Raw genomic sequence first — 56,690 nt, 5'->3', positions numbered from 1 at the left:
GGCCACCGCCCGTCAGACCTTGGTGTTCAGCGCGCGCCCGATCACCCGGGTCAGCGCTGAGACGATCGAATCGCCGGTGACGACGGTATAGAGGATCGCGCCGAAGGCGGCGGCGGCAATGGTGCCGATCGCGTATTCGACCGTCGACATCCCGGACTCCTCCGTCGCCAGCAACAGCATTCTGAGCTGGACGATTCGAAACATGTTGCGCACCTGCGATACCCGTGTGTCCACGGCACCTCCTTCATCCCTCACCCGGTCTGGGTTGTCGCGGCTCTTCCGCGAAGCATCTCCTGCTCACAACAGGCCCGACCGCAGCACGTCGCCGGCTAGCCCGGCCACCACCGGCACGATGCCCAGGCAGACGAAAGCCGGCAGGAAGCAGATCCCGAGCGGCCCGGCGATCAGCACCCCGGCCCGCTCCGCGGCGGCTGTCGCAGCGTGCGCCGCCTCGACGCGGCAGTGCGCGGCGAGTTCGCCCAGCCCGGTCGCCAAGGCCGCGCCGGAGGAGCCCGACCGCCGAGCCAATCGGAGCACCGCGATCGTCGACGGGTCGAGCGCATCGCCCGGCGGCGGCGACCACGCGATCGCCGGATCGGCGCCCAGCGCCAACAGATCCGCACCGCGGCGCAACGCCTCGGCCAGCGGCGACGGCGCCGAGCGGGCGGTGGCGGCCGCCGCGCCCGAAACCGGCATCCCGGCGCTCAGGCAGAGCGCGAACACTTCCAGGCCGGCGGCCAACGCCAGCGCGTCGGTGCCCGGCACCGCCCGGTGGCGCACCCGACGTTCCGGCCGGGACATCCCGGCCCGGGCGCGCACCGTCGACGGGGCGGCCAGCAGGGCCACCGCGAGCAACACCGCGGCGGTAGTCACGGGGCGGCACCCACAGTGATCCGGTCCGACCACAACAGCCCGGTGCAGACCAGGCTCACCCCGACCACCGACAGCACCCCGCCAGGGCGGCCGAGCAGGAAGCCGATCGGGCGGGCGCCGATCAGTTGCCCCAGCAGCACCCCGAGCATGGGCAGGCAGCCCAGGATGGTCGCCGAGGCTCGCGCGCCGGCCATCCCGGCATCGGCCCGTGCCGAAAATCGTTGCCGAGCAGTGATATCGCTCTGCGCGGCCTGCATCAAGGTGGCTACCGCCAGTCCGTGCTCGCCGCCTAGTTCCCAGTAGACCGCAAGCCGTTCCCAGTAGAAGGGCAGCGCCGAGGCCCGCGCCGCCTCCCGCAGGCCGGTCGCGACGTCGGCACCCAGCCGGGCCCGGGCAACCACGCCGCGCAGGGCAGCGGCCACCGGGCCGTGGCCGGTTTCGGCGGCCGCAACATCGAACGCCCGCACCGGATGTGCGCCGATGCGCAACTCACCGGCCAGAACATCCAGCGCGCTCTCCAGGGCGCGGGCCTCCGCGACGGCACGCCGGCTGCGGCGACGGCGGCGCTGACGCAGCGCCACCGTGGCGGCCAACACCGCTCCGGCCAAGCAGGTGCTCGCCGGCAGCATGATCGCGGCCAGCACGGCCGCGGCGCCGCCCAGCGGTCCGAGCACTCTCAATCGGCTGACCCGGCGACCGGCGCGGCCGATCGGTTGCAGCCGTCGGCGCGGGGAGGCGCCGAGCAGCGCCGCCGCGGCCAGGGCGAGCGCCGCGACGATCATGCCGGCATCCGGTCACGCAGCAGGGCACGGAATTCGGGGACGTTCTCGCCCAGTCCCCGCTCGACCTGCCATACCGGTGCGGCGACCACCATGCCGGAAGCGGTGCGGCGCAGCAACGAGATGTCGGTGAGCTGCCGGCGGCCGCTGCGGTCGCGCCCGACGTGCAACAGCACTTGGACCGATTATCAGAGGTTTAACACGTTCTATTGGTCAATCAGCGTGTTTACCTGCACATTAATCATCGTATACATGTATCCTCTTAGGTATGGTTGGCCAAACATTTTCCAAGTTTGCACGGCGTGGCGCGCCGGCCGATGTGGGATACCGGGGTAAAAATTCACCCCATGGACCTACACGACAATCCACAACTGCTGGTGGAGAAGTTCGTCGAGCAGCATGCTCTCGTGTTGGGCGAAACGCATGGCGATCTGTGTGCGAGGTTGGCGGAGGTTCCGGACCGGTACGTCGATCAGGGGAACGATCCCCGAGGAATCACCGTGTCATGCACGCTGCTGGAGACGTTGCTGTTCTCGAGGTGGCGTCGCCAGACCGAGGACTCGACTTTGAAGGCGATCAAGGGCAACGGGTTTGGGATTGTTCTGGTCGACGGGAAGGGGTCTCGTATCGGGGTGCGCAAACATCCACGCAACTGGGACGGCAGCCTGCTCGAATCGGTGGAGTATGTGCCCGGCGAGCATCAGCTGAGTATCGAGGAGGAATTGGGGTACCCAATCGGCGGCGGGGATGGCATTCCGGAGCCTCCCGGGTATCGGCAATACGTACTGTGGTGGCCAGGCAATCTGGGCTTGGGTGGTGCGGTCTTGGCTGCGGGCATACTCACCGACAAGGTTCAGGTACTCTACGCCAGCACTCCGCTGCCGCCACCGATCATGGAGCAGCGTGCGAAAACGGCACCCACCATGGATCCGTTCACGCAGGCTACCGAGGTTGCAATGCCCGGAAAGCGGCGCCGGGACGAGGACTTCGCGGATGCCGACGGCGTCACCGAGGAGACACTGAACGAAGCGCCGCCGGAATCGTCGTAGCCCTCGTGCACACTGCTGGGTGCATGCGGGGCTCCCACTCGGGTGATGTTGAATCGAGCGCACGATGATCGAGGTTTTTGGTGCACGGGTCCGGCAGGCCCGGCTATTGCGGCGCATGACGGCAACTTCTGTGGTGGGCCTGGTTGGCTGGAGCAATGCCCGCCAGACGAAGATCGAGAAGTCTTCGACGATCATGTTGTCCGTTGATGAGGTTGCGGGGCTGTCGGAGTTGTTCCGCTTTCCTGCACGGTTTTTCAGCTCGGAACCGCAGTCTCGCGTATCGGCGGGTGAGTTGCTTTTCCGGGCGCCAAAGTCGATGACTGTTGGCGAGCAGGACTTCTTGGCGACGTTCGCTTCGCTCGCCGGCGATTTTCTCGGCGACCTGGATGAGCGGTCGAAATTGCCTCATGTGAAGGTCCCGTCGATCTGCGGCAAGGATCATCACCGGCCGAGCGCGGTCCAGGCCGCAGGGTGGCTGCGCGAGGCGATGGGGCTAGAACCTCATGAGCCACTGGATGATTTGATGTATGAAACTGAGCGATTGGGTGCACCGGTGATCGTCCGGCGGCGCACTCCGGGTGAGTGGGAGAGCGAGTTCGCGGCCACACCGGGGAGAGCGCGTGACGAGAAGCACTTGGGTTATTCGAGTTGGGTGGGACGACACCGGGATCGCCCGCTCGTAGTGTTGCGCGAATCCGAGTCGTGGGAACGGACCCGATTCACCGTTGCCCATGAGTTGGGGCATTTGGTGTTGCACAGCCGTGGGCACTGCTCGGTGAACTCGGGCGAGGAGTTGGAGGCCAACCGGTTCGCCACCGAGTTGTTGGCGCCCGTCGCCGCGCTGGCGCCGGAGTTGCCACAGGTGATGTCACTGTTGAACCTCAAACCGCTCAAGGACAAGTGGGGCTTGTCGTTGGGTTCGCTGATCATGCACATGCGTGACTCGGGATTGATCGACGCTGATCGCGCAAAAATGCTTACCACACAACTGTATTCACGGATCAATCCTGAGACTGGGCATACCTGGGGTATGACGGAACCCGGATGGAACGAACGTGACCCCGAGCGGCCCAGGCTGCTGCGCAAGTGGGTGGAACGCTGCTACGGGGATGCCTCGGTGCCGATGCTGGCCGCACGCGAGTCAATGATATTTCCATCGGATCTGCTCGAATGGTTCCTGGCTACGCAACGGCCTTCACCTGCATCTGACAGGCGCCCGATGGCTGCCGTCGGGATGCGCGGTGCTAGCGGATCAGCCCCGGAAGAGCGGCATCAAGTGGTCCGCCTCGACGATTTCCGTCGCGGTAAAACTCCATGAACGGCGCGAGAGGCTGCTGAACGTGGCGCGGGTGCAGCGGCTGTGTTTCCCGGACCGGCCTGATACCTACACGGTGGTCGGCGCCGATCGGCTACCCGTTGCACCTGCCCGAGAGTACTTGCGGTTCCTCGCAGATCAGGGCGCGTCTCCAAATACGGTGCGTGCCTACGCATACGGGCTATCGGCGTGGTGGACGGTGCTCGAACACACCGGCGCGGCCTGGGATGATTTTCCCACTAGCCTGTTTGGCGAGTTCCTGTGTTATCTGCGGACTGGGGATCTGCCGGGCATGGTCCGTATCGGTGAGCCCGGGCCTGGGATGGCCGAGTCGTCGTTGCAGCCGCGGGGGGCTGCGGTGTTGTCGATGTACCGGTACTTCGCCGACGCCCACGATTTGACCCGCCCGTACCGCCGCTTGTTTTCCTCCCACGCCCGATCCTCGCGGCGCCGCTATGCCCCCACCCTGGCTGGTGTCGGACCGCGACGTGATCAGGAGGTGCCTGTGCACCGCCGGCGTGCACCCAATCGCAGCGAGACGCCGGTGTTGTTGCCCGATCAAGTCAACGCCATCCTGGATGGCTGCAGTGTGCAGTCGCCGTCGGGTGAGTGGACCGGCAGCGAGGCGGGTTTGCGTGACCGGTTATTCTTCGCCGTCCTGGCCGAGACCGGAATGCGAATAGGTGAAGCATTATCTTTGCGCCACAATGATTTCCATATCACCGGGGGTGAGACTCCGTCGATTCTGGTGGCCGGCCGCGACGATCACCCCCATGGGGTACGAGCCAAGTCCGGTGCACGCCGGATCTACATCGGCGATGATCTGGTAGCCCTCTACAGCGAGTACGTGTGGCAGCTGATCGGGTGGGCCGCCGACGTCGCGGTTGCCGATCTGGCGTCGCACTTCGTGTTCGTCAATCTGGCACGCGGCCAGCGCTATGCACCGTTGCGCCCGGAAACCGTCTACGACAAGGTGGACACCCTCACGGCCGCCCATGCTGATGTGTTGCCGCAGGACTGGACTCCTCACTGGCTGCGCCACACCCACGCTACAGCTCTGCTGTTGTCTGGGGTGCCTGAACACGTGGTGATGCGCCGTCTCGGCCACGCCGATGTGCAGACCACGCTGTCGATCTACGGGTGGGTGACCGCCGACGCCGAGATGCGCACGGTCGCGCAGTGGAAGAGCTTCGTCGCCGGCTGGAAGGTGAGCCATGACTCAACCCCGTAACAGTCACGTCGATTCTGCAGGATCCGCGGCGGCCACCGTGTGGGATCGGCAATGGCAGCAGGTCCCTGAATCGTGGCGAACTTTGCACTACCGCATCGACGCTGCACCGTTCGACGCCGTGTTCGTGCGCAACCAGCGCTACCTGAACAATCCCGACGGCCACGACTTCACCCCCGCCGATGTCCCAGAACGCTTTCGCCAAGAAATGGCGTGGTGGGTGTGGTTGTGCGGCCACGAAGGAATCCGCAAGATCGAGCCGTTCCTGCTGAAGTGGACGGCCGTCGCCTTGACCGACGCCGCCGCCGAGCACCAGCAGCGGTATCACCGGCCTCCAGTGAGCATTGCAGACCTCGCGGCCGAGGATGTCGTACGTCACGCCGTGGTGCGCTTTGAGCGCCGCAACGCCCGCCTGCCCTCCGCGGGGGCTCGGCGCCAGGTCGTGGCCTTGATCGAGCACCTGCATCTTTACGTATCGGTGCGCTGCACCGATGCCCCGTGGTGGGCCCATGACATCTGGGATCTACGGGCTGATCCCCGCATACCACAGCGCGAACATGAACCCAGCCATGACCAAGTCGTCAAACTTGCCGCGATCCACCCGCCCTGGCTGCGTGAGGGCGTGCGGTTCTGGCTGCGCACCTCCATAACCGCGGAATTGCTGCGCTGGTCATCGGTAGCCGATCGTGCTCGCAACATGGCCAGGCACCTCGGCCCGTTCTTGGCCGCCCGCAACATCAGCACCCCACTGTTGGCCGATGACCGCGCCGCCCTGCGGTTGTTGTTCACCGAGTTCTCCAACTACCTGAAATCCCCATCCGCACAGTTCAAACCAGACCGGCCGTTGTCAGCATCCGCGGTGGACTCGACCCAGTCGCAGGCCCAGGTGTTCTACGCCTTCATGGTTGATCACGCCGAGGAAGCCGCTGCGGCGACCGGCGACCCCCGGTGGGCTCAGATCACCGACACCTACACGCGTCTGTGGGGCGCGGCGTTTCGAACGCGCCGCGCCAACCGGCAGCGGGAGCTGACGTGGTTCTCCACGTCGGAATTGCAGCAGATGCTGTGCTACCTCGATGTGCTGGCGGCCGATCGCGGTATGCCGGTGGCCATCACTCACCCTGATGCAACGATCTCGGTTGTCGCCGGCCTCGGAGACCCGCAAGCCGCGCGCGTCTGGCTGCTGCAGGCGCTGACCGGACGCCGAGCCTCGGAGATACTGATGCTCGACTTCGACCCTCTGACCGCTATTCCCGGCCCGGAACGCCCCACAGATTCCGATGACCCCAACGCATTCGTCGCCAAGTTGCGCTACCAGCAGACCAAGGTCGACGGGGTACTGCCGTCGATCCTGGTTGAGAAGGCGGTGGTCAACGTGATCACCGAACAGCAACAGTGGGTTCGCCGCCGCTACCCTGGGCTGAGCCCGAAGTACCTGTTCCTCGGACTGCGCCACCAGCATCAGGGCCACCGGGCCCGCACCTACCAGTCCTACGGTGTGGCACTGAACAAACTCGACAAGGTTCACGGCCTGGCCGACTCGGCCGGGCGTCCGCTGCGGTTCAGCCAGACCCATCGGCTGCGCCATACCCGGGCCACCGAGTTGCTAAACGACGGCGTTCCCATTCACGTGGTACAGCGATACCTTGGGCACGCATCCCCTGAGATGACCCTGCGCTACGCTGCGACGCTTGCTGCAACAGCTGAGTCAGAATTCCTGCGGCACAAGAAGGTCGGCGCACACGGCACCGATATCGCAATCAGTCCATCCGATATTTATGACATGACTCAACTGGCGGCCCGCACGGATCGGGTACTTCCCAACGGCGTGTGCCTGCTTCCTCCGCTGAAGAGCTGTGACAAAGGAAATGCTTGTCTGTCATGCGGGCATTTCGCCACCGACGCCACTCATCTCGACGAATTGATCGCGCAGCGCGCCAAGACCGTCAACTTGATCGAGGTCCGCCGCGAACAGTACCGGCGACGTAGCGGGCGGGAACTCACCGACGACAACGTGTGGATTCACGAACGGCGCCGGGAGATCGCCTCTCTGGACGCGATCATCGAGCGTCTGCACACCGACACCGAGGGCCTCGCGAACGGAGCCAGTGTGGGCGGTGCTGGTGCCTCAAACCGGTTGCCGCTGTTGAAGGTCAAGACCCGCGGCAGCCACGAATCTGTTCTACGCAAAGCCGACCCCAACGCACCCGGATGAGGCAACGCCCCCCTCCCCCTTCGGATAACGCCCGCCGCGCCCTGGCCGACTACCGTAAGAACATCTCCCAGACCAAGCGCCGGGATATCGAACGCGCCATCAAACACCTGCGCAAGACCAACGCCATCATCAACATATCCACCGTCGCTGCCCGCGCCGGCGTAGAACGCAAGACCGTCTACAAGCACCGCGACCTCGTCGCGATCATCGACGCCTACCGACGCCAGCCGCCTTCGCTCGACGCCGCGACGGGCCGCGAGAGCACCGTCGTAGCCGCCCTACGTGCCCAACTGGTCGCCAAGGACGGTGAGATCCGCGCACTGAGAACCAAGCTTGCCGAACAAGAATCGACAATCGCACTGCTCTACGGACAACTCGACGCCGGAAACGGTGCAGGGGGCGGCGGCTAATGGGTGCCATCGCAACAACGGCTTGGGGCACCGCCTGCACTTCACTCGCGATTCCAGCCATTGTGGCGCCGAAACCACGCACCCGTAGCCGTAATCCCCCAATCTGCGGCGGTTACAGGGTGCCTGTGTCGTAATACGGATCGCTCAGGCGGGCCTGACGGTGTGGAGGTGGGATAGAGCGCGGCGTGTTGGGCCACCAGCTGGCTTCGCGCAGGAGTGTGGCGATGGCGGGGACGGTGAGGGTGCGAACGAGGAATGTGTCGAGTAGGAGTCCGCAGCCGATGATGAGGCCGACTTGGATCATGATCGCGATGGAGCCGAACATCAGTCCGAACATGCTGGCGGCGAAGATGATTCCGGCCGAGGTGATGACCGAGCCGGTGCGGGCGACGGTGCGCAGTACCCCTACGCGAATGTTGTGTTTGGATTCCTCCCGCAGCCGTGAGACGAGCAGCATGTTGTAGTCGGCGCCGACGGCTACCAGGATGATGAAAGCCAGCAACGGGACGGGCCAGGCGATTTCGTAGCCGAGTCCCCATTGGAAGACCAGCACTCCGATGCCCAGTGAGGCCAGGTAGTTCAGCACGACCGTCCCCAGCAGGTATAGCGGGGCGAGCAGGGCGCGCAAGAGCAGGATGAGGATGAGTCCGACGATGACCAGGGTGCTGATGGCCAGTTGGGTGAAGTCAGCCGACAGGAGCCGTTGGATGTCGGAGTTGACGGCGGGGAACCCGGCAACGGCGATAGTGGCGTTGGCCAGGGTGGTGTTGGGGCGGGCGGTGTCGGCGGTCTCGACGATCTGGCGGGCGAGGGTGATCGCCTGCGCGCTGTAGGGGTCGTAGCTGGATTCGACGACAAAGCGGGCGGTTTTGCCATCGGGTGAGAGGAATTGTTTGGCAACGTCGGTGAATTGACGGTTATCGAAGGCACTGGCGGGCAGGTAGAAACCGCTCGCTGCGTCAGAGCCGGCGCTGGCGCGGGCCGAGTTCTGCAGTTGGGCGGCGACCTGGCCCATCCGAGCCAACATTTCGATGTTGCTGTCGGCCAGGGCGTGCACACCGGCGGCCAGCGCTTGCGCCCCGGAAGCGAGTTGGCCGACGCCCTCTTGGAGCCGGCCGATGTTGCCGGCCGGGTCCGCGGGATCACCCTGAGTTCCGAAGGCCTTGTCAAGTGCTGCGGCAGCGGCTTGTATGTCGGCAAGGGTGCCAGCAATGGTGGCGTCGGTGTCAGGGTTGTAGCGATCGCCGAGGGTGGCGACTTCGGTGAAGAATCCGTTATCGCGCAAACTCACCAGGATCCGGACCTGGTTACGGATTTGCGCGCATTGCGGCGTGGTGGCACACCACTCGGAAGTGTTCAGGCCATCGACGAGGGGGGCCAGCACGGCGAGGGCGGTTTCGGCTTGATCCGCCCGCGACCGCAGCCCGGGGCCGGATTGGATGGCTTGGTCGACGGTGGGTGCGGAGGCCGAAAGTTCTTGCAGCAACGGTCGAGATGACCACAGCAGGGTGTCACCGGATTGGGCTCGGGCCAGTACGCCCGACAGCGGGGTCAAGATCGCGTGCAGGGCGGCATCGAGCTGGGCCAGGCCGCCAGCGAGTTGATCGGCGCCGTCGGTGAGTTGAGTGAGGTCGCCTTTTCGTGCGTCGCCATCGGCGACGGCGTCGGCCATCTTGTCGCCGATCTGCCTGTTCTGCCAAGACAGTTGGGCTTGTTCGAGACGGGTGCCGGTGGGGCGGGTTATCCCGATGACTTTGGTGACCCCGGATACTTGGGCGACCCGGGAGGCCATCTCGTCGAGGTCGGCCAGACCTTTGCTGGTGCGCATGTCGTCGGGGTTCTCCACGACGAGAAATTCGGTGATGACGACGTCTTTGGGGAAGTGGCGATCCAGCAGTTGGTAACCCTGGTTGCTGGCGGTGGTGGCAGGCTGGCCTTTGCGGTCGTCGTAGCTGATCTTCATCGTGGTGGCGATGGCCGAGAGGGCCAGCAGGATCACCAGGCTCACGGCCAACAGTGGCACCGGCCGGCGGACCACCGCGACAGCGACACTGTTCCAGTAGCGGCGGGTTCGATCGGATTTCGGCTCGCCGATTCCACGGCGGGCGGCCAGCGCCAGCACCGGCGGCAACAGGGTCACGGTGGCCAGGAATCCGACCAGCACGGCGACCGCGCAGGCCGGGCCGAGCCCGGCGAAAACACTGAGGCGAGCGAAAACCATGGCAAAAAAGGCCAGCGCAACGGTGGCCGCCGAGGCCAGGATCACGCGCCCGATGCTGGCGGTGGCATGAATGACGGCCTGATCGGCGGGGACATGTGCGCGGCGCTGTTCGTGGTAGCGGCTGATCAAAAACACCGTGTAGTCGGTGCCCGCCCCGAGCAGGATCACGGTCATGAACGCCACGGTGAACTGCGAGACGGGCATGCCGCTCTCGCCGAGGACAGACAGCACACCACGGCCGACGGCCAGGCTGACCCCGATCACCAGCAGGGGCAGCAAGGCGGTGAACACCGACCGGTAGACAATCAGCAGGATCAGTGCGATCAGCGCGGCGGTGGCGATCGAGATCAGCAGCAGGTCGTGTTCGGCGGCAGCGATCTGGTCGTTGAAGGTGGCCGCCGGGCCCGTCACGTGCACGGTCGTCGGTGAACCGGCGAATAAACCGGCGGCGATGTCGCGCACGGCTTGGACGGATTCGGCGGCCTTGGGGTCACCCAGGGTGCCGGCCACACCCACCGGCAGATACCAGGCTTTGCCGTCATTGCTGGTCGCATGCGCCGCGGTGACCGGGTCGGCGAGCAGATCTTGAACCAGCAAGACGTGGTCGGTATCGGCGCGCAGCTGCACCACCAACTGCTCATAGCGGTTGCGCACCGGCGCGGTTAAGCCGTCGGGGTCTTCCATCGCCACGACCAGCATCGTTTTGGAGCCCTGTTCACCGAAGGCCGCGCTCATGCGGTCCACGGTTTGAAACGACGCGGCGTCGCGGGGGATCAGGTTCACCGATTGCTGCCGTACCACCGTTTCCAGCTGCGGGAACACCAGTGCAAGCAGCACGGCGACGGCGATCCAGCCGCCGATGACCAGTGCTTTATGACGCACCGTGAACCCGGCCAGTGTTGCTAACCGGCTGCTGTACTCACTGGATTGGCCCGGATCGGCCACCCCGTTGCGGGCCCGCACAGGCAGGGTTGCCGTGCCCGCACCGCCCGGGTTGTCCGCACTCACCGCGCCTGCGCCCACGAAAGACGCTGCCGCCGGTCACAATGACTCGGCTGCCGGCGATGACGAAGATCCTTAGTTGGGGGTCGTTGCACCGGCATTGTCGTCCTCGTCGTAGGGGATGTCATGGCGGACCACCTTGACCCTGCCGTGCGGCAGGCACGCCATGTAACCGTGGTGTTTGCCGTAGAGCTCCCAGGCGGTGGCGCGCTCGTTGGCGCTGACCTCGATGCGCAGGCCGTTGGAGAAGCTCAGGAGTAGCCGACCGGAATCGTCGTGGCATGCCTTCGTGCACACCGCACCCGCCAGATCCAGTAGCGGACGTTGGTGGGCGGCGACCTCGCGCGGGTCGATGAGCACTTCCTCGGCCGGAAACTCACCGCTAGCCGGCAGGGCAAGCCACAGCAGGCAACTGATGACTACCTCGTTGGCGTCATCAAAGCTCAACACCAGATCACCCTGCAACGACATCCGCTGCACGGTGCAACCTTCGATCCACGTGGTGTACATCGCGCACCTCCGTCGACGCCCAACCGGTCTGCACTGAAATGGTACGGCAAGTAGCGCTGCGCTACTAGTAATAGCGTTACGGGTTGCGGGTCAGGATTCCGGATCGCTCGGCGCCCCGTTGTCCCCGAGCCGCCGAAGAAGATGTTCGAACGCTGCTACGTCGCCATAGGCGGCGAAGTGATCGGCGGTGACCACGACGAACACCGCATTTGCGGTGAATCGGGTGGCCCCCTCGGGGTCGGTGCCGGTTGCGCCGATGTGCAGCACGCGGCCTTCCCGGGAGGCAATGTGCGCGGTGATGCGGTGGGATCGATGCAGCACGACCGGCTGGAGGTATTCGACGGTCAGGCTGCGTGTCACAGCGGGCGCGCCGGCAATCCACAGCGCGAACCCCAGCACGTCGTCGCAGGCGGCGGCGACCGCCCCGCCGTGCGCCAGACCGGGCGCGCCGACGTGGCGTTCGTCGAAAGTCACGTCCGCGTACACCGTGTCGCCGCTGCGGTAAACCACCAGCTGCAGACCGTGCGGATTCTGCGGTCCGCAACCCATACACGTCCGAGTATGTGCGGGCAGCAGCTCAGGCCGTGCCGCACCCGAGCGGCCGGACGCGACATCGTGATGCGGTGAGTGATCGGCCACCAACGACACCTTCGGTACACATAGTTTCGCTGCGCTACCGTTGGTACGGTACCCGTTACGGGCGGTGACGCGGGTAATTGGTCGGGAATCTGGAATGAGGCGAGGGGTGAGTGGGTGTGAGCAGCGAGCAGGTACCGCCGGTGCCCGATGACGACGATATTGACCCCCGCCGGACCCGGTCGCGCAACCGCTTGCTCGACGCCGCGACCGCGCTGCTCAGCAGCGGTGGCATCGAAGCCGTCACCATCGAGGCGGTCACCAAAGCTTCCAAGGTGGCCCGCACCACCCTCTACCGCCATTTCGGCAGCTCATCGCAGTTGCTCGCGGCCACCTTCGAGCGACTCTTACCTCAAGTAACCCCACCCGGGCCGGCCAGTGGGACATTGCGCGAACGACTCATCGAACTGCTCACCCGACAGTCTGCGCTGTTCGCCGACGCCCCAGCACACATCACCATGCTGGCCTGGCTCGCCCTGGGCCCGACCACAATCGATCACGCCAGCACCGAACATGCCCCGCAGGCGCTGCGAGCGCGGGTCATCAACCAATACCGGCAGCCCTTCGACGCCATCCTGCAAGACATTGAGGCCGCTGCTGAATTCGACGGCCTGGACCCGGATCTCGCACTGTGCCAACTCATCGGACCACTCGCGTTCGCACGAATGACCGGCCTGCGATCCATCACCGCACACGACTGCGCCCGCATCGTCGACGACTTCCTGGCCACTCACCGGACCCAGGAAGCCCAATCCGCAGTTCCACAGCCCGACGGTCAAAGGGGCACAGACGACAACCGCCCGGGGTGAGCCCTCTCCCGGGGCGCAATCAGTGCAACCGGGCAGGCGACAGGAGAAACGGGCCGGGATGGCAGCCGCGCAATCCCTAGGCGGGCACACCGTGCGATTCAATCGTTCCCGATTAGGCTGATCGGCACGGGACGCACCTAATCGGTAACAGTCATACACACATGCTCGCGACACCAGATAAGACGGCCGCGGCCAATTGGCTGTGCAGCCCGGCGCGGTCCAGCCCGCCGAGCGCGGCCAGCGCTTCCAGGCGGGCCGGGACCTCAGCCGGGCTGTTGGCGTGCACGGTGCCCGCACCGCCGTCGTGCCCGGTGTTCAGCGCGGCCAGCAGGTCGACCACCTCGGCGCCCCTGACCTCGCCGACCACCAGCCGGTCCGGCCGCATCCGTAGCGCCTGCCGGACGAGGTCGCGCAGTCCCACCTCGCCGGCGCCTTCGACGTTGGCCGCACGCGCCACCAGCCTGACCAGATGCGGGTGGCGGGGCTGCAATTCGGGGGCGTCCTCGACGCAGACCAGGCGTTCCCGGGACTGCACCGCTCCCAGCATGGCCGCCAGCAGGGTGGTCTTGCCGGCGCCGGTACCACCGGAGACCAGAAACGCCAGCCGGGCATCGATGATGTCGGCCAGCAGTGCTGTCGCCGGTGGCGGGATGGCGCCGGCGGCGGCCAACGCGGCGAGGTCCTGGGTGACCGGCCGTAGCACCCGCAGCGACAGGCACGTCCCGTCGGCGGCCACCGGCGGCAGTATCGCGTGCAGGCGCACGGTGAACTCGCCGGTGCCGATACCGCTGAGGTGGCCGTCGACCCACGGTTGGGCGTCGTCGAGCCGGCGTCCCGCGGCCACCGCGAGCCGTTGGGCCAGCCGGCGCACCGCTGCCTCGTCGGCGAACCGCAGCTCGGTGCGCCGCAACCCCTCTCCGTCGTCGACCCACACCGCATCGGGCGCGGTGACCAGCACATCGGTGGTGCCCGCCGCGCACAGCAGCGGTTCCAGAATCCCGGCGCCGCTCAGTTCGGTCTGCAGCACCCGCAGGTTGGACAACAGCTCGGTGTCGCCGAGCACCCCGCCGGATTCGGCCCGGATCGCCGCGGCCACCGTCTGCGGACGCAGTTCGCCGGACTCGGCAGCCAGCCGTTCCCGGACCCGGTCGATCAACGAGTCCCTCATACCGCCGCGGCCTTTCGCGTGGGCAGTACGTCGAGAACCCGGTCGGCGGCCATCGCCAGTGCGGATCGGCGGTGCAGGCGCAAGCCCGCGTGTTCGAGTCGCTCGGCCAGCCGCGGCTCGGCCCGCAAGCTCGCCAGCAGCGGTAGCCCGATGATCTCGGCGACCTCGGCAGCGCGAAGCCCGCCCGGAGCCGGCCCGCGCACCACCACGCCCACGTTGGGGTTGGCTGCGTGCAGGCGTGGCGCGATCGCGGCACCGGCCGCACACGAGCGCACATCGCAGGGACTGACCACGACCACGAGATCGGCTGCGCTGAGCGCGGTCTCGACCGGGTCGGTCAACGTGCGGGGAAGATCGCAGACCACGGTGATCCCGCCGCGGCGGCCCGCATCCAGCACGGCGTCAACGGGTCCGGCCGCAACCTCGCGGATCTCGCGGGCTTCGAGGCCGTGCCGGGTGCCGGACAGCACGCTCACACCGCGCTGGCGGGGCAGCGCTTCGCGCAGCGCCGGCCAGGTCAGCCGCCCACTCTGCGCGGTCAGGTCGCACCAGCGCAGACCGGCGGCGTTCTCGGTGCCGGCCAGCAGGTCGATACCGCCGCCCCAGGCGTCCAGGTCGACTAACAGCGCGTCTCCGGCACGCTGCGCCAGCGCGGTCGCCAGCAGCGATGCGCCGGCTCCGCCGCGGGCGCCGATCACCGCGATGGCCTCGCCGCGGCGCCCGCCGTCACGCACCGCGTCAGCCGCCTCGGCGAGTTCGGCCACCAGTTCGTTGCCGTCGGCGGGCAGGGCCAGGACGCGCTGCGCCCCGGCCGCGACGGCGGCCTGCCAGCTGGCCGCGCTGGGCTCGGCGGCGGTGAGCACGATGACGTGCGCGCGGCGCGGTAGCCGGGCTGCCGGACAACAGGCGGCCGCGGCTTCGTCGAGCACCACCGCTGCGGCCGCCGCCCAGGCCTTGCGGCTCGGTATCGCGCCGCCGAGGTGAATGACCCGCACGCCCACCGCCGCGCCCACCCGATCCAGTTCGTCACGCAATCCGGGTTGGGTGACAAGGGCCAACAGGCCGGCGGCGGTGCTCACGCCTTCACCGTGGCGGCGAGATCCCTGCCGCGCCAGCCGTTAGGCGACAGATGTGGATGGGGGCTGCGACTGTGTAGAACTGCCGGACAGCAGAAGCCGCAATATCAAGTCGGATCGGATCATAATTCGGGTTCTGGACGACGTTCGGGGACGATTTGAGTCCGTTCCAGCGAAGAATGACCGGTTAAAAAAGACGACCCCCGCCAGGGGGGGAGGAGGCGGAGGTCGTCGCGTATCAGCCCCGGGGGGTCGGGCCGATACACCCTCAGCATAAGCCGAGTGATGCCACTATACACACGACAGGCCGGTCCGGCGCAAGTGTTGCCGCCAAATGTCGGCACTTCGGCTCCACGGCCGCTGAAGTGCTCTTTCCGGCATAGCAGCGGGCCGGCCGGCCCCTCGCCCCTATGCTGTACCGGTGACCGCTTCCGACCCGGGCACCCGCCAGCCGCAGTCGCTGCGATCGCCGGGGCAGGCGGGCAGTCGAACCCGCACCGCAGCCTTCCTGGACCTCGACCACACCGTGATCGCCAAGTCCAGCGCACTGGCTTTCAGCAAACCTTTTATGGACCAGGGACTGATCAACCGCCGCACCGTACTCAAGTCGAGCTACGCCCAGTTCCTCATGCTGTTGTCCGGCGCCGACCACGATCAGATGGAGCGGATGCGCACCCATCTGACCAACATGTGCACCGGCTGGAACGTCGAACAGGTCAAGGCGATCGTCAACGAGACGATGCATGACATCGTCACCCCACTGGTGTTCGCCGAGGCGGCGGAGCTGATCACCGACCACAAACTCTGCGGCCGCGACGTGGTGGTGGTCTCGGCCTCCGGCGAGGAGATCGTCGCGCCGATCGCCCGGGCACTGGGTGCCACGCACGCCATGGCGACCCGCATGGTCGTCGCCGACGGCAAGTACACCGGCGAGATCGCGTTCTACTGCTACGGGGAAGGCAAGGTGCAGGCCATCCGGGAGCTGGCCGCCCGGGAGGGCTACCCGCTGGAGCACTGCTACGCCTATTCGGATTCGATCACCGACCTGCCGATGCTGCAGGCGGTCGGCCACCCCTCGGCGGTGAACCCGGACCGGGCATTGCGCAAGGAGGCGATCGCGCACGGGTGGCCGGTGCTCGCCTTCTCCCGGCCGGTGTCGCTGCGCGACCGCATTTCGGCGCCCTCCGGTGCGGCGGTGGCCACCACCGCGGCGGTCGGTATCAGCGCTGTCGCTGCCGGTGCGCTGACCTACTCGCTGCTGCGCCGGCTGGCGTTCTGACCCTCCCAGCAAACACCGCCGGTCACAATCGGGTGACGTCATTCCGGCCGACCGCAATTGGGCCTTGCTGTGTCGTGGATCACGTAGTACAAAGGAAGCACGGAAGCCCGGCGAGGCCAGGGTCGACCCGGAAGAGAAGGATCGATCTCCCGAGCCGCACTTCCCAGTACGGATAGCGGTACCCACGCGGAGCCATAGCCGCGAAGATGGCAGAAGTGTTGCGGGCCTGCGTAATTGCGGAACGTAAACGGTGTCGACAGCCCTTTGGGTGGGGCAGCAGCCGAAGAACACCGCACGAGCGCCGAGGCCACCCACGCAGCCCACGTTGGACGCTTGGTAACCGTGTACCGTACTAGCGGGCGGCGAGCCGAATCTTTCGGCGCGCCGCCCGCTTCGTTCTTGCCAGCCGGCCGTCGGATCAGCGCTTGGCGCCCGCTTCAGCTATCCCGAGAGCATCCAGTGCGCCGGCGTGCATCGCGGCGCAGCAGCCCTGTAGCCAGGCGGCCACACCCTCGGTGGAACCGCCCGCGAATCCTTGCGCCGCGCGACGGTACTCGCCGGCCTTGCGCATCCAGGTCACCTCCGGAACCCCAAGCCCGCGGCGGTCCAGCCCGCTGGCGATCGTCACCAGCCGGGACGCCCCCCGGGCGACCACGCCGTCGGCGCTGCCGAACGGCGCGAGCGTGAGCAGCTCGCCGTGCACCACCGCGGCGAACACCGGCGCCGGCACCGTGGTGCCCCCGGTGGCGAGGTCGGCCAGCATCTCCAGCCGGCGGCCCACCTCTGCGCCGCCGCGCGGGCGGCCGAGGTTGTCTTCGTCGACCAGATCGGCGGCGGCCAGCACGTGCAGCCGGGCCAGCGCTTGCAGCGGGGCCCGCCGCCACACCTCGACCAGCGAGCCTTCCCCGCCCTCCAGGGCCTGGGCGACCCGCAGCGCCCCGGCGAACACCGGATCGCCTGCCGCCCGCGCGTCCACCGTGGTGGGGCCCCCGTCGAGCACCGACGACGCCCGGGCCGCCCGCAGCGACGCCTCGGCGGCACTGACCGGCCAACCCCGCACGTTGGTCTTGTGGCGATGAGCCCGCGCCAGCTCATCGCGGACCTTTTCGCTGGCCTCGGCGACACCGGGCAATTCGAGCAGCGGTGCCAATGGGTCGGTGATCACGGGCTGTGACACTACCGGCGGGTGGCTAGGCTGCTGACCGTGAGCCAGAACGCTGATAGCGCCGCCGCCGATTCGCTGCCCTCGTACCCGCCCTCCCCCGAGTTCGCCGCCCGCGCCAATACCGGCGCCGAGGCCTACCGCGCCGCCGAGCAGGACCGGCTCGCGTTCTGGGCCGAGCAGGCCAACCGCCTGCACTGGGACAGGCCGTTCACCGAGGTGCTGGACTACTCCCGGCCGCCGTTCGCCCGCTGGTTCGCCGACGGCAAGCTCAACGTCGCCTACAACTGCGTGGACCGCCATGTGCAGGCCGGCCACGGCGACCGGGTGGCCATCCACTGGGAGGGCGAGCCGGTCGACGACGCCCGCACCATCACCTATGCGGAGCTGCTCGCCGAGGTGAGCCGGGCCGCCAATGCGCTGAGCGGTCTCGGTCTGGTCGCCGGTGATCGGGTGGCGATCTATCTGCCGATGATTCCCGAGGCGATCATCGCGATGCTCGCGTGCGCCCGGTTGGGTGTGCTGCACACCGTGGTGTTCGCCGGGTTCTCCGCACATGCGCTGCGATCCCGCATCGACGACGCGCAGGCGAAGGTGGTGATCACCTCCGACGGGCAGTACCGGCGCGGCCAGACTGCGGCGCTCAAGCCGGCGGTCGACGAGGCGGTCACCGGTGCCGAGTCGGTACAGCATGTGCTGGTGGTGCGACGCACCGGTGGCGAGGTGGCGTGGGCGCCGAGCCGCGACCTGTGGTGGCACGACGTGGTCGACGCGGCATCACCGCAGCACACCCCGGAGGCGTTTGAGGCCGAGCAGCCGCTGTTCCTGCTGTACACCTCGGGCACCACGGGCAAGCCGAAAGGCATCGTGCACACCAGCGGCGGGTATCTGACCCAGGCCGCCTACACGCACTACTGCGTGTTCGATCTGCGAGCCGACACCGACGTGTTCTGGTGCACCGCGGACATCGGCTGGGTCACCGGCCACACCTACGCCGTCTACGGACCGCTGGCCAACGGCGCCACCGAGGTGATTTACGAGGGCACCCCGGAGTATCCGGACCAGCACCGGCACTTCCAGATCATCGAAAAGTACGGTGTGACAATCTATTACACCGCTCCCACGCTGATCCGCACCTTCAAGAAGTGGGGCCGCCAGGTGCCGGACGCCCACGACCTGTCCAGTCTGCGGCTGCTGGGTTCGGTCGGTGAGCCGATCAACCCGGAGGCCTGGCGCTGGTACCGGCGGGTGATCGGGGCCGACGCGGTGCCGGTGGTCGACACCTGGTGGCAGACCGAGACCGGCGCGACGATGATCTGCCCGCTGCCCGGGGTGGCCGCGGCCAAGCCGGGTGCCGCGATGCGGCCGCTGCCCGGGATCTCCGCGCGCATCGTCGACGACCACGGCGATCTGGTCTCCCCCCAGGACGCCGGCGGCGAACCGGTGTCGGGATATCTGGTGATCGATGCGCCCTGGCCGTCGATGGCCCGCGGCATCTGGGGCGATGAGCAGCGCTTCATCGACACCTACTGGGCGCGCTTCGCCGAGCAGGGCTGGTATTTCGCCGGTGACGGCGCCCGCTACGACGCCGACGGCGACATCTGGGTGCTGGGCCGCATCGACGACGTGATGAACGTGTCGGGGCATCGCATCTCCACCGCCGAGGTGGAGTCCGCGCTGGTCGGTCATGCCGCGGTGGCCGAGGCCGCCGTGGTCGGGGCCCTCGACGAGCAGACCGGCCAACGGATCTGCGCGTTCGTGGTGCTGGCGGCGTCGCACCGCGAGGTCGGCGGGGCGATCATCGACGAACTGCGCCAACGGGTCACCGTCGAGATCTCGCCGATCGCGCGGCCCCGCAACGTGCACCTGGTCCCGGAACTGCCCAAGACCCGCAGCGGCAAGATCATGCGGCGACTGCTGCGTGACGTCGCCGACGGACGCGAACTCGGCGACACCTCAACCCTGGTGGACCCCAGCGTGTTCGACGCGATCCGGGCCGCCGACTGATCGCCTAGGGGACCGGGACGAAACCCGTGCCCGGCCGGTCTTTTTCGCTGATGTCACCGAGTACGGCGTTGATCGACACCACGACCGCGGGTGTGTGCAGCGGAATGTACTTGACCACGCAGGTGGGCAGCGCCTCGCTGAACGCCCCGTGAATCATGCCGACCAGCATGTTGTTCACCACGACGGGCCCGCCGGAATCGCCTGGGCGGCCGCACACCTGCATCACGATGGTTCCCGGGTCCTGGCCCGGTCCCCAGGTGACACCGCAGGAGTTGCCGGTGGTGCGGCCCTGTTTGCAGGCGATCTGGCCGAAGGAGGGGTCCGGTCCGATGCCGCCGATGATGAAGCCGCCGAAGTTGGACACCGGCGTCACCTTGTCGGGGTCGAACTCGATCACCGCATAGTCCAGGCCGTCGTTGCCCGCCACCATGTGGCCGATCGTGCCGTTGGCCTCGGCCCCCTCGGCGGCGACCTCCGCACCCGGACCGCCGCAGTGCGCCGACGTGAAGCCGATCAGTGCACCGGTCTTGTCGTGGCCGATCGCTGTCAGCGTGCACATCGTGTCGCCGTCGACGACGATGCCGGCTCCACCGCCCATCAGCACCTTGGCGTCGGCGCTGACCGCTGGGACCGGGGCGGCAAGCGTGGCCACGGCGGCGCACGCCGTCCATGTCAGCAGCGGCGCCATAGCGCGCAGCAACCAGCGGTGTGCGATCTGCACAGCGGCTCTCCCGTCCGATCAGCTCCACCCCCGAGGGGGATAAAACAGCCTAACCGGGTGACGATGCGCGACGCGCCAACGGCGGGCTGAGGAGGCCGGCGATTTCGCACCCGCCCGATCCGGCCGCAGCTTTAACGGGGCCGCTCCTCGGCGCCGCCGCCGCATGGCAACATTAAGCCGCGACGACAGCGAACGGGAGGACAGCCAGTGAGCAAGGCCGATCGCAGAAACGCAAAACGCGCCGCGGCGAAGGCGGATCGCAACGGGGTGCCCAATACCCTGGCGACCATCCCGCTGGCCGATCCGCACGCACTGCCCGCCGACCCGTCGCTGGGTGATCTGGTCAAGGACGCGACGGCGCAGATGTCGACGCTGGTCCGCGCGGAAGTCGAACTGGCCCGCGCCGAGATCACCCGTGATGTCAAGAAGGGCCTGACCGGCAGCGTGTTCTTCATCGCGGCCCTGGTCGTGCTGTTCTACTCCACCTTCTTTTTCTTCTTCTTCCTCGCCGAGGTGATCGACATCTGGCTGCAGGACTGGGCCGCCTACCTGATCGTCTTCGGGGTCATGCTGACGTTCGCCGTGGCCTTGGCGTTGTTGGGCTTTCTGCGGGTCCGGCGCATCCGGGGACCGCGCCAAACCATCGAATCGGTGCGGGAGACGCGCGATGCGCTGCGCCCCGACCCCGCGCGGCTGCATGCGTCGGGGCCGCACGCGGTGGCGGCGCATGACGGCAAACCGACCACCGATCCCTCGGGCTGGTAGTGCCGCCACCGGATCCGTCGGTCACTCGCATCGACGGGCCGTGGCGACATTGGGACATCCACGCCAACGGCATTCGCTTCCATGTCGTCGAGGCCACACCGGACGACGCATCGGCCGACACGCCGCCGATGACGCGGCCGTTGGTGATGCTGCTACACGGGTTCGGCTCGTTCTGGTGGACCTGGCGTCATCAACTGCGCGGGCTGACCGGGGTGCGCGTCGTCGCGGTCGACCTGCGCGGCTACGGGGGCAGCGACAAGCCGCCCCGCGGCTACGACGGCTGGACCCTGGCCGGCGACACCGCCGGGCTGATCCGGGCCTTGGGGCACTCCTCGGCGATCCTGGTCGGCCACGCCGACGGCGGCCTGGTGTGCTGGGCGACCGCGCTGCTGCACCCCCGGCTGGTGCGCGCCATCGCGGTGGTCAGTTCGCCGCATCCGGCGGCCCTACGGAACTCAGCGCTGACCCGTGCCGATCAGGGCCGGGCGCTGCTGCCGTGGTTGCTGCGCTACCAGATACCGTTCTGGCCGGAGCGCACCTTGACCCGCCATGACGGCACCGAAATCGAACACCTGGTGCGCAGCAGAGCCGGCGCGAATTGGCATGCCAGCGAGGATTTCTCCGAGACCATCGGGCATCTGCGCACCGCGATCCAGATTCCGTCGGCGGCGCACTCCGCGCTGGAGTACCAGCGCTGGGCGGTGCGCAGCCAACTGCGCTCCGAGGGCCGGCGGTTCATGAAGGCACTGGATCTGCGGACGCTGGACATCCCGCTGCTGCATCTACGCGGCGCCGACGACCCCTACGTGCTCGCCGATCCGGTCGAGCGGACCCGGCGGTATGCACCGCACGGCCAGTACGTGTCATTGCCCGGCGTAGGGCATTTCGCCCACGAGGAAGCCCCCGATGAGGTCAACGCCCAGCTGATGCGGTTCCTGCAGCAGGCCTAGCGGCGGTCGCAAGCGCGGCGAAGCCGGGCGCGGCGGGTCGCCGCCATCGGCACAGTTACTCTCCGCCGACGCAGGTCTGGGTCGAGACCGGTGCGGTGTCGCCGATCCGGGCGAGTTGGTTGGCCACCTCTTCGGCGGTCATCACGAAGCCGGTGTCGGCGTCGTCAACGGCCGCGCCGAACACCACGCCGAGTACCCGGCCGTCCATGTCGATCATCGGCCCGCCGGAATTGCCTTGCTGCACAGTGCCTCTGATCGTGTAGACCCGGCGGGTGACGGTCGCGCTGCGGTAAATGTCGGGCCCTTCGAGGTTGATGATGTCGCGCACCCGGGCCGGGGTCGCCTCGAAGACCCCGCCGCCGGGGTAGCCCAGCACCAGTGCGTCGGTGTCGGGTTCGGCCGGCGAGGAGGCGAACGCCAACGGCGGCAACGGCAGATCCGGCACGGCCAGAATCGAGATGTCTTCCTTGGGGTCGAAGGAGATCACTGTGGCGTCATACGATTTGGTTCCACTTTCCACGGTGACGCTGTCCGAGCCGGCGACCACGTGCGCATTCGTCATCACCCGGTTGGGCGAGATCACAAAACCGGTGCCCTCCAACACTTTCTGGCAGTTGGGTGCCACACCGCGGATCCGCAGCACGCTCGGCGAGGTGGTCTCGACGACCGGGCTCGCGGCCAGTCCGGGGTCCGGCGCATCCACGGAGGCGATCGGGGTGCGGCTGAACGGTTCCAGCACGGCCGGCAGCCCGGAGTCGTCGAGCACCGCCGACAACCGTCGCGGCACGTTCTTGAGCCAGCCCGGCGCGATATCGTCGACCTGACGCAGGACTCGTGAGTCGTTGACCGCGGCAGCCAGATTCGGCTGATCGGAGGCGGTCAGCGGGGTGGCCAGCAACCAGGCCGCGATCAGCACCACCACCAACTGCAGCGCCACGCCGATGATCGAGTCCACGCCCCGGACCCCGGGGCTGCGGATCGCTCCGCGCACTGCACGGCCCAACACCACCCCGGCGACCTCGCCGATCACAACCATGGCCAGGATCAGAAACAGTGCGGCGAACAGTTTCAGCCGGGCACCGGCGACGTGCTCGATCAGGTGCGGGGCCAGCAGCACCCCGGCCATCGCGCCGAGCGCCACGCCGACGAAGGACAGCAGCGAGCCGAGGGCGCCGGAGCGCCAGCCGGACACTGCGGCAACGAAGGCGATCGCCAGCACGGCGATGTCCAGCCACTGCGACGACGTCATATCCCAGTCATCCCCGTTCCACCAGGTTCTCCTCCAAGCAGAGCCATGGCCTCGTCCAGCCCGCGCACCTCGGTGTGGTCCCAGGGCTGCGCCCAGCCGGCCACGTCCAACATCGCCGAGATCACCTGGGCGGTGAAGCCCCAGACCAGCATCTCGTTGAGCCGGAACGCCGGCATGGCCCATCGCCGGCTGCGCGCATCACGGTAAACCATCAACCGGTTCTCGGGGTTGATGAATGCCCGGACCGGAACCCGGGCCACGACAGCGGTCTCGGCCGGGTCCACCACGCTCACCGGCCCGGGATCTTCGGAGTAGGCCAGCACCGGCACCACCTGGAATCCCGAGGGGGCGATGAAGATCTTCTCCAGCACCACCAGCGGGTGCACCCGGCCCGGGTCGATTCCGGTCTCCTCGTTGGCCTCTCGCAGCGCGGTGGCCACCGGGCCGGAGTCGCCGGGATCGACTGCCCCGCCCGGGAATGCGGCCTGCCCGGCGTGATGGCGAAGTGTCGAGGCGCGCACCGTGACCAGCAGGTCGGCCGAATCAATGCCGCTATCCGACGGCGGGCCGGAGAACAGCACCAGCACCGCTGCGTCGCGGCCGTGCCCGGTCACGCGGGCCTTGGCGCTGGCCGCGGTGACCATCGCGCGGACGTCGGCGGGCAGCCGGTGCAGATAGGCCTTCGGCATCTTCTCGACGTTGTCGACCAGCGGGTGCAGCCAGGACGGGGGCGACGGCTGCGATTCGCCAGCGCTCACCGCGTCTCCCTCTGTGCCGGATCCTGGCCGCCCCACGTCAGCGCCCGCTGCCCTCCACGGCGGCGGCGATCTCCTCGGCGGTGGCGAAGGACTGCGGCAGGATGCGGGCAACGCTACCGTCCGCGGCCAGCACCACGGTCGCGGGCATCACGTTGGGCACCCGCAACGCCGCCGCCACCTGACGGCGGCTGTCCTGCAGGGTGGGCAGCCGCACGCCCAGCTCGGTGAGCAGCGCCAACCCGGCAGTCTGGTTGTCATCCTGGTGCACGGTCACCACCGTCACGTCCGACCCGGCACGGCGCTGGTATTCGGCGAGCGCGGGCAACTCCTCGCGGCACGGCCGGCACCAGTACGCCCACAGGTTCAGCACCACCCGCCGGCCGGCGACCATCGCCGCCACGTCGACGGGCGCACCGTCGGCTGCGCATTCGACGGTGACGTCGCGCAGGGCGGCCGGGCCGGCGCCGTCCGGGCCGACCCGGCAGGGCGGCAGACCGGCACGTTTGCGCAGGTTGTCGAGGTCAGGTCCGGCCGCGGGTACCGGCGAGCTGCGGCCCGGCTGGACCGGCTCGCGGCGCAGTTCGGCCACCAGCCCGGCGAGCAGCGCGGCCGTCACCGCCAGGACCGCCACCACCGTCACGGTCCACCCGGTTCTCATCGGCCTCATCCGCGCGAGGCCGCTACAGCCCGGCCAGGGCCAGCAGGTGCTCGGTCTCGGGGCCTTTGACCAGCGCGGCGGCCTCCATCGGATCGGTGGGCCCGAGCCCGAATGAGGGGCAGTCCTTGGCCAGCACGCAGACGCCGCAGGCCGGTTTGCGGGAGTGACAGACCCGCCGGCCGTGGAAGATCACCCGGTGCGACAGCAACGTCCATTCCTTGCGTTCGATCAGCTCACCGACGGCGTGCTCGACTTTGACCGGGTCCTCCTCGCGGGTCCAGTCCCACCGCCGCACCAGACGCCCGAAGTGGGTGTCGACGGTGATGCCCGGTACCCCGAACGCGTTGCCCAGGATTACGTTGGCGGTCTTGCGCCCCACGCCGGGAAGACGCACCAATTCGTCCATGGTGGCGGGCAGCTCACCGTCGTACCGCTCGACGAGCGCCTGACCGAGGTTGATCAACGACGTCGTCTTGTTGCGGTAGAAACCGGTAGGCCGGATGAACTCTTCCAACTCGGCACGGTCGGCCTGGGCGTAGTCCAGCGCGGTCGGGTACCGGGCGAACAGCGCCGGGGTCGTGAGGTTGACCCGCACGTCGGTGCATTGGGCCGACAACACCGTGGCTACGGCCAGTTCCAGCGGCGTGGTGAAGTCCAATTCGCAGTGGGCATCCGGAAACGCCTGCGCCAGAGAGCGATTCATCCGCCGAGCGCGTCGCACGAGCCCGGTTCGGGTCTCGTTGCGCGACGCTCGGGAGTCTTTGTCCACTGTCACCTCCGACAGGGTACTAATTTGTGACCGCAATGAGACCTTGCCCAGGTTTACTGTCACCTTGTGTCCTGGCTGCTGATCACCGCCATACCTGCGTTGCTGATGCTGGCAGCGGTGGGGCTGGAGCGCATTGAGACCGGGTTGAGCCAGGTGGAGACGACGAATCCGCAGTTTCCCCGGACTCGGCGCGCCAATCGTGTGTAGCGTTGGCACGTCTCTTGCCGCCTAGCCGTAGACTCAGATGGCTAGCCGGCTAGAGGCTGGCGCTTGCGCGATTCACATTTTCATCAAGAGCACTTAAGGGGCAACGTGGACGAGATCCTGGCGAGGGCCGGAATCTTCCAGGGAGTTGAGCCCAGCGCCGTCGCCGCGCTGACCAAGCAGCTTCAGCCCGTGGACTTTCCGCGCGGACATACCGTGTTCGCCGAAGGAGAGCCCGGCGATCGGCTGTACATCATCGTCTCCGGGAAAGTGAAGATCGGCCGCCGGTCGCCGGATGGCCGGGAGAACCTTCTGACCATCATGGGCCCGTCGGACATGTTCGGTGAGTTGTCGATCTTCGACCCGGGCCCGCGGACCTCCAGCGCGACCACCATCACCGAGGTGCGGGCGGTCTCGATGGACCGCGACGCGCTGCGGTCGTGGATCTCCGATCGGCCCGAGATCGCCGAGCAGCTGCTGCGGGTGTTGGCCCGCCGGCTGCGCCGCACCAACAACAACCTGGCGGACCTGATCTTCACCGACGTGCCCGGCCGGGTCGCCAAGCAGCTGCTGCAGCTGGCGCAGCGGTTCGGCACCCAGGAAGGTGGGGCCCTGCGGGTCACCCACGACCTGACCCAGGAAGAGATCGCCCAGCTGGTCGGGGCCTCCCGGGAGACGGTGAACAAGGCGCTGGCCGACTTCGCCCACCGCGGCTGGATCCGGCTCGAGGGCAAGAGCGTACTGATCTCCGACTCCGAGCGGCTGGCCCGCCGCGCGCGCTAACTCTCCCCCGAGCAGACGCGAAAGCCCCCAATTGCGGCAAGAAAAGGGGGCCTATGCGTCTGTTCGCGGTGACTAGGTAGCCCGCAGGTAGTTCAGTTGGGCCTGCACCGACCACTCGGCGGCGCCCCACAACTCCTCGTCGACGTCGGTGTAGACGTGTTCGACGACCTGGCGTGCGGTGGCGTCGTCTCCGAGCGCGGCCAACGCCGCGCGCACCTGGTCGAGGCGTTGCTCGCGATGCGCCAGGTATCCCGCGGCCACGGCGTCGATATTCGCCAGCTCGGGTCCGTGCCCGGGTAGCACCGTCCGCCCGCCCAGCCCGCGCAGCCGCTGCAGCGAGTCCAGGTAGTGCGCCAGGTCGCCGTCCTCGGTGTCGATCACGGTGGTGCCGCGGCCCAGCACGGTGTCGGCGGTCAAAACGGCGTCATCCAGCACGAACGACAGCGAGTCGGCGGTGTGGCCCGGGGTGGCGAACACCGTGATGCGCAGCCCGGCCGCGTCGATCACCTGTCCGTCGGACAGGCCGCCGCCGAGCCGGCGCTGAAACCCGCTGCCGGCCGAGTACACCGGCACCCCGACCGCGTCGGCCAGCTTGTCGATGGCATCGGTGTGGTCGAAGTGCCGGTGGCTGATCAGCACCAGCGCGATCTTGCCGACCTCGGCGAGCCGGCTGATGTGTTCGTCGTCGTCGGGGCCGGGGTCGACGATCACCACCTCGTCACTGCGCGGACCCCGCAGCACCCAGGTGTTGGTGCCCTCCAGGGTCATCAGGCCGGGGTTGTCGGCCAGCAGCACCGACGCGGTCTCGGTGACCGGCCGCAGCTGCCCGTAGGCGGGATGAGTCGGTGACACGCCTAGCCGACTTCCAATATCAACTCCACCTCTACCGGGGCATCCAGCGGCAGCTGCGATACCCCGACCGCCGAGCGGGCATGCGCGCCGGCGTCGCCGAAGATCTCGCCCAGTAGCTCGGAAGCGCCGTTGATCACCCCGGGCTGGCCGTTGAAGGTCGGGCCGGAGGCGACGAACCCGACCACCTTGACCACCCGGGTCACCGAGTCGAGCCCGACCAGGGCGTCCACCGCGGCCAGTGCGTTCAGGGCGCAGATCCGGGCCAGCGCATACCCGTCCTCCGGGCTGACCTCAGCGCCCACCTTGCCGGTGCGGGCCAGTTTGCCGTTGTGCATCGGCAGCTGACCGGAGGTGTAGACCAGGTCGCCGGTCCGCACCGCGGGCACGTACGCGGCCAACGGCGCGGCTGTCTCGGGCAGCTCGATCCCGAGTTCGGTCAACCGGGCCCGCCAGCTCATTTCGGTCGCTTCAAGAAGGCGATGAGCTGCTCACCGGACGGCCCGGGAAGCACGGTGACCAACTCCCAGCCGTCCTCGCCCCACTGATCGAGGATCTGCTTGGTGGCGTGCGTGATCAACGGGACGTTGGCGTACTCCCACACGGTGCGTTCGCTCATGGGAGCGAGCTTATCGCTAGCACCCACAAGCGCTTGGTTAGCATGCAGTGGTGACAGCCACACCCAGCGGCGAGACCGCCATCGGCTGGCCTTCGCGTTTATCCAAGGCCCGGCTGCATTTCGTGACCGGCAAAGGCGGCACCGGCAAAACGACGGTGGCGGCCGCGCTGGCGCTATCGCTGGCGGCCGGCGGACGCCGGGTGCTGCTGGTGGAAGTCGAAGAGCGACAAGGCATTGCGCAGCTTTTCGACGTACCGCCACTGCCCATTGCCCCACTCAAGGTCGCGACCGCCGAGGACGGCGGACAGGTCGACGCGCTGGCGATGGACATCGAAGCCGCGTTCCTGGAATACCTCGACTTGTTCTACAACCTGGGTATCGCCGGACGGGCGATGCGCCGCGTGGGGGCCGTCGAGTTCGCCACCACCATCGCACCGGGCCTGCGGGACGTCATCCTCACCGGCAAGATCAAATACCACGTGATCCAGACCGACAAGAACAAGAAGCCGGTCTACGACGCGATCGTGGTCGACGCGCCGCCCACCGGCCGCATCGCCCGCTTCCTCGACGTCACCAAGGCCGTCTCACAGCTGGCCAAGGGCGGCCCGGTGCATTCGCAGGCCGACGGTGTGGTGAAGCTACTGCACTCGGATCAGACCGCGATCCACCTGGTGACACTGCTGGAGTCCCTGCCGATGCAGGAGACCCTCGAGGCCATCGACGAACTGCGGGAACTGGACCTGCCGATCGGCAGCGTGATCGTCAACCGCGACATCCCCGCCCACCTGGATCCCGCCGACCTGACCAAGGCCGCCGAAGGGGTCGTCGACGCCGACGCCGTGCGGGCCGGCCTGTCCGCGGCCGGGATCACCCTGGACGACGACGATTTCGCCGGCCTGCTGACCGAGACCATCCAGCACGCCACCCGCATTTCTGCCCGCACCGAAACAGCCGAGCAGTTGAAGCAACTGGACGTGCCGCGCCTGCATCTGCCGACGATCACCGACGGGGTCGACCTCGGCAGCCTCTATGAGCTCTCCGAGATCCTCGCCCGACAGGGGGTTCGATGACACCCGACCCGGCCGGCAAGCCGCTGGCACTGGACATGGCCGCAATCCTGGCCGACACCGCCAACCGCGTGGTGGTGTGTTGCGGCGCCGGCGGCGTCGGCAAGACGACCACCGCCGCCGCGATGGCGCTGCGGGCCGCCGAATACGGCCGCAGCGTGGTGGTGCTGACCATCGACCCGGCCCGGCGGCTGGCGCAGGCCATGGGTATCGACGCCCTGGGCAACACCCCGCAACGGGTGCCGCTGGGTCCGGAGGTGTCCGGCGAACTGCACGCGATGATGCTCGACATGCGTCGCACGTTCGACGAGATGGTGACGCAGTACTCCGGCCCGGAGCGGGCGGAGGCCATCTTGAACAACCAGTTCTATCAAACGGTGGCCACTTCGCTGTCCGGCACGCAGGAATACATGGCCATGGAGAAACTCGGCCAGCTGCTCGCCGAGGACCGCTGGGATCTGGTGGTGGTCGACACCCCGCCGTCGCGCAACGCCCTGGACTTCCTGGACGCACCGAAGCGCCTGGGCAGTTTCATGGACAGCCGGTTGTGGAAGCTGCTGCTGGGTCCCGGACGCGGCTTCGGCAAGTTGGTCGCCGGCGCGCTGGGCTTGGCGATGAAGGCGCTGTCGACCGTGCTGGGCTCGCAAATGCTTTCCGACGCGGCCGGTTTCGTCCAATCCTTGGACGCCACGTTCGGCGGTTTCCGGGAGAAGGCGGATCGCACCTACGAACTGCTCAAGCGCCGTGGCACCCAGTTCGTGGTGGTGTCGGCCGCGGAGCCCGATGCGTTGCGCGAGGCGTCGTTCTTCGTCGACCGGCTCGCCGGCGAGCACATGCCGCTGGCCGGGCTGATCCTCAACCGGACCCATCCGATGCTGTGCGAGCTGCCCATCGAGCGCGCCATCGACGGCATCGAGACGTTGCAGGAAGCCAACGCCAACGAAGGGGCCAATGCGCTCGCCATCGCTGCCCTGCGGATTCACGCCGAGCGCGGCGCCACCGCCAAGCGTGAGGTCCGGCTGCTGTCGCGCTTCACCCGGGCGAACCCGCGCGTGCCCATCGTCGGGGTTCCGTCACTGCCGTTCGATGTCTCCGACCTGGAGGCACTGAGCGCGATCGCCGACCAGCTGACGGCGAAGTAGCCGTTCGGCGGTTCAGCCGGCGTCGCGCTGTTTGCGCTGGGCGGCGAAGTACTCCCGCCAGGAGGTGACCTCGGGGTGCTGTTTGAGCAGCGCCCGGCGTTGCCGCTCGGTCATGCCGCCCCACACGCCGAACTCGACCCGGTTGTCCAGGGCGTCGGCGAGGCATTCGAGTACCACCGGGCAGTGCCGGCAGATCACCGCCGCCTTGCGCTGCGCGGCACCACGTACGAAGAGTTCATCGGGGTCAGCGCCCCGGCAGAGCGCCTTGGAGACCCAGGCGATCCTGCCCTCGTCCTGAACACCGCGGAGGACGGTTCGGGGAGGCTGGGAAGGTGCAGCCACTGGTGTGCTGGTCTTTTGAACCGCTGGCCGTGTAAGAGACACTGACGATCCTCCGTCCCGGCCGCCCCGGCAGCCACCTATTCAACATCAACGTCGACCGCTAGTGCGATCTACGCCACATCGTGTCATCAGTGTTACCTGAATCGCACTCGATGTCCAAGTTAGGTGGTCAGGTGGCATCTGCGCAACTGGTAGATGCCCCCTTTTTTGGGACAACCGTGCCGTCCGATCATGATCTACGCGGCCACGAGCCGCTGCGGACGCGGTCGACCCGGCCTTTTCTGACGTCGGCGGCAATTCAGCGGATCCGGCCGTTCGGGTTCTGCTGGGGACTTCGGTGAGCGCCACCGGCTACCGGCGTTAGGGTGTTAGCCATGTCGGAGCGTCCCCCGACCGGCCCCACCGTGCTCAAACTGGCCGGGTGTTGTTTGCTGGCCGCCGTGCTGATGGCGGCCTTGCTGTTCCCGGTCGCGGGCGGTATCGGCCTGATCTCCAACCGGGCCTCCGACGTGGTGGCCAACGGATCGGCCCAACTGGTCAGCGGTGAGGTGCCGGCGGTGTCGACGATGGTCGACGCCAAGGGCAACACGATCGCGTGGTTGTACTCGCAGCGCCGCTTCGAGGTTCCCAGCGACAAGATCGCCGACACCATGAAGCTGGCGATCGTCTCGATCGAGGACAAGCGGTTCGCCGAGCACAGCGGCGTCGACTGGAAGGGCACGTTGACCGGGCTGGCCGGCTACGCCTCCGGGGACATCGACACCCGCGGCGGGTCCACCCTCGAGCAGCAGTACATCAAGAACTACCAGCTGCTGGTGCTGGCCCAGACCGATGCCGAGAAGCGCGCCGCGGTCGAGACCACCCCGGCGCGCAAGCTGCGCGAGATCCGGATGGCGCTCACCCTGGACCGCACCTTCAGCAAGCCGCAGATCCTGACCCGCTACCTGAACCTGGTGTCGTTCGGCAACAACTCGTTCGGCATCCAGGATGCGGCCCAGACCTATTTCGGCGTCGACGCCTCGGATCTGAACTGGCAGCAGGCGGCGCTGCTCGCCGGGATGGTGCAGTCGACCAGCGCGCTGAACCCCTACACCAATCCCGAGGGGGCTCTGGCACGGCGGAACCTGGTGCTGGACACCATGATCGAGAATCTGCCCGACCAGGCCGACGCGCTGCGGGCGGCCAAGGAGGAGCCGCTGGGCATCCTGCCGCAACCCAACGAGTTGCCGCGAGGCTGCATCGCAGCCGGCGACCGGGCCTTCTTCTGCGACTACGTGCAGGAGTACCTGACCCGGGCCGGCATCAGCAAAGAACAGGTGGCCCGCGGCGGCTACGTCATCCGCACCACGCTGGACCCCGACGTGCAGGGCCCGGTCAAGCAGGCGATCGACAATTTCGCCAACCCGAACGTGCAGGGCGTCGCGAGCGTGATGAGTGTGATCAAGCCCGGCAGCGACGCACACCCGGTGTTGGCGATGGCCAGCAACCGCACCTACGGGCTCAACGGTGAGATCGGCGAAACCATGCGGCCGCAACCGTTCTCATTGGTCGGTGACGGTGCCGGGTCGATCTTCAAGACCTTCACGGTGGCCGCCGCGCTGGAGATGGGCATGGGCATCAGCGCCGACCTGGAGGTGCCGGGCCGGTTCCAGACCAAGGGCATGGGCAGCGGCGGCGCCAAGGGCTGCCCGAAGGAGACCTGGTGCGTGGTCAACGTCGCCCCCTACCGGTCGCCGATGAACGTCACCACCGCGCTGGCCACCTCGCCCAACACCGCGTTCGCCAAGCTCATCTCCCAGGTCGGGGTGGGCCGCACCGTCGACATGGCGATCAAGCTGGGGCTGCGTTCCTACGCCGATCCCGGCACCGCCCGCGACTACGATCCGGACAGCAACGAGAGCCTGGCCGACTTCGTCAAACGACAGAACCTGGGGTCGTTCACCCTGGGCCCGATCGAGGTCAACGCGTTGGAGCTGTCCAATGTCGCCGCCACCCTGGCCTCCGGCGGCGTGTGGTGCCCGCCGAATCCGATCGACAAGGTCTTCGACCGCAACGGCAACGAGGTGGCCGTGGCCACCGAGACCTGCGACCGGGTGATTCCCGAGGGGCTGGCGAACACCCTGGCCAACGCGTTGAGTAAAGACATCGCCGGCGGCGGCACGGCGTCGCCCGCGGCCGGCTCGGTGGGCTGGGACCTGCCCATGTCGGGCAAGACCGGCACCACCGAGGCGCACCGGTCCTCGGGCTTCCTGGGCTTCACCAACCGCTACGCGGCGGCCAACTACATCTTCGACGACTCCAGCTCGCCGTCGGACCTGTGTTCGTTCCCGCTGCGGCACTGCGGTGACGGCGATCTGTACGGCGGCAACGAGCCGGCCCGCACCTGGTTCGCCGCGATGAAGCCGATCGCCACCGACTTCGGCGACGTCGTGATGCCGCCGACCGACCCGCGCTACGTCGATGGCGGACCCAACTCCCGGGTGCCCAGCGTCGTCGGCCTGGAGGTCGACGCCGCGCGGGCACGACTCAAAGAGGTCGGCTTCCAGGTCGCCGACCAGCCGAACTGGGTCAACAGCAGCGCCCGCTCCGGAGCGGTGGTCGGCACCTCGCCGAACGGCCAGACCATCCCCGGATCCATCATCACCATCGAGGTGAGCAACGGCATCCCGCCGCCACCACCGCCGCCGCCGGAGGGCATGCCGCCGCCGGTGGGCTCGACGGTGGTGGAGATTCCGGGGCTGCCGCCGATCACCATTCCGCTGCTGCCGCCTCCCGCGCCGCCGCCATAGGCGCGGGAGGGCTGCCGCGGCGCAGTAGGCTGGCGTTCATGGCTGCATCACCCGCCCTGACCCGGTCACTGGTCGCCGCATCGGCTGCGCTCGGGCCGGCGGCCCTGGCGATCGGCTACGGCGCGATCATCGAACGCAACGCCTTTGTGGTGCGCGAGGCGACGCTGCCGGTGCTGACGCCGGGCTCGTCGCCGCTGCGGGTGCTGCACATCAGCGACATCCACATGCGGCCCGGCCAGCGCCGCAAACAGGCGTGGCTGCGCGAGTTGGTGCGTCTGGAACCGGACCTGGTGGTCAACACCGGCGACAACCTGGCCCACCCGAAGGCGGTGCCGGCCGTGGTGCAGGCCCTGGGCGATCTGCTGTCGGTGCCGGGGGTGTTCGTGTTCGGCAGCAACGACTACTTCGGGCCGCGGCCGAAGAACCCGGCGAAATACCTGACCAAGCCGACGCATCGCATCTACGGCACCCCGCTGCCGTGGCAGGACCTGCGGGCGGCGTTCACCGAACGCGGCTGGCTGGACCTGACCCACAACCGTCGCGAATTCGACGTGGCCGGTCAGCGGATCGCCGCGGCCGGGGTTGATGACCCGCACATCGAACGCGACCGCTACGACACCATCGCCGGCCCGGCCGACCCGACCGCCAATTTGCGGCTCGGGCTGACCCACTCGCCGGAGCCGCGGGTGCTGGACCGGTTCGCCGGCGACGGCTACCAGCTGGTGATGGCCGGCCACACCCACGGCGGGCAGCTGTGCGTGCCGCTCTACGGCGCGCTGGTGACCAACTGCGGCCTGGACCGCTCGCGGGTCAAGGGGCCCTCCCAGTGGGGCGCCCAGATGCGGCTGCACGTCTCGGCGGGAATCGGCACCTCGCCGTTCGCGCCGGTGCGGTTCGCCTGCCGTCCGGAGGCCACCCTGCTGACTCTGGTCCCCGCGCCGACCGGCGGCGACGACGCACGCCTGACCCGCGGATCCACGCAGCCGTCCATATCGGCCAGTTGACCACCCGGATCGCCAACCGCGGCCATCCCCGCCGCTGGGCCGACAACGCGATCCGACTGATCGAGGCCGACGCGCGGCGCAGCGCCGACACCCACCTGCTGCGCTACCCGCTGCCCTCGGCGTGGGCCGCCGATGCCGATGTCGCGCTGTACCTCAAAGACGAGACCACCCACATCACCGGAAGCCTCAAGCACCGGCTGGCCCGTTCGCTGTTCCTCTACGGACTGTGCAACGGCCGGATCGCCGAGGGCACCACGGTGGTGGAGGCGTCGTCGGGGTCCACGGCGGTGTCCGAGGCCTACTTCGCCGCCCTGCTGGGCCTGCCGTTCGTCGCGGTGATGCCGAGTTCGACCAGCGCGTCCAAAGTGGCGTTGATCGAGGCGCAGGGCGGGCGGTGCCATTTTGTGGAGCATTCCGCCGACGTCTACGCCGAAGCCGAGCGGATCGCCGCCGACACCGGCGGGCACTACCTGGATCAGTTCACCAACGCCGAGCGGGCCACCGACTGGCGCGGCAACAACAACATCGCCGAGTCGATCTTCTCCCAGCTGCGCGAGGAAGCCCATCCGATTCCGGAGTGGATCGTGGTCGGGGCGGGCACCGGCGGCACCAGTGCGACGATCGGGCGCTACATCCGGTATCGCCGGCACGCCACCCGGCTGTGCGTGGTCGACCCGGAGCATTCGGCGTTCTACCCGGCCTACGAGCAGTGCCGGTATGACCTGGTGATCGAGGAGTCGTCGCGCATCGAGGGCATCGGGCGGCCGCGGGTGGAGCCGTCGTTCCTACCCGATGTGGTGGATCGGATGGTGGCGGTGCCCGATGCGGCGTCGGTGGCCGCGGCGCGGCACGTCAGCGCGGTGCTGGGCCGGCGGGTGGGCGCCTCGACGGGAACCAATGTGTGGGGCGCGTTCGGGTTGCTGGCCGAAATGGTCGCCGACGGGCGCAGCGGGTCGGTGGTGACGCTGCTGGCCGACAGCGGTGACCGCTACGCCGACACCTACTTCTGCGACGACTGGGTGGCACAGCAGGGGCTGGACCCGACCGGTCCTGCTGCGGTGCTGGCCGAGTTCGAGCGGTCCTGCCGCTTCGCGTTCGCCTGAGCGTCGGGGTTGGTGGCTACCAGCCACAGCGCCGCCAGTGCGAAGAAACCGGCATACACCGCTCCGCCCAACAGCGTCATGATCTGGCTCCTTCGCTAGACGTTATTAGCCAGTCTGCCTAGTTTTGGCCGCGTTTGCAGCTCCACACGCCGGTTTGTGGGGCGTTTCATGCTGGTGGCGGCGGGGTGACCTGCGCCGCTGGGGACCCCGGCACGTCGAGTGTGCGTTTTAGTCAGCAGAACGGCGATTTTGCCTGCCAAACCGCACACTCGTGACGTGCTCATCTCTCGCTCCGGGGCAGGACGGGCAGCGCGTTTGGGTAGCTGCGGGGGCGGTGCGATACGCTGTCGTGGCTTCACACGGGGTGTGGCGCAGCTTGGTAGCGTGCTTCGTTCGGGACGAAGAGGTCGTGGGTTCGAATCCCGCCACCCCGACTCATTTTGTTGCAGCTAGACGGCTCTGACCGGTCGATCCGGTCGGGGCCGTTTCGCGTCGTGGTCCGGGCGTCGGGCGCGGCCTGCCTAGACCTACGCGGAACCCGCTACTACAGGCTCGCGTAGGTTCTTGGAGAATCAAATCCGAGAACTCAACGCAGCATCCCAACGAAAGCCATCATGTCCGAGGATCAGAACACAGACGTTCCACCGAATCACCTCTCCATCGATCCGCGCAGCGCCTTCTATAGCGAAGAGGTGCTCCGCCGCGACGTGGGGATTCGCTTCAACGGCGTCGAGAAAACCAATGTGCACGAATACAACGTGGCCGAGGGTTGGGTGCGTGTGGAAGTCCCTACCGCCAAGGATCGCCGCGGCAATCCGATGGTCGTCAAGCTCAGTGGCACGGTCGAACCGTATTTCCGCCCAGCAGAATAGCGGGCGCCCTTGGGTTACCGGCCCGGCTCTGACCGGTCAATCCGGTCGGGGCCTTTTTCCGTAACGAGGCCTACCCTGGCGTTGTGATGGATGTACTCCCGTGGGCGGTTCCGATCGTCGCGATCCTGATCATCGTGACGATCCTGATCGCGCTCTCGGCGCATTTCAACCACGACTGAGCAGGCGTGGCCCCAGCGACATCGATGCGGGAACTCCCCCGGACCGCTAGAGGTTTCGCGTCCGCGTCGCCTCCCCGCTGAGCCCTCGGGCGGTGTTGACCAGCCCCACCATCGAGAACGCCTGCGGGGTGTTGCCGACCTGCCGGCGCGCGGCGGTGTCGTACTCCTCGCTGAGCAGCCCGACATCGTTGCGCAGGCCCAGCAGTCGCTCGAACAGCGCCCGGGCCTCGTCGCGGCGGCCGATGCCGTGCAGCGCATCGGCCAGCCAGAACGTGCACACCAAGAACGCGCCCTCGGTGCCGGGCAGCCCGTCGACATCGCCGTCGGAATCGGAGTCCTCGGTGTCATAGCGCCGCAAGAAGCCGTCGCTGGACAGCTCGCGCTGCACCGCGTCGACGGTTCCGACCACCCGCGGGTCGTCCCACGGCAGGAATCCCACCCGGGGAATCAGCAGCAGCGCCGAATCCAGGCCGGCGGAGCCGTAGGACTGGGTGAACGTGCCCCGCTCGGTATCGAAGCCGTGCTCGCAGACGTCGGCGTGGATGGTCTCGGCCAGCGCACGCCACGCATCGACTGGGCCTTCTCGGCCGTGGGCCTGCACCGCGTGCACCGCTCGGTCCACGCCCGCCCAGGCCATCACCTTCGAATGCACGAAATGCCGTTGCGGGCCCCGTACTTCCCACAGGCTGGCGTCGGGCCGGTCCCAGTTGCCCTCGAGGAAATCCAGCAGCGCGCGTTGGATGTCCCAGGCGGTGTCCTCGCATTCCAGACCGGAATCCAGCGCCAGGTTCAGCCCGTCGAGCACCTCGCCCCACACATCGAGCTGAAACTGGCCCGCGGCACCGTTGCCGACCCGCACCGGCGCCGAACCCTCGTAGCCCGACAGCCAATCCAGCGTCTGCTCCGGCAGCCGGCGGGTGCCGTCCAGGCCATACATGATCTGCAGCTTGGCCGGGTCGCCGGCCACCGCGCGCACCAGCCATTCCCGCCAGGCCTTGGCCTCGGCGACGTAGCCGGTGCCCAGCAGCGCCTGCAGGGTGAAGGTGGCATCCCGCAACCAGCAATAGCGGTAATCCCAATTCCGCACCCCGCCAAGGCATTCCGGCAGTGACGTGGTGGCGGCGGCGACGATACCGCCGGTGGGGGCGTAGGTCAGCGCCTTGAGGGTGATCACCGCACGGCGCACCGCATCGGACCACTGGCCGCGATACGAGCACTGGTCGATCCAGTTCTGCCAGAACGAGATGGTTTTCCCCAGCGCGCGCATGGCCTCCGAACGCGCAGCGTCGGGCAGCAGGTGCGACGCCACGTGGGTCAGCACGAACGGCACCTTCTCCCCGGCGGACACCTCGAATTCCGCTACCGTCGTGAGGTTTTCACCCCGCATGGTGACCGGGCTGGTCAGACAGACCGTGTCCGGTCCGGCGACCGCGATCAGCCCGTCGTCGCTGCGGCGCATCCAGGGCACCACATTGCCGTAGTCGAAACGGATCGCCAGATCCATCCGCATCGGCACCCGCCCGGACACGCCTTCGACGATCCGGACCACGTCGGCGGACTTGCCCCGCGGCGGCATGAAGTCGGTGATGCGCACCGTGCCGCCGTCGGTGTCCCATTCACTGTCGACGATCAAGGTGTCGCCGCGGTAGCCGCGCCGGGTGGCCGGGCCGCCGGCCGCCGGTGCGAGGCGCCAATAGCCGGCGGACTCGTCGTGCAGCAACGCGGCAAAACAGGCCGGTGAGTCGAACCGCGGCAGGCACAGCCAGTCGATGCTGCCGTCACGGCCCAGCAGTGCCGCAGTGTGCAGGTCACCCAGCAGCGCGTAGTCCTCGATCGGCGCCGACCCCATCGGCGACTAGAGGCGGTCCTTGACCGCTGCCGACAGACGGGAACCGTCGGCCTTGCCCGCCGCGATCTCGGTGGCGGCCTTCATCACCAGACCCATGTGCTTCATGTGCGGGCGCTCGCCGATCTGCTCGGCCACCTGCGCCAGCGCGGTGTCGACGACGTCGGCCAGTTCGGCCTCGCTGAGCGGTTCGGGCAGATACTCGGCGATGATCCGGGCCTCGGCGTGTTCTTCGGCGGCGAGCTCACCGCGGCTGTTCTGGGTGTAGATCTCCGCCGACTCCGCCCGCTTGCGGGCCTCGCGATTCAGCACCTTGAGCACCTCGTCGTCGGTCAGCTCACGGGCCTGCTTGCCCGAGACCTCTTCGGACTGGATAGCGGCCAGCAGCATTCGTAGGGTCGCGGTGCGCAGCTTGTCCTGCGCCTTCATCGCTTCGGTCAGGTCCGCCCGCAACTGCGATTTGAGTTCCGCCATGCCGCATAACGCTACGCTCAGCCCCATGGTGAATCCGCCGCCCGGCTACCCCGGCCCTGGTTTTCCTCCGCCCGGTTACGGGCCGCCGCCACCGGGTTGGGGTCCGCCCCCGGGTTATGGGCCACCGCCGCCGGGCTATGGCCCGCCACCGGGTTACGGTCCCCCGCCTCCCGGGTATGGGCCGCCGCCACCGGGCTACGGCCCGCCGCCGGGCTACGGTCCCCCGCCGGGTTACGGCCCGGGTTATCCGCAGCCTGAGCTCAAACCCGGTGTGATCCCGCTGCGCCCGCTCAGCCTGACCGACATCTACAACGGCGCCGTCGGCTACGTCCGGGCCAACCCCGCCGTCGTGCTCGGGCTGACCGCGATCGTCGTGGTAGCCACCCAGATCATCAGCGGAGTCGCGCTGGTCGGTCTGCTGCGGGCGGTCGGGCCGGCGCATGCCGGGCCGTCGGCCAGCGAGATCTCCGGGGGCGACGTCGCGGCCTGGATGATCGCGTTCGCCGGCGCCGGCATCGCGACCGCCCTGGGCACCATCGTGCTGACCGGCATGCTGACCGCCGTCGTCGGGCGCTCGGTGTTCGGCTCACCGATCACCGTCGGGGAAGCCTGGGCGATCGTCCGCACCCGTTTTGCGGCATTGATCGGCCTGACCGCCCTGATCGGGCTGGCGGCGGCGGTGTTGTTCGGTTTCGTCGCGTTCGTCGTCGCGATCGCCGGTGGAGCCGGCGGCAGCGGGGCCGCCGTCTTGGTCGGCCTGCCGCTGGTGCTGGCGTTGATCGCGGCGTGCGGCTACGGCTATGCGGTCTTGGTGTTCGCACCGACGGTGATCGTGCTGGAGCGCCAACCGGTGTTCGAGGCGATGCGCCGCTCGTTCGCCCTGGTGCGCAACAGTTTTTGGCGGGTGTTGGGCATCATGATCCTGACCGCGCTGATCGCCTCGCTGATCAGCAGCGCGGTGGCGTTCCCGTTCAACATCGCCGGGATGGCGGTCAGCCACGGCGCCGACGCGCTGACCGGCTCGGCGCAGCTGGGCCTGTTGTCCCGGATCGGTTCGATCATCGGCCAGATCATCGTGCTGCCATTCACCGCCGGCGTGGCGGTGCTGCTCTACACCGATCGCCGGATCCGCTCCGAGGCGTTCGACCTGGTGCTGCGGACCGGCGTGACGAGCGGGCCGTATGCCGGCGGGTCGACCGATCAGCTGTGGCTGACCCGGCCGCCGGGGTGAGGACTGCCGGGTGCCCACCGTCGACATCGAGCGCGAAGCCGCTCGCGAGGCCGCCGAACGTGAACTGAGCAAACCGATCTACCCGCGGCCGTCGCCCAAGCAGCAGTTCATCGACTTCATCGAGACGCTGATTCGGCGGTTGATCCTCAAGGGCGCGGAGCTGCCCGGCGGATGGTTCACCATCAGTGTGCTGTTGATCGTGCTGGTCGCGGCGGTGGTGGCCGCCATCGGAGTCGGCAGGCGCATGCTGCGCGACGGCGACACCAACCGGCCGTTGTTCGGCACCGCAGTGCTCAGCGCCGCCGAACACCGCGCGACCGCGCAGCGCTGCGCCGCTTCCGGCCAATGGGCCGACGCGATCCGGCACCGACTGCGGGCGGTGGCCCGCGGACTCGAGGAAACCGGGGTGATCCACCCGGCGCAGGGCCGCACCGCCACCGAACTGGCCCGCGACGCCGGTGCGGCGCTGCCGGAGCTGGCGGAGGCGCTGCTGCGTGCCGCCGAGACGTTCAACGACGTCAGCTACGGCGAGCTGCCGGCCACCCCGGAGGGCTATCAGCTCGTCGCCGAACTGGACGAGCGGGTGGAATCCACGACGCAGCGGCGGCAGCACCGATGAAGCTCACCCGGCGGACGTGGCTGTGGAGCACGGTGGCTTTGGTTGTGATCGTGGCGGTTTCAGCGTTGGGCGTCTATCTGACCAGTGCGCGCCCGGGTGGCCGGATGGATCCGAATGCCACCGGTCCGCAGGGCGCGCACGCCGTGGTGGCACTGTTGCGTGACCGCGGCGTCGAAGTGGTGATCGCCGGCACCGTCGACGACGTCACCCGCGCGGCGCGACCGGATGCGCTGGTGCTGGTGGCCGAAACCCAGCGCATCGTCGGCGACGAGCTGCTGAGCCGGCTGGCCGAACTGCCCGGCGACCGGCTGCTGATGGCACCCGACGCGCGGGCACGTAAGGCCCTGGCACCCGAGATCCGCTCCGGCCCGGCGCGTACCTTCACACGCCAGCCCGACTGCAGCCTGCGCGAGGCCCAACGAGCCGGGACGGTAGACCTGGGCGCCACCGCGACTTACCTTGCTGCACAAGGCAAGTCGGTGCGCAGCTGCTATGACGGTGCACTGGTGCGCTTTTCCGACAACGACCGGACCATCACGGTGGTCGGCAGCTCCTCATTCATGACGAACACCGATCTGGCCCGCGAAGGGAACGCCGCCCTGGCGATGAACCTGGCCGGTGTCCGGAACCGGCTGGTCTGGTATGCACCCCAGCACATCGAAGGCGGACGCTCCGGCAGCGCAACACTTCTCGAGCTGATCCCGAACCAGGTGACCTGGCTGTTCTGGCAGCTCTGTGTGGCGTTGGCACTGGCCGCGTTGTGGAAGGGACGCCGGCTGGGCCCGCTGGTCGCCGAGCGGATGCCGGTCGTCGTGCGCGCCTCGGAGACAGTGGAGGGCCTTGGCCGGCTCTACCGGTCCCGACGGGCCCGCGACCGGGCCGCCGCCGCGCTGCGCACCGCGACCGTGCGGCGACTCGCCCCGCGGCTGGGGTTGGGGCCTGCCCCGGCTCCACCGGCCCTGGTCGCGGCGGCAGCCCAGCGCATCGGGGCGCATCCGGACTGGGTGGGGCACTTACTGTTCGGCCCACCGCCGGAATCAGATGACGCACTGGTCGGTCTTGCTCAGGCACTCGACGATATCGAAAGGCAGGTCACCGGATCGTGACACATACTTCCCCGCCCAATCCGGCCGCAGCGTCGGCACGCGAGGCACTGCTGGCGTTGCGCACTGAGGTCGCCAAGGTGGTGGTCGGCCAGGACGCCGTGGTCAGCGGCCTGGTGATCGCGCTGCTGTGCCGCGGCCACGTGTTGCTCGAAGGCGTTCCGGGCGTGGCGAAGACGCTGCTGGTGCGCACGCTGAGCGCAGCGCTGCGACTGGACTTCAAACGCGTCCAATTCACCCCGGACCTGATGCCCGGCGATATCACCGGCTCGCTGGTCTATGACACTCACACCGCTCAGTTCGCCTTTCGCCCTGGCCCCATCTTCACCAACCTGCTGCTGGCCGACGAGATCAACCGGACCCCGCCGAAAACCCAAGCGGCACTGCTGGAGGCGATGGAGGAGGGGCAGGTCAGCGTGGACGGCGCAGCCAAACCGCTGCCGGAAATGTTCATCGTGGCGGCCACCGCCAACCCGATCGAGTACGAGGGCACCTATCGGTTGCCCGAGGCGCAACTCGACCGTTTCCTGCTCAAGTTGACCGTCCCGCTGCCCGGGCGGGAGGCCGAGATCGACATCTTGTCCCGGCACGCTCGGGGTTTCGACCCGCACGACCTGTCCGCGGTCGCTCCGGTGGCCGGCGCCGCGGATCTGGCGGCCGGCCGCGCCGCGGTGCGCCAGGTGCTGGTCGCCGACCAGGTGCTGGGCTACATCGTCGACGTGGTCACCGCGACCCGGCACTCGCCGGCGTTGCAGCTGGGCGTCTCGCCGCGCGGCGCGACCGCACTGCTGGCCACCTCGCGCTCCTGGGCATGGCTGTCCGGGCGCAACTACGTCACGCCCGACGATGTCAAGGCGATGGCCCGCGCCACGCTGCGGCACCGGGTGATGTTGCGCCCGGAGGCCGAACTCGAAGGCGCCAGCGCCGACGGCGTACTCGACGGCATCCTGGCCTCGGTTCCGGTGCCGCGCTGGTGATCCTGACCGGTCGCACCGCGTTGGTCGCACTGGTGTGCGCCCTGCCCGTCGCGCTGGCTCCCTGGCCGGCGACGGCGTTCGGCGTGCTGCTGGCAGCGCTCGCCGTGGCGGTGGTGTTCGACATCGCCGTGGCCGCCGATCCGGCCGCGTTGCGCATCACCCGGTCTATGGACCACACGGTGCGACTCGGCCAGTCGGTGCCGACCACCCTGATCCTGCGCGGCGACCGCCGGTTGCGCGGGCAGTTGCGCGACGCCTGGCCGCCCAGTGCCTGCGCCTCGCCCCGCGCCCACCCGCTCGACCTGCCCGCCGGCCAGGAGCGTCGGGTGCGCACCGAGCTGCGGCCGATTCGTCGCGGCGACCAGCACGCCGACCGGGTCACGGTGCGTTCGGTCGGGCCGCTGGGGTTGGCGGGGCGACAACGCTCGCGGGTGGTGCCCGGCCAGGTGCGGGTGCTGCCGCCGTTTTTGTCTCGCCGGCATCTGCCGGCGCGGCTGGCCCGGCTGCGCGAGATCGACGGGAACCTGCCGGCACTGGTGCGAGGCCAGGGCAGCGAGTTCGACTCACTGCGCGAGTACGTCGCCGGCGACGATGTGCGCTCGATCGACTGGCGGGCCACCGCCCGGCGTTCCGATGTGGTGGTGCGAACCTGGCGGCCCGAGCGGGACCGGCGCGTCGTCATCGTGCTGGACACCGGGCGGACCGCGGCGGGCCGGATCGGGGTCGACCCGACCGCGCGCGACCCGGCCGGCTGGCCCCGGCTGGATTGGTCGATGGATGCCGCATTGTTGTTGGCGGCGTTGGCCTTACGTGCCGGTGACCACGTCGATCTGCTCGCCCACGACTCGGTGAGCCGGGCCGGGGTGTTCGGCGCGTCACGCACCCGGCTGTTCGCCCAGCTGGTCAGCGCGATGGCACCGCTGCAACCGGCGTTGGTCGAATCCGACGCTGCCGCAATGCTGGCCACCTTGTCCCGGCGGGCGCGCCGGGGCAACCTGGTGGTGCTGCTGACCGATCTGAACGCCTCCGCGCTGGAGGAAGGGCTGCTGCCGGTGCTGCCGAAACTGACCGCGGAACACCTGGTGATCCTTGCCGCGGTCGCCGATCCCCGGGTGGAACGTTTGGCGCGCGGGCGCACCGACGCCGCCGCGGTCTACGACGCCGGCGCCGCGGAACGCTCGCGCAACCAGCGGCAGGCAGTGGCGGCGAAGTTGCGCCGCAGCGGTGTGCAGGTCATCGATGCCCCGCCCGACGAACTGGCGCCGGCGCTGGCCGATGCCTATCTGGCAATGAAAGCCGCCGGACGGCTGTGACCCTTTCTCGACGAGCAGACGTGAAAGCCCCCAAATTGCGTTCGTAAAGGGGGCTTTCACGACTGCTCGGCGGAGGGAATCAGCCCGTGGGCACCACGTCGGGCGCGTCGGCGATGTCGCCGGTCTCATCGGCGGCAACCGCCTTGCGGCCGAAATACACCACGTAGGCCAGAAACGCCGCCTCGGCGACCACCCCGATGCCGATCCGCAGCCACGTCGGCAATCCCGACGGCGTCACCATCGCCTCCAGCAGTCCGGCGACGGCCAGCACCACCACCAGGCCGACGGCGACCGCGACGACGGCGCGGCCCTGCTCGGCGAGCACCTGTCCGCGCGGCCGGTCCCCCGGGGCGATCACCATCCAGCCCAGCCGCATACCGACCGCGCCGGCCAGAAACACCGCCGTCAGCTCCAGCAACCCGTGCGGGGCGAGCAGGCCGAGCATGAACCCGCCCCGGCCGGCGTGAAACATCAGCCCGAGTCCCACCCCGAGGTTGGCGGCGTTGGCGACCAGCAGTGCCGGGATCGGTAGGCCCAGCAGCACCGCGAATGCGATGGCGCGCGCGGCCACCCAGGCGTTGTTCACCCAGACCTGCAGGGCGAAGGATCCGGCCGGGTGATCGCTGTAGTACGCGGCGAACTCGTGGTTGACCAGCCGGTCGAGCTCCTCGGGAGTGCCGATCACCGCCTGCACGTCGGGACTGCCGGCCACCCAGCAGGCGATGACCACCGCGACGGCCAGGAAGGCGGCGGCGGTGCCCAGCCACCACCGCCAGGCCCGATAGGCCACCACCGGAAACGACACCGTCCAGAACCGCACGAACTCCGAAGCCAGCGGGGCATGCGCGCCGGTGACGGCGGCACGTGAGCGGGCCACCAGACCCGAGAGCCGCCCGATGAGCGCGGAATCCGTCGACGACGAGCGCGCCACCGACAGGTGGGTGGACACCCGCTGATAAAGCTCGACGAGTTCGTCGACTTCGGCGCCGCTGAGCCGGCGACGGTTCTTGACCAGCGACTCCAGCCGATCCCAGCTGGGGCGATGGGTCAGCACGAAGGCGTCGACATCCACGGCGTCGAGCCTAACCGCGTAGCGTCTGCTCTATGCCGTACCGCAGCCCCGAGCTGGTGACCGGTGACGCCGTCGTTCTCGACATCGCGATCGCCCAACTGCCGGTGCGAGCGGTCAGCGCGCTGATCGACATCACCGTCGTCATGGTGGCCTACCTGTGTTCGATCGTGCTCTGGGCGATGACGCTGGGCCAGTTCGACGACGCCCTGACCGCCGCGATCATGATCATCTTCGGGGTGCTGCTCCTGGTCGGCTATCCGGTCACCTTCGAGACCGTCACCCGCGGCCGGTCGCTGGGCAAGATGGCGATGGGACTGCGGGTGGTCTCCGATGACGGCGGCCCGGAACGCTTCCGCCAGGCGCTGTTTCGGGCGCTGGCCGGCGTGGTGGAAATCTGGGCGCTGACCGGCAGCCCGGCGGTGATCTGCAGCCTGCTGTCGGCTCGCGGAAAACGCCTGGGCGACATCTTCGCCGGCACGGTGGTGATCAGCGAACGCGGTCCGGCCTCGGCACCGCCGCCGCTGATGCCGCCCGGGCTGGCCTGGTGGGCGTCCACCCTGCAGCTGTCCGGGCTGCGACCCGAATCCGCCGAACTGGCAAGGCAATTCCTCGGCCGCGCGGCTCAGCTCGACCCGCACACCCGACAGATGATGGCCTACCGGATCTCCGGTGAAGTGCTCGCGCACATCTCACCGCCGCCGCCCCCGGACGCCCCGCCGGAACTGGTGCTGGCAGCGGTGCTCGCCGAGCGCCACCAACGCGAGCTGGCGCGATTGCAGGCCGGCCCGCCGGTGCCCTATTTCTCGCCGGGCCCCGGCTCGTGGCAGCCGCCGGGCACGGGCGGGTTCGCTCCGCCGGGGTGATCGCCGACGCCACAACGCGCTGAGTCCCATCTAAGCCTGCGTTGCGCTCCGATAGTTCTCGATATATCGTCAACGTATCGGGAGCGAGGAGCGCTCCTGTTCGAGAGCAATGAGGTGACGAATGAATATCCCCTTCGGTCCGCCCGACGGGCCCTTCACGGAAAACGCTGAGCCACCCGGTGGTTTCGGGTTCGGACCCGCGACACCGCACCTGCGCCGGGCCGCGCACGCCGCGCGCCGGCAGGCTCGGCGGGAGTTCCGCAGGCAACTGCGCGACCATGCCGTCGACCACTGCGGGCCCTTCGGCTTCAGTCCCGGTCACGAGCCCGGTGGCCCCGGATTCGGCCCTGATTTCCGGCACGGCTTCGGCCCGGGTTTCGGCCCGGGTTTTGGCCCCGGCGGTCCCGGGTTCGGCTTCGGTTTCGGTCCGGGTGGGCACCGTGGGCACCGGCGCGGCAACCGCGGCCGGCGCGGTGACGTGCGAATCGCCATCCTGGCCCTGCTGGCCGAGCGTCCGATGCACGGCTACGAGATCATTCAGCAGATCGCCGAACGCAGCCAGCAACTCTGGCGCCCCAGCCCCGGATCGGTCTACCCGACCTTGCAGATGCTGGTCGACGAGGGCTTGATCGCCGGCAGCGAAACCGACGGCAAGAAGCGCCTTTTCGAGCTGACCGAGGACGGGCGCACGGTCGCCGCGGAGATCGAGACCCCGCCGTGGGAAGAGATCGCCGACGGCGCCGACCCGGGCCAGATCAATCTGCGCGCCGCGATCGGCCAGTTGTTCGGCGCGGTCGCACAGGCCGGTCAGGCCGCCACGCCCGAACAGCAGCAGCGCATCGTCGACATCGTCAACGGCGCGCGCAAGGAGATCTACGGCATCCTCGGCGAAACGGACTAGGCCGCTCAGCAGTGCCGAAGCACGCGATGCATCGCGGTCTTCTCGTGGGATGAAACCCACAGCCCGTACACGGTTTTCACCGTGACCTGACGGGCCACGAATTCGCATTCGAACGCGGCGTTCGCCGGCAGCCAGCCGGCGGCGTCGCGGAATGCTTTGTCGAAGTTGGCTTGTGCACTGACCGCCAGCAGATTGCGCGGGTCGTTGGCGAAGTCACGGCGATGGGCGTCGTCCCAGACACGCGCCCCCTTGTACCAGGCGTCGGCCAGCGACACCAGGTGATCGACCTGCACGGCCTCGGATGTTTGTGGACCCCGGACGAATTCGATGGTGTCCCCGGAATACGGGTCGTGCAGCACCCCGCGCTGCACCAGGCAGGTGCCGCGGCGCAGTTCGATTCGGGTCAGGTCGCGGCGCAAGATGTCGTCGCGGGTATTGCAGCCGTTGTGGCCGAACTCGACGTCGACGTCGTCGCTCCAGCGTTCACCGAACCGGTAGCGCTTGAAGTCCTGGGCCCGGTCCCACCCCTTGACCGGCAGGGCGTCGAGCATTCGGCGGGCGGCGTCGAAACCCGGGTCCAGCGGTGCGGCGCTGGGCACCGGCGGAGTCCACGTCGGCGAAGGACTCGAGGACCGGGACGCGCCGCTGTGCTGCCACCACGCCCAGCCGACGGCTGCCGCCGCGACCAGCACGACCAACGCACCGGGCACCACCCGCCTGCGTGCGGTCATTCTCAGGGCAGCTCAACCCAGTCCAGGGTGCGCTGCACCGCCTTTCGCCATCCGGCGTAGCCTTCGGCACGCTGGTCGTCGGACCAGTTCGGGGTCCAGCGTTTGTGCTCCTGCCAGTTGGCCCGCAGGTCCTCGGGGCTCCTCCAGAACCCGACGCCCAGCCCAGCGGCGTACGCCGCCCCCAGCGCGGTGGTTTCGGCGACCACCGGCTTGACCACGTCGACGCCGAGCACATCGGCCTGGATTTGCATACACAGATCGTTGGCGGTGATACCGCCGTCGACTTTCAAAACCCCAAGGTGCACACCGGAATCGGCTTCCATCGCCTCGGCCACGTCACGGCTCTGGTAGCAGATCGCCTCCAGCGTCGCCCGAGCCAGGTGCGCATTGGTGTTGAATCGGGACAAGCCGACGATCGCGCCGCGCGCATCCGAACGCCAGTACGGCGCGAACAGCCCGGAGAACGCCGGCACGAAGTACATCCCGCCGTTGTCGGCGACCTGACGGGCCAGCGTTTCCACCTGGGTGGCGCCGCTGATGATGCCCAGCTGGTCACGCAACCACTGCACCGCCGAGCCGGTGACCGCGATCGACCCCTCCAGGGCATAGACCGGCTTGGCGTCGCCGAACTGATAGCAGACCGTGGTGAGCAGCCCGTTGTCGGAGCGCACGATCTGCTCACCGGTGTTGAGCAGCAGGAAGTTTCCGGTGCCGTAGGTGTTCTTGGCCTCCCCCGCCGACAGGCACACCTGGCCGACCATGGCGCTCTGCTGATCGCCCAGGATGCCGGCGATCGGCACTTCGCCGCGCACCGGCCCGGTGCTCACGGTGATCGCGTGGCGCCGTCGCGACGACGACGAGGTGATGCGCGGCAGCATCGCCCGCGGGATGGAGAACAGTGCCAGCAGTTCGTCGTCCCAGTCCAGCGTCTCCAGGTTCATCAGCATGGTGCGACTGGCGTTGGTGACGTCGGTCAGATGCACCCCGCCACGCGGGCCACCGGTCAGGTTCCACAGCACCCAGGAGTCGCAGGTGCCGAACAGGGCGTCGCCGCGTTCGGCATCGGCGCGCACGCCGTCGACGTTGTCCAGAATCCACTGCAGTTTGCCGCCGGAGAAGTAGGTGGCCGGCGGCAGCCCCGCCTTGCGCCGGATCACCTCGCCGTGCCCGTCGCGCTCTAGGGCCGCGGCGATGTAGTCGGTCCGGGTGTCCTGCCAAACGATCGCGTTGTAATACGGCTGGCCGGTCTTCTTGTTCCACACCACCGTCGTCTCGCGCTGGTTGGCGATGCCCATCGCGGCCAGGTCGGCGGCTTCGAGCTTGGTGGTGTTCAGCGCCGACACCAGCACCGCCGCGGTGTGGTTCCACAGTTCGAACGGGTCGTGTTCGACCCACCCGGCGCGCGGCAGAATCTGTTCGTGTTCAAGTTGATGACGGCCCACCGCAGCGCCGTCATGATCGAAGATGATGCAGCGGGTGCTGGTGGTGCCCTGGTCGATCGACGCGACGAAATCGCCCAAGTCTGACTCCTGTCCCCGTACGCGCCCTGCCGGTCGCTTCAGCGTCCATCATGGCGCAAACCCGCCGGGATCGGGCGGCGCTACGCGGGCGCGGGGACGGCTCGTGAACGACGGCCGCCCACAAAATTAGACAGTCTTCACGAAGCCATCAGACAGTATTTATTCGTGCGATCGCATATTTCCATGTGTCACCGGTAGATGTCGTAGTGGTGAACAAACGGTGTCGATCGAGTGGGCGAAGCCGTTGGTAAACCCTCGTCGCCTGGCCCGGGCACGTGGAGCTCGATCAATCGGAGAAGCAATGGACGTCGTTCTCGGTGTGGCACTTGCATCAACCCCGCCGGCCACCATCCACACCGTGCTGGTGGGCGGTGAGAATGGGGACGGCGTCATCCTCGAGACGCACAACTTCGAGGTGCCGACCGAGACCGTCACCGATTTCGCCGCGGTGGACGCGGCGATCGCCGCGATTCTGCAGGCGCGCGAAGCCGCCGGCTACGCCGGGTACCACTTGGTTTCGACCGGGTTGACGGTGACCGACCCGCTGGATGCCGCCGCGGTGAGTTCCCGGTTGGCCGCCAACGGCCTCGACGACGTCGCCGTGATCTCCCCCGCTCTGGCGGCCGCGAGCCTGGCGCAGAACCTGGGTCAGACGGTCGGCTGCGATCGGATGGGCCTGTTGTCGATCGAGTTGACGGAGGCGACCCTCGCCGTGATCGATTGCGCCGACGGCGCCATCACCCGCCTGTTCCGCCAGCCCCTGAACGCGGGCGATCCCACCGCCGCGGTCGACACGGTCGCCGGCCGGCTGAACGCTCCGGAGACCTGCCCGGACGGCCTGCTTCTGGTCTGCCCCGAGGCCGACTCGAGCGCGATCCGGCCTCGGCTGGAGGCGACGTGCGGCTATGAGGTGTGTGAGCCCGCGGAGCCACACGCGGCGCTGGCCCGCGGTGCTGCGCTGGCCTCCACCCGAGTGACCGGCGCTGTTCAGGCGTCGACCGCGGCGCTGGCCTACACGCAGGAAGCTGACTCTGGTGCGATCGCTGCCGGGTACTACGACATCCCCGGTTTCGGGGCCGACGATCTGGCCTACAGTGCGGTGCCCGACGAAGATGCCGACGCCGCAACCGAACTCATCGAACCGGTGGCTGCGCCGGCCAGGCGGCCGCTGCTGGTCGCCGGTTCGGTGCTGGCCTCGGCCACGTTCGCTGCGGCCTCGGCGCTGATGGTGGCGATGGCGCTGGACATCACTCCCAACCTGGTCGCGTTGCGACCGGAGATCGGCCGGGTACTGAGTTTCCCGCTCGAACCGCCGAAGCTGCAGGAGCCCGCCTTGCAGCCGTACGTCGAGCCGCCGGTGGCGAGAAACCAGCCGGACGCACTGCCACTGCCGCCGCTGGACATGCCGCCCGTGGCGCCGGTGTCGGTTCCGATTCCGCCGCCGCCGGACGCGTCGGCACCCCCGATGTTCGGCCCCCCGTTGCATACGCCGTCCCCGGCTGTGCCCGTCGCGAACCCCTTCATTTTCACCCCGGCTCCGCTGCCGGTGCCGCACTCGACTCCCGCGATCAGACCGGTCGCGGCGGCTCTGCCTGATCTGTCCTTCCTGCTCGGGCTGCCCGCGAAGCTGCCGGCCGCTCCCACACCGCCCAGCGCGCTGCCCGCACCGCCGCTGGAGATTCCGACCCCACCGGTGGTCAAGCCCGACCCGCCGGTGGTCAAACCGCTGCCGCCGGTAGAGATTCCGACTCCCCCCGTGGTCAAACCGCAACCGCCGGTGATCAAGCCGATCCCGCCGGTGATCAAACCCAACCCGCCGGTGGAGATTCCGACTCCGCCCGTGGTCAAACCCAACCCGCCGGTGGTCAAACCGCAACCGCCGGTGATCAAGCCGATCCCGCCGGTAATCAAGCCCAACCCACCGGTTCAACTGCCCGACCCGCCGGTGATCAAGCCCAACCCACCGGTTCAACTGCCTGACCCGCCGGTCAAGCTGCCCGATGCACCGATCAAGCTGCCGGACCCACCGGCCGTCAACCCCGGCCCCGGCATGCAGCTGCCAGAGCTGCCGGTCAAGCTGCCCGACGCACCGGCGGCCAACCCCAACCCGGGATTCCAGCTGCCGAATCTCCCGGCGCAGCTGCCAAGTTCAGGCCCACCGGCCGGCCTTCCCGCTCCTAAGGCACCCGCGATGCCCTGGCTGCCGGCACCCAAAGCCCCGGCACTACCGGCGTTTCCAGCACCGCAGGCACCATCGCTGCCCACACTGCCCGCACCCAGCGCGCCTTCGCTGCCCAAACTCGGTGGCAATCCCGGGGGCGGCATCTTCGGCGGCGGCAAACCGGGTGGCGGCATCTTCGGCGGCAACCCCGGCGGCGGTATCTTCGGCGGCGGCAAACCGGGTGGCGGCATCTTCGGCGGCAACCCAGGTGGCGGTATCTTCGGCGGCGGCAAACCTGGCGGCGGCCTGTTCGGCGGCGGCGGAGGTGGCCTCTTCGGCGGTGGCGGGGGACTGTTCGGCAAGTGAGCGATGGGTGCGGTGTCGACGCCCATCCGGCGCCGACACCGCACTCAGCCATCGGCTGCTACGGCTGCCACCAGGGCCGCAGTGGCAGGCCGCCGTCGTCGCCCCGCTCGTCGACCTTGACGGCCAGCACGTGGTGCAGCTGAAAAAGGTTGCGCTCGAAGCCCAGCACTGATGCGGCCATGTACAGGCCCCACACCTTGGCCCGTCCCAAGCCGACCTCGGCGACGGCCTCGTCCCAGTGGTCGACCAGGTTCTGACTCCAGGCGCGCAGCGTCTTGGCGTAGTGGTGCCGGAAGTCCTCTTCGTGCACCACCTCGAAACCGGTCTGCTGGACCTGGGTGATGATGCGGCCCGCGCCGGTGATCTCCCCGTCCGGGAAGACATAGCGGTCGGTGAAGGCGTCACCCTTGTAGGTGGAGTTGTCCGGCAACGTGATGCAGTGGTTGAGCAGCAGACCGCCGGGCCGGAGCTTGTCTTTGAGCGACCGGAAGTACGACGGGTAATTCTTCACCCCGATGTGTTCGGTCAGCCCGATGGACGAGATGGCGTCGAAACCGGCCTCCCGCACGTCGCGGTAGTCGCAGTGCCGGACCTCGGCGAGATCGGAGAGCCCCTCGTCGGCGATCGCCTGCTGGGCCCACGCGACCTGTTCGGCTGACAGCGTGGCGCCGATCGCGCGCACGCCGCGGCGAGCCGCGTAACGCACCATGCCGCCCCACCCGCAGCCGACGTCGAGCAGTCGGTCACCAGGCTTGAGCCGCAGCTTGTCGAAGATCAGCCGGTACTTGTTCTCCTGCGCTTCCTCCAGGGTCGCGTCGGCGCTCGGGTAGATCGCGCAGGTGTAGGTCATCGACGGACCCAGCACCCACTCGTAAAAGGTGTTCGACACGTCGTAGTGGTGATGGATCGCGTCGGCGTCACGCGCTTTGGAATGGCGCAGGCCGGCCGCCGCGCGACGGCGCCACTTGGCGGGCGCTTCCTCCGCAGGCGCCGCGATCGGCCGGAGATGCTTGAGACCGATCGAGCGGAGGATGTTGAGCAGCGTCTGCGGCGACGGCTGGGTGAACTCGAGATCCGCCAGGGCGTTCAGCACCTCGTAGGGATTGCCCGGATGCACACCGCGCAGTTCCAGGTCACCGGTGATGTAGGACCGGGCTATCCCGAGTTGACCGAGCGAGGTGGCCAAGTAGGTGGTAGCCCGCGGCGTGAGCAACTCCACCCCGAGCGGGGCGTCCTCGGGCCCGACGCTGCTGCCGTCGTAAGCGGTGATCCTGATCGGGGGCTCGCCGCCGCCGGCGAGAGCCAGCAATATTTCGGCCAAGCCCATTTTGCCGGTCGTGCTGCGGGTGTGTTCCTTGTTGATCGTGCTCGTCACTAGCTGGTACCGCCTATGCATCTCGAGAACAGAGAGGGGTCCGCACGCGGTCTGAACGGGTGGGCGGCGCCGAGTCGAATCAGTCCCGTCCTCCCCCACAGCGCAGGCTACTGCCCGAAGCGGCAATCCGCGCAAGCTATTCACGACGAAATTTGAAATAGCCAGACAGCGGGACAGATGATGATGAATAGCGGTCTGACGTACTGATTTTCGGCACGTCTGGCAGCAAAATCCATTTGCCAGAGCGTCAATTTTCACGAATAAAAGCCAATTGAACACAATTCGAGACCATCATTGATCAATCCGTCGATGTCACGGCCACCAACGCCTCGGCGAAGGCCGCCAAGTCCGTCTCGGTGGTGTCGACGTGCGGCGAGATCCGCAGCACCGGCCCGGTCAGCTCCAGCGGTGCGCGTTCGACGCCGGCGGCGGTGGTGACGATCCGGTGCTCGGCGATCAGGGCGGAGCGCACCGCCACCGGCTCGGCACCGTCGGTCGGCGCCAGCGTGGTGATCGCGCTCGGCTCGTCGACCGGCTCGACCACCCGCCAGCCCGCCAGCCCCGCCAGCGCCCGCCGGCTCAGCGAACCGACCTCGGCCAATCGAGCCCGCAGGGCCACCGGCCCGGCTGCCAGATACTCCCCGAGGGCAGCTGAAAACCCCACCTGCGCAGCAACATTCTCGTCACCGGCTTCCAGACCGGTCGCCAGCAGGTCGGCCAGTTCGGACCGTACCGCCAGCGCCCCGACGCCCCGCGGGCCGGCCAGCCATTTGCGTGAGGAGGAGTAGACGGCGTCGGCACCGACGGCGCAGTCGATCTGGCCCAGCGCCTGAGCGGCGTCGATCACCAGCGGCACTCCCACTTCCGCGCAGACCCCAGCCAGCCCGGCCAGCGGCTGCACCAGTCCCCGGTGACTGCTGACGGGGGTCAGGTGCACCAGGTCCGGCCGATCGGCGGCGAGCGCGGCCGCTGCCTCCTCGAGCATCAACCGACCGGTTCCGTCCACCGGCAGCATCTGCCGGCGGAAACCGCGCGCCGCCACCAGCGCCAGGTTGGGCCCGTACTCGCCGGGCAGGCAGGCCAGCGTGCGGCCGGCGGGCCATCGGGACAACAGCAGATCCAGCGCATGGCGCGAGCCGGTGGTGAACACCACCTCGGCGCCGGCCATCCCGGTCAGCGCCGCGAACGCGGCCCGCCCGGCGTCGAGCAGCGGTGCGGCGGCTTCGGCGGCGACGTAACCGCCGACCTCGGCTTCGTGGCGGGCGTGCTGCGCGGCGGCCGCCATTGCGGTGTAGCTCTGCCGCGAACAGGCGGCGCTGTCCAAGTGCAACCCGGCGACCGGTGGGCGCGCCGCGCGCCAGCGGTCGGCGAGACTCATTTGGCCGCGAGTGACAGACCGAAATCGCCTGCCGCGTCGGTCCACCACCGCCGGCTCTGCAGCCCCGCGGCGGCCAACTCGGCGGCCACCTGCTCGCGCCGGAATTTGCACGACACCTCGGTCAGCATCTCCTCGCCGGCCGCGAAGTCGACGACCAGATCCAGCTCACCGATGCTGACGTGCTGATCGGTACCGGCCCGCAGCCACATCTCGATGCGCTGCTCCGCCGAATTCCACCGCGCCACATGGGCGAACGCGTCCAGGTCGAAGTCGGCGTCGAGCTCCCGATTGACCACGGCGAGCACGTTGCGGTTGAACGCCGCGGTGACGCCTGCGGCGTCGTCGTAGGCGCGCACCAGCCGTGCGGTGTCCTTGACCAGATCGGTGCCCAGCAGCAGCCCGTCGCCATCGCGCATCGCCGCGGCGAGGGCCGCCAGGAACTCCGCACGCGGCCCGCGAGTCAGGTTGCCGATGGTGGAGCCCAGAAACACGAACAGCCGCCTGCCCCCGGCGGGGATCTGCGCCAGATGGTGCTCGAAATCGCCGCAGACGGCGTCCACCTGAACACCGGGGTAGTCCCCGGCGATGGCCGCCCCGGCCGTTTCCAGCACGCCGGCGTCGACATCGAACGGGACGAACCGGCGCAGTGAACCGTTGACGTGCAGCGCATCCAGCAGCATCCGGGTCTTCTCCGAGGTGCCGCTGCCCAGCTCGACCAGGGTGTCAGCACCGGACAGCTGTGCCACCTCCGCGGAGTGATCACGCAGGATCTCCGCCTCGGCGCGGGTCGGGTAGTACTCGGGCAACCGGGTGATCTGGTCGAACAGCTCGCTGCCGACCTTGTCATAGAACCATTTGGGTGGCAGTGATTTCGGAGTCTGACGTAGGCCGTGGCGAACATCGGTGCGCAACGCGGTGCGGGCGGCGTCGGCCGCCAGGTGGTTGGACAGTGAGACGCTCATCGGCTCACCTCCAACGCGGTGACACTGACGTCGCCGTCATGGGCGTCGACCAGGTGCCGGTCGGGTATGTCCACCCAGCGCGGATCGTCGTCGTAGGGTTCGCTGGCCAGCAGCACGCCATCGGCGCTGTGCAGCATCGACAAGGTGTCCCCCCAGGTCGTCGCCAGCAGCCGGGAACCGTTGGCGGCCAGCATATTCAGCCGGGCCTGCGGGTCAGCTGCACCGATCTCGGCGACCAACTCGCCGAGTGACGCCACGCCTCGCTCAAAGACAGACGCGGCCAGTATCGCGCTGTCACAAACGGATTCGGCTCCAGAGCAGGTGGGCAATACCGCGGTGTTCACCACGCCGTTGTGCGACAGCAGCCAGTTGCCGTCCGTGAACGGGGCGGCGGCACTGGCCTCGATCGGCATACCGACGGTGGCCGAGCGCACCGCGGCCACCACGCAGTGGCTCGACAATGCCGGAGCCACCGACGCGAACGAGGTATCGCCCCACAACGGCGACGCGCTACGCCACCGGCGCGGCACCGCGCCGTCGAAAAACCCCGCGCCCCAACCGTCGGCGTTGAGCAATCCGTGCTGCTGGCGGCGCGGCGCGTAGGACTGCACCAACAGCCCGCCCGGCGGCTCCAGGATCAACTCGGCCAGCGATCGCGGCCGGCCCAGCCAGCCCAGGTGCCGGCACATCAGGCGTCCCAGGCCAGTCGCACTCCGGCGAAGATCTGCCGCCGGTAGGGGTGATCCCAGTTGCGGAAGCTGGGCCGGAGGATCTCGGGCGCGACCGCCCACGAGCCGCCGCGCAGCACCCGATAGTCGCCGCCGAAGAACGGTTCCGAATAGCGCTGGTAGATCATCGGCGCAAAGCCCGGCCACGGCTGCAGCGCCGAACTCGTCCACTCCCAGACGTCGCCGAGCATCTGCTGCGCCCCGTACGCCGACGCGCCGCCCGGATACGCCCCGATCGGAGCCGGCCGCAGCGCCGCGCCGCCGAGGTTGGCCAGCTCGGCCATCGCCTCACCCTCGCCCCACGGGTGGCGGCGTCGGGCGCCGGCGCCGGGGTCCCAGGCGCAGGCCTTCTCCCATTCGATCTCGGTGGGCAGCCGGGCGCCGGCCCACGTCGCATACGCCTGCGCCTCGAAGTAGCTGACATGCTGCACCGGTTCGTCGTCGGGAAGGTCCTCGACGCGGCCGAACCGGGTCCGGGAGGCATGGTCAGGACTCCAGAATTGCGGCG

At 68.5% G+C, this 56,690-nt stretch carries 54 protein-coding genes, 1 tRNA gene and 1 pseudogene (1 of these 56 cut by a window edge); 27 read left to right on the top strand and 29 right to left on the bottom strand.

All coding sequences use genetic code 11. The features are described from left to right. Positions 1 to 12 precede the first annotated feature (12 nt). From A5648_RS11130 to A5648_RS23355, 4 genes are all read right to left on the bottom strand, one after another. A complete protein-coding gene (locus tag A5648_RS11130) occupies positions 13 to 204 on the bottom strand; it encodes a DUF4244 domain-containing protein (RefSeq protein WP_109470760.1) in 192 nt (63 codons plus the stop codon). 93 nt (positions 205 to 297) lie between these two features. Then, entirely contained in the window at positions 298 to 873 is a 576-nt protein-coding gene (locus A5648_RS11125; RefSeq protein WP_207511663.1) for a type II secretion system F family protein, read from the bottom strand. Then, complete coding sequence (locus tag A5648_RS11120; protein WP_065024589.1) at positions 870 to 1,655, bottom strand: type II secretion system F family protein; 786 nt, start codon at positions 1,653 to 1,655, stop codon at positions 870 to 872. The genes A5648_RS11125 and A5648_RS11120 overlap by 4 nt, the downstream gene beginning before the upstream one ends. Then, positions 1,652 to 1,828 (bottom strand): hypothetical protein, encoded by a 177-nt coding sequence (locus tag A5648_RS23355; RefSeq protein WP_207511661.1) that lies wholly within the window; start codon positions 1,826 to 1,828, stop codon positions 1,652 to 1,654. Before A5648_RS23355 ends, A5648_RS11120 begins: the two co-directional genes overlap by 4 nt. A gap of 171 nt (positions 1,829 to 1,999) precedes the next feature. Here A5648_RS23355 and A5648_RS11115 point away from each other — a divergent pair, with 171 nt between their 5' ends. The 5 genes from A5648_RS11115 (at position 2,000) to A5648_RS11095 (ending at position 7,869) form a co-directional block, all read left to right on the top strand. After that, entirely contained in the window at positions 2,000 to 2,701 is a 702-nt protein-coding gene (locus A5648_RS11115) for a hypothetical protein (RefSeq protein ID WP_046284843.1), read from the top strand. 64 nt (positions 2,702 to 2,765) lie between these two features. Continuing rightward, positions 2,766 to 4,019 (top strand): ImmA/IrrE family metallo-endopeptidase, encoded by a 1,254-nt coding sequence (locus A5648_RS11110; RefSeq protein WP_052741218.1) that lies wholly within the window; start codon positions 2,766 to 2,768, stop codon positions 4,017 to 4,019. A gap of 22 nt (positions 4,020 to 4,041) precedes the next feature. Beyond that, positions 4,042 to 5,247 (top strand): tyrosine-type recombinase/integrase, encoded by a 1,206-nt coding sequence (locus tag A5648_RS11105; RefSeq protein ID WP_109401152.1) that lies wholly within the window; start codon positions 4,042 to 4,044, stop codon positions 5,245 to 5,247. After that, entirely contained in the window at positions 5,231 to 7,459 is a 2,229-nt protein-coding gene (locus A5648_RS11100) for a tyrosine-type recombinase/integrase (protein ID WP_046284844.1), read from the top strand. The genes A5648_RS11105 and A5648_RS11100 overlap by 17 nt, the downstream gene beginning before the upstream one ends. Then, positions 7,456 to 7,869: a hypothetical protein gene (locus A5648_RS11095; protein WP_046284845.1), complete on the top strand. Its 414-nt coding sequence runs from the start codon at positions 7,456 to 7,458 to the stop codon at positions 7,867 to 7,869. The genes A5648_RS11100 and A5648_RS11095 overlap by 4 nt, the downstream gene beginning before the upstream one ends. 112 nt (positions 7,870 to 7,981) lie before the next feature. On the opposite strand, the gene A5648_RS11090 is transcribed toward A5648_RS11095, so the two are convergent. The 3 genes from A5648_RS11090 to A5648_RS11080 form a co-directional block, all read right to left on the bottom strand. Next, positions 7,982 to 11,098 carry an RND family transporter gene (locus A5648_RS11090; protein WP_082108291.1) on the bottom strand — a complete coding sequence of 1,039 codons (3,117 nt, stop codon included), beginning with the start codon at positions 11,096 to 11,098 and terminating at the stop codon, positions 7,982 to 7,984. 69 nt (positions 11,099 to 11,167) lie between these two features. Continuing rightward, positions 11,168 to 11,602, bottom strand: coding sequence for a DUF6188 family protein (locus tag A5648_RS11085; protein WP_046284846.1), 435 nt, complete (start codon positions 11,600 to 11,602; stop codon positions 11,168 to 11,170). A 90-nt stretch (positions 11,603 to 11,692) separates the two neighbouring features. Further along, entirely contained in the window at positions 11,693 to 12,151 is a 459-nt protein-coding gene (locus A5648_RS11080; protein ID WP_046284847.1) for a PaaI family thioesterase, read from the bottom strand. A 206-nt stretch (positions 12,152 to 12,357) separates the two neighbouring features. Between A5648_RS11080 and A5648_RS11075 the strand changes: the two genes are divergently transcribed. Next, positions 12,358 to 13,047, top strand: coding sequence for a TetR/AcrR family transcriptional regulator (locus tag A5648_RS11075; protein WP_046284848.1), 690 nt, complete (start codon positions 12,358 to 12,360; stop codon positions 13,045 to 13,047). A gap of 181 nt (positions 13,048 to 13,228) precedes the next feature. On the opposite strand, the pseudogene A5648_RS11070 reads toward A5648_RS11075, so the two are convergent. Beyond that, positions 13,229 to 14,215 (bottom strand): annotated as a pseudogene (locus A5648_RS11070) (TadA family conjugal transfer-associated ATPase); the annotation flags it as partial. Further along, positions 14,212 to 15,294 (bottom strand): septum site-determining protein Ssd, encoded by a 1,083-nt coding sequence (gene ssd / locus A5648_RS11065; RefSeq protein ID WP_109470756.1) that lies wholly within the window; start codon positions 15,292 to 15,294, stop codon positions 14,212 to 14,214. The gene ssd and the pseudogene A5648_RS11070, both read right to left, overlap by 4 nt. A 457-nt stretch (positions 15,295 to 15,751) precedes the next feature. Between ssd and A5648_RS11060 the strand changes: the two genes are divergently transcribed. After that, positions 15,752 to 16,570 (top strand): HAD-IB family hydrolase, encoded by an 819-nt coding sequence (locus tag A5648_RS11060; protein ID WP_065024600.1) that lies wholly within the window; start codon positions 15,752 to 15,754, stop codon positions 16,568 to 16,570. Between the two features lie 418 nt (positions 16,571 to 16,988). Here the strand turns inward: A5648_RS11060 and A5648_RS11055 are convergent, their stop codons facing one another. Continuing rightward, positions 16,989 to 17,735, bottom strand: coding sequence for an oxidoreductase (locus A5648_RS11055; protein ID WP_109470754.1), 747 nt, complete (start codon positions 17,733 to 17,735; stop codon positions 16,989 to 16,991). Between the two features lie 39 nt (positions 17,736 to 17,774). Between A5648_RS11055 and acs the strand changes: the two genes are divergently transcribed. Beyond that, a complete protein-coding gene (gene acs / locus A5648_RS11050; protein ID WP_065024587.1) occupies positions 17,775 to 19,739 on the top strand; it encodes an acetate--CoA ligase in 1,965 nt (654 codons plus the stop codon). Between the two features lie 4 nt (positions 19,740 to 19,743). Here the strand turns inward: acs and A5648_RS11045 are convergent, their stop codons facing one another. Further along, entirely contained in the window at positions 19,744 to 20,460 is a 717-nt protein-coding gene (locus A5648_RS11045) for a peptidase (protein ID WP_065024586.1), read from the bottom strand. Positions 20,461 to 20,667: 207 nt separating this feature from the next. Between A5648_RS11045 and A5648_RS11040 the strand changes: the two genes are divergently transcribed. Next, on the top strand, positions 20,668 to 21,225 hold the full coding sequence (locus A5648_RS11040) for a phage holin family protein (protein ID WP_065024585.1): 558 nt from the start codon (positions 20,668 to 20,670) through the stop codon (positions 21,223 to 21,225). Continuing rightward, positions 21,225 to 22,175 (top strand): alpha/beta fold hydrolase, encoded by a 951-nt coding sequence (locus A5648_RS11035; RefSeq protein ID WP_065024584.1) that lies wholly within the window; start codon positions 21,225 to 21,227, stop codon positions 22,173 to 22,175. Before A5648_RS11040 ends, A5648_RS11035 begins: the two co-directional genes overlap by 1 nt. A 55-nt stretch (positions 22,176 to 22,230) precedes the next feature. On the opposite strand, the gene marP is transcribed toward A5648_RS11035, so the two are convergent. The 4 genes from marP to nth form a co-directional block, all read right to left on the bottom strand. After that, a complete protein-coding gene (gene marP, locus A5648_RS11030) occupies positions 22,231 to 23,424 on the bottom strand; it encodes an acid resistance serine protease MarP (protein ID WP_065024583.1) in 1,194 nt (397 codons plus the stop codon). Continuing rightward, positions 23,421 to 24,113: an NUDIX hydrolase gene (locus A5648_RS11025; protein ID WP_234787396.1), complete on the bottom strand. Its 693-nt coding sequence runs from the start codon at positions 24,111 to 24,113 to the stop codon at positions 23,421 to 23,423. The genes marP and A5648_RS11025 overlap by 4 nt, the downstream gene beginning before the upstream one ends. A 106-nt stretch (positions 24,114 to 24,219) precedes the next feature. Continuing rightward, entirely contained in the window at positions 24,220 to 24,840 is a 621-nt protein-coding gene (locus tag A5648_RS11020) for a TlpA family protein disulfide reductase (protein WP_065024581.1), read from the bottom strand. A 22-nt stretch (positions 24,841 to 24,862) separates the two neighbouring features. Continuing rightward, positions 24,863 to 25,543, bottom strand: coding sequence for an endonuclease III (gene nth, locus A5648_RS11015; protein WP_065024580.1), 681 nt, complete (start codon positions 25,541 to 25,543; stop codon positions 24,863 to 24,865). Between the two features lie 132 nt (positions 25,544 to 25,675). Here nth and A5648_RS24025 point away from each other — a divergent pair, with 132 nt between their 5' ends. Next, positions 25,676 to 25,816 (top strand): hypothetical protein, encoded by a 141-nt coding sequence (locus A5648_RS24025; protein ID WP_165606145.1) that lies wholly within the window; start codon positions 25,676 to 25,678, stop codon positions 25,814 to 25,816. A gap of 105 nt (positions 25,817 to 25,921) precedes the next feature. Then, positions 25,922 to 26,596, top strand: coding sequence for a cAMP-activated global transcriptional regulator CRP (crp, locus tag A5648_RS11010; protein WP_013830875.1), 675 nt, complete (start codon positions 25,922 to 25,924; stop codon positions 26,594 to 26,596). 72 nt (positions 26,597 to 26,668) lie between these two features. Here crp and A5648_RS11005 read toward each other — a convergent pair whose 3' ends face one another. The 3 genes from A5648_RS11005 to A5648_RS23350 are packed head-to-tail and all read right to left on the bottom strand — an operon-like array spanning position 26,669 to position 28,064. Next, complete coding sequence (locus A5648_RS11005; protein ID WP_065024579.1) at positions 26,669 to 27,448, bottom strand: MBL fold metallo-hydrolase; 780 nt, start codon at positions 27,446 to 27,448, stop codon at positions 26,669 to 26,671. Between the two features lie 2 nt (positions 27,449 to 27,450). Continuing rightward, a complete protein-coding gene (locus tag A5648_RS11000; protein ID WP_065024578.1) occupies positions 27,451 to 27,906 on the bottom strand; it encodes a RidA family protein in 456 nt (151 codons plus the stop codon). After that, positions 27,903 to 28,064 carry a hypothetical protein gene (locus A5648_RS23350; protein ID WP_019737648.1) on the bottom strand — a complete coding sequence of 54 codons (162 nt, stop codon included), beginning with the start codon at positions 28,062 to 28,064 and terminating at the stop codon, positions 27,903 to 27,905. The genes A5648_RS11000 and A5648_RS23350 overlap by 4 nt, the downstream gene beginning before the upstream one ends. Before the next feature lie 47 nt (positions 28,065 to 28,111). Between A5648_RS23350 and A5648_RS10995 the strand changes: the two genes are divergently transcribed. Continuing rightward, complete coding sequence (locus tag A5648_RS10995) at positions 28,112 to 29,134, top strand: ArsA-related P-loop ATPase (protein WP_065024577.1); 1,023 nt, start codon at positions 28,112 to 28,114, stop codon at positions 29,132 to 29,134. Next, entirely contained in the window at positions 29,131 to 30,273 is a 1,143-nt protein-coding gene (locus tag A5648_RS10990) for an ArsA family ATPase (RefSeq protein WP_065024576.1), read from the top strand. Before A5648_RS10995 ends, A5648_RS10990 begins: the two co-directional genes overlap by 4 nt. Before the next feature lie 12 nt (positions 30,274 to 30,285). Here the strand turns inward: A5648_RS10990 and A5648_RS10985 are convergent, their stop codons facing one another. Continuing rightward, positions 30,286 to 30,657, bottom strand: coding sequence for a WhiB family transcriptional regulator (locus A5648_RS10985; protein WP_065024575.1), 372 nt, complete (start codon positions 30,655 to 30,657; stop codon positions 30,286 to 30,288). Between the two features lie 332 nt (positions 30,658 to 30,989). Between A5648_RS10985 and ponA2 the strand changes: the two genes are divergently transcribed. From ponA2 to A5648_RS10960, 5 genes are all read left to right on the top strand, one after another. Next, positions 30,990 to 33,404: a transglycosylase/D,D-transpeptidase PonA2 gene (gene ponA2 / locus A5648_RS10980; protein WP_065024574.1), complete on the top strand. Its 2,415-nt coding sequence runs from the start codon at positions 30,990 to 30,992 to the stop codon at positions 33,402 to 33,404. Positions 33,405 to 33,442: 38 nt separating this feature from the next. Further along, positions 33,443 to 34,408: a metallophosphoesterase gene (locus tag A5648_RS10975; RefSeq protein WP_065024573.1), complete on the top strand. Its 966-nt coding sequence runs from the start codon at positions 33,443 to 33,445 to the stop codon at positions 34,406 to 34,408. Then, positions 34,405 to 35,511, top strand: a complete 1,107-nt coding sequence (locus A5648_RS10970) for a PLP-dependent cysteine synthase family protein (protein WP_065024572.1) — start codon at positions 34,405 to 34,407, stop codon at positions 35,509 to 35,511. Before A5648_RS10975 ends, A5648_RS10970 begins: the two co-directional genes overlap by 4 nt. 360 nt (positions 35,512 to 35,871) lie before the next feature. Continuing rightward, positions 35,872 to 35,945 (top strand) — tRNA-Pro (locus A5648_RS10965). A 180-nt stretch (positions 35,946 to 36,125) separates the two neighbouring features. Continuing rightward, on the top strand, positions 36,126 to 36,383 hold the full coding sequence (locus A5648_RS10960) for a DUF3297 family protein (RefSeq protein ID WP_065024571.1): 258 nt from the start codon (positions 36,126 to 36,128) through the stop codon (positions 36,381 to 36,383). Between the two features lie 225 nt (positions 36,384 to 36,608). On the opposite strand, the gene A5648_RS10955 is transcribed toward A5648_RS10960, so the two are convergent. Continuing rightward, positions 36,609 to 38,411: a glycoside hydrolase family 15 protein gene (locus A5648_RS10955; RefSeq protein WP_065024570.1), complete on the bottom strand. Its 1,803-nt coding sequence runs from the start codon at positions 38,409 to 38,411 to the stop codon at positions 36,609 to 36,611. 6 nt (positions 38,412 to 38,417) lie between these two features. Continuing rightward, positions 38,418 to 38,882, bottom strand: a complete 465-nt coding sequence (locus tag A5648_RS10950) for a GatB/YqeY domain-containing protein (RefSeq protein WP_065024569.1) — start codon at positions 38,880 to 38,882, stop codon at positions 38,418 to 38,420. A 25-nt stretch (positions 38,883 to 38,907) separates the two neighbouring features. Between A5648_RS10950 and A5648_RS10945 the strand changes: the two genes are divergently transcribed. Genes A5648_RS10945 through A5648_RS10925 form a run of 5 tightly spaced genes read left to right on the top strand, consistent with a single transcriptional unit; the run spans position 38,908 to position 44,125 of the window. After that, positions 38,908 to 40,113 carry a hypothetical protein gene (locus tag A5648_RS10945; protein ID WP_065024568.1) on the top strand — a complete coding sequence of 402 codons (1,206 nt, stop codon included), beginning with the start codon at positions 38,908 to 38,910 and terminating at the stop codon, positions 40,111 to 40,113. 10 nt (positions 40,114 to 40,123) lie between these two features. Continuing rightward, positions 40,124 to 40,732 (top strand): DUF4129 domain-containing protein, encoded by a 609-nt coding sequence (locus A5648_RS10940; protein ID WP_065024567.1) that lies wholly within the window; start codon positions 40,124 to 40,126, stop codon positions 40,730 to 40,732. Beyond that, positions 40,729 to 41,838: a DUF4350 domain-containing protein gene (locus A5648_RS10935; protein ID WP_065024566.1), complete on the top strand. Its 1,110-nt coding sequence runs from the start codon at positions 40,729 to 40,731 to the stop codon at positions 41,836 to 41,838. The genes A5648_RS10940 and A5648_RS10935 overlap by 4 nt, the downstream gene beginning before the upstream one ends. After that, complete coding sequence (locus A5648_RS10930; protein ID WP_065024565.1) at positions 41,835 to 42,812, top strand: AAA family ATPase; 978 nt, start codon at positions 41,835 to 41,837, stop codon at positions 42,810 to 42,812. Before A5648_RS10935 ends, A5648_RS10930 begins: the two co-directional genes overlap by 4 nt. Next, a complete protein-coding gene (locus tag A5648_RS10925; protein WP_065024564.1) occupies positions 42,809 to 44,125 on the top strand; it encodes a DUF58 domain-containing protein in 1,317 nt (438 codons plus the stop codon). Before A5648_RS10930 ends, A5648_RS10925 begins: the two co-directional genes overlap by 4 nt. A 79-nt stretch (positions 44,126 to 44,204) precedes the next feature. Here the strand turns inward: A5648_RS10925 and A5648_RS10920 are convergent, their stop codons facing one another. Next, a complete protein-coding gene (locus tag A5648_RS10920) occupies positions 44,205 to 45,197 on the bottom strand; it encodes a stage II sporulation protein M (RefSeq protein WP_065024563.1) in 993 nt (330 codons plus the stop codon). Positions 45,198 to 45,229: 32 nt separating this feature from the next. Here A5648_RS10920 and A5648_RS10915 point away from each other — a divergent pair, with 32 nt between their 5' ends. Then, positions 45,230 to 46,060, top strand: coding sequence for an RDD family protein (locus A5648_RS10915; protein ID WP_065024562.1), 831 nt, complete (start codon positions 45,230 to 45,232; stop codon positions 46,058 to 46,060). 121 nt (positions 46,061 to 46,181) lie between these two features. Further along, positions 46,182 to 46,961: a PadR family transcriptional regulator gene (locus A5648_RS10910; RefSeq protein ID WP_065024561.1), complete on the top strand. Its 780-nt coding sequence runs from the start codon at positions 46,182 to 46,184 to the stop codon at positions 46,959 to 46,961. A 5-nt stretch (positions 46,962 to 46,966) separates the two neighbouring features. Here the strand turns inward: A5648_RS10910 and A5648_RS10905 are convergent, their stop codons facing one another. Next, positions 46,967 to 47,692 (bottom strand): HNH endonuclease family protein, encoded by a 726-nt coding sequence (locus A5648_RS10905; RefSeq protein ID WP_065024560.1) that lies wholly within the window; start codon positions 47,690 to 47,692, stop codon positions 46,967 to 46,969. Positions 47,693 to 47,694: 2 nt separating this feature from the next. Further along, positions 47,695 to 49,212, bottom strand: coding sequence for a glycerol kinase GlpK (glpK, locus tag A5648_RS10900; RefSeq protein WP_065024559.1), 1,518 nt, complete (start codon positions 49,210 to 49,212; stop codon positions 47,695 to 47,697). A 301-nt stretch (positions 49,213 to 49,513) separates the two neighbouring features. Here glpK and A5648_RS24610 point away from each other — a divergent pair, with 301 nt between their 5' ends. Beyond that, on the top strand, positions 49,514 to 51,739 hold the full coding sequence (locus A5648_RS24610) for a hypothetical protein (RefSeq protein ID WP_065024558.1): 2,226 nt from the start codon (positions 49,514 to 49,516) through the stop codon (positions 51,737 to 51,739). 58 nt (positions 51,740 to 51,797) lie between these two features. Here the strand turns inward: A5648_RS24610 and A5648_RS10890 are convergent, their stop codons facing one another. The 5 genes from A5648_RS10890 to egtB all read right to left on the bottom strand — a co-directional run. Beyond that, entirely contained in the window at positions 51,798 to 53,066 is a 1,269-nt protein-coding gene (locus A5648_RS10890) for a class I SAM-dependent methyltransferase (protein ID WP_234787395.1), read from the bottom strand. 346 nt (positions 53,067 to 53,412) lie between these two features. Beyond that, entirely contained in the window at positions 53,413 to 54,492 is a 1,080-nt protein-coding gene (gene egtE / locus A5648_RS10885; protein WP_065024556.1) for an ergothioneine biosynthesis PLP-dependent enzyme EgtE, read from the bottom strand. Next, positions 54,489 to 55,454, bottom strand: a complete 966-nt coding sequence (gene egtD, locus A5648_RS10880) for an L-histidine N(alpha)-methyltransferase (protein WP_065024555.1) — start codon at positions 55,452 to 55,454, stop codon at positions 54,489 to 54,491. The genes egtE and egtD overlap by 4 nt, the downstream gene beginning before the upstream one ends. After that, complete coding sequence (gene egtC, locus A5648_RS10875; protein WP_065024554.1) at positions 55,451 to 56,143, bottom strand: ergothioneine biosynthesis protein EgtC; 693 nt, start codon at positions 56,141 to 56,143, stop codon at positions 55,451 to 55,453. Before egtC ends, egtD begins: the two co-directional genes overlap by 4 nt. Beyond that, positions 56,143 to 56,690: the final stretch of an ergothioneine biosynthesis protein EgtB gene (gene egtB, locus A5648_RS10870; RefSeq protein WP_065024553.1), read on the bottom strand. The gene runs 742 nt beyond the window's last position; the window shows 548 of its 1,290 coding nt (coding positions 743-1,290); its start codon lies off the right edge, out of view; it ends in the stop codon at positions 56,143 to 56,145. The genes egtC and egtB overlap by 1 nt, the downstream gene beginning before the upstream one ends.

The sequence above is a fragment of the Mycolicibacter sinensis genome, from assembly GCF_001673565.1.
In the GTDB taxonomy this organism is placed as follows: domain Bacteria; phylum Actinomycetota; class Actinomycetes; order Mycobacteriales; family Mycobacteriaceae; genus Mycobacterium; species Mycobacterium sinense_C.
This window is presented reverse-complemented; position numbering and strand designations above follow the sequence as displayed.

What these genes read in the sequence shown, in the direction of transcription:
- A5648_RS11130 (WP_109470760.1), bottom strand. Translation starts at nt 204, where the DNA reads ATGTTTCGAATCGTCCAGCTCAGAATGCTGTTGCTGGCGACGGAGGAG.
- A5648_RS11120 (WP_065024589.1), bottom strand. Translation starts at nt 1,655, where the DNA reads ATGATCGTCGCGGCGCTCGCCCTGGCCGCGGCGGCGCTGCTCGGCGCC.
- A5648_RS11115 (WP_046284843.1), top strand. Translation starts at nt 2,000, where the DNA reads ATGGACCTACACGACAATCCACAACTGCTGGTGGAGAAGTTCGTCGAG.
- A5648_RS11110 (WP_052741218.1), top strand. Translation starts at nt 2,766, where the DNA reads ATGATCGAGGTTTTTGGTGCACGGGTCCGGCAGGCCCGGCTATTGCGG.
- A5648_RS11100 (WP_046284844.1), top strand. Translation starts at nt 5,231, where the DNA reads ATGACTCAACCCCGTAACAGTCACGTCGATTCTGCAGGATCCGCGGCG.
- A5648_RS11095 (WP_046284845.1), top strand. Translation starts at nt 7,456, where the DNA reads ATGAGGCAACGCCCCCCTCCCCCTTCGGATAACGCCCGCCGCGCCCTG.
- A5648_RS11085 (WP_046284846.1), bottom strand. Translation starts at nt 11,602, where the DNA reads ATGTACACCACGTGGATCGAAGGTTGCACCGTGCAGCGGATGTCGTTG.
- A5648_RS11080 (WP_046284847.1), bottom strand. Translation starts at nt 12,151, where the DNA reads ATGGGTTGCGGACCGCAGAATCCGCACGGTCTGCAGCTGGTGGTTTAC.
- marP (WP_065024583.1), bottom strand. Translation starts at nt 23,424, where the DNA reads ATGACGTCGTCGCAGTGGCTGGACATCGCCGTGCTGGCGATCGCCTTC.
- A5648_RS11025 (WP_234787396.1), bottom strand. Translation starts at nt 24,113, where the DNA reads ATGCCGAAGGCCTATCTGCACCGGCTGCCCGCCGACGTCCGCGCGATG.
- A5648_RS11020 (WP_065024581.1), bottom strand. Translation starts at nt 24,840, where the DNA reads ATGAGAACCGGGTGGACCGTGACGGTGGTGGCGGTCCTGGCGGTGACG.
- nth (WP_065024580.1), bottom strand. Translation starts at nt 25,543, where the DNA reads ATGAATCGCTCTCTGGCGCAGGCGTTTCCGGATGCCCACTGCGAATTG.
- A5648_RS11000 (WP_065024578.1), bottom strand. Translation starts at nt 27,906, where the DNA reads ATGAGCTGGCGGGCCCGGTTGACCGAACTCGGGATCGAGCTGCCCGAG.
- A5648_RS23350 (WP_019737648.1), bottom strand. Translation starts at nt 28,064, where the DNA reads ATGAGCGAACGCACCGTGTGGGAGTACGCCAACGTCCCGTTGATCACG.
- A5648_RS10990 (WP_065024576.1), top strand. Translation starts at nt 29,131, where the DNA reads ATGACACCCGACCCGGCCGGCAAGCCGCTGGCACTGGACATGGCCGCA.
- ponA2 (WP_065024574.1), top strand. Translation starts at nt 30,990, where the DNA reads ATGTCGGAGCGTCCCCCGACCGGCCCCACCGTGCTCAAACTGGCCGGG.
- A5648_RS10975 (WP_065024573.1), top strand. Translation starts at nt 33,443, where the DNA reads ATGGCTGCATCACCCGCCCTGACCCGGTCACTGGTCGCCGCATCGGCT.
- A5648_RS10960 (WP_065024571.1), top strand. Translation starts at nt 36,126, where the DNA reads ATGTCCGAGGATCAGAACACAGACGTTCCACCGAATCACCTCTCCATC.
- A5648_RS10955 (WP_065024570.1), bottom strand. Translation starts at nt 38,411, where the DNA reads ATGGGGTCGGCGCCGATCGAGGACTACGCGCTGCTGGGTGACCTGCAC.
- A5648_RS10950 (WP_065024569.1), bottom strand. Translation starts at nt 38,882, where the DNA reads ATGGCGGAACTCAAATCGCAGTTGCGGGCGGACCTGACCGAAGCGATG.
- A5648_RS10945 (WP_065024568.1), top strand. Translation starts at nt 38,908, where the DNA reads ATGGTGAATCCGCCGCCCGGCTACCCCGGCCCTGGTTTTCCTCCGCCC.
- A5648_RS10935 (WP_065024566.1), top strand. Translation starts at nt 40,729, where the DNA reads ATGAAGCTCACCCGGCGGACGTGGCTGTGGAGCACGGTGGCTTTGGTT.
- A5648_RS10915 (WP_065024562.1), top strand. Translation starts at nt 45,230, where the DNA reads ATGCCGTACCGCAGCCCCGAGCTGGTGACCGGTGACGCCGTCGTTCTC.
- A5648_RS10910 (WP_065024561.1), top strand. Translation starts at nt 46,182, where the DNA reads ATGAATATCCCCTTCGGTCCGCCCGACGGGCCCTTCACGGAAAACGCT.
- A5648_RS10905 (WP_065024560.1), bottom strand. Translation starts at nt 47,692, where the DNA reads ATGACCGCACGCAGGCGGGTGGTGCCCGGTGCGTTGGTCGTGCTGGTC.
- A5648_RS24610 (WP_065024558.1), top strand. Translation starts at nt 49,514, where the DNA reads ATGGACGTCGTTCTCGGTGTGGCACTTGCATCAACCCCGCCGGCCACC.
- A5648_RS10890 (WP_234787395.1), bottom strand. Translation starts at nt 53,066, where the DNA reads ATGGGCTTGGCCGAAATATTGCTGGCTCTCGCCGGCGGCGGCGAGCCC.
- egtE (WP_065024556.1), bottom strand. Translation starts at nt 54,492, where the DNA reads ATGAGTCTCGCCGACCGCTGGCGCGCGGCGCGCCCACCGGTCGCCGGG.
- egtD (WP_065024555.1), bottom strand. Translation starts at nt 55,454, where the DNA reads ATGAGCGTCTCACTGTCCAACCACCTGGCGGCCGACGCCGCCCGCACC.
- egtC (WP_065024554.1), bottom strand. Translation starts at nt 56,143, where the DNA reads ATGTGCCGGCACCTGGGCTGGCTGGGCCGGCCGCGATCGCTGGCCGAG.